Here is a 43929-nt window from a genome sequence, read left to right as displayed (position 1 = left end):
GAAATCCCCGAAGATCAGGTCATCGCCCGTGCCGGCGTCGATCAGGTCAAAGCCCGAGCCCGCGCCAATGCTGTCATTCCCGCCGCCCGCTTCGATGACGTCATTGCCACTTTCACCAAAGAAGCGGTTCGCTGCATCGCCGGACTGGATCGTGTCATTGCCCGAGCCGCCGAAATAGCCGCCAAACCCGTCGAAATCCTGCAATAGATCGTCGTCGGCCCCGCCAAACAGACGGTCAAACCCAGCGCCACCGATCAGCGTATCATTGCCCGCTTCACCATAGAGGTTATCCGCCTGCGCCCCGCCATCGATGGAATCGTCGCCTTCGTTGCCGATCAGCAGGTCAAACCCGGCCTCACCAAAGATCGTGTCATTGCCCAAACCGCCCTCGACCCCGTCAACCGAAGTGCCGGCACTGCTGCCCGCGCGGATCACATCATGACCGTCACCACCAAACACACGGTCAGCGCCAGCACCCGAGAACAACCGATCATTCCCATCGCCACCTTCCAGCCGGTCCGCGCCACCATCGCCCACCAGCAGGTCAGCGCCAATACCACCCTGAAGCAGATCGGCATTGTCGCCACCTCCCAGTGTGTCGTTGCCCGCGCCGCCGCGAAGAACGTCGAACCCGGCGCCGCCCAGCATGCTGTCATTGCCGCCCCCGCCATCAATCGTGTCATTGCCTCCGCCGCCCTGCAGGTCGTCATTCCCGTCATCACCATCGATCTCGTCGTTACCTCCAAGACCAATGAGCGTATCGTCGTTATCGGCCCCCACAAGGTCGTCCTGACCCGGGGAGCCCGTTATGGATATCGGTTGCGTGATCAGATCACGAAAGTCATCCCAGGGGGTATCATTGCTGAACCCCACACCGCCGACCAGAGTGGCGCCAGTGGCGTCAATCACAATCGGTCCGCCCCCATTCAGCAGGCTCGCAAATGGTGTGTAATCATCACTGTCTTCTATCGCGTCCAAAGCCTGAACAAACGCCACAACACTCCACGAAATGCCCGTGATCGTCGCTTGCAAAACGCCACCTTGGGAAAAGGTTATCCCTGTAATGGTGCCAGCTATGGGGTCGCCCTGCGCATTGAAAGCAAAGCCGGAGCCGGTGAAGGTTGTGATAACGCCCGTCTCCGTGTTCTGCGCCACGACTTGAGTGCTTGATTGGCTAACCACGACAACGCTGTCCTGAGTACCCGCCGCGTCGAAAAATGCATCTCCGAGGAAATTGAGGTTCGTGCCGGTGTATGTGATATTCATAGTACGTACTTACCCTCCAAATTCAGTTGTTGCGGGCAAAGGAAACCATTTTTACCGCGCGCGGCGCAATAGTCTTGCGGCCATCGACGCGAGGCCGCCCTGGTCTTGGAGAATGGTACCATGAGCCTGAGAGCCGCGATCGGTAGGGAGAGTCGAGGCCGTTGAGGCCATCGGAATAACACGAGCCGGCAGGGTCGAATTGCCGCTGACCATACGCTGTATCTGTAAGAGGCATCACGGCGCCCCCATCACCGGTGCATTGGTGCCGATCAGCTCCCACCCTTCATTTTGTTGCTTAAACGGCGACACTTCTCCTCTCCAGGCCCGGATTGTTGCCAAACCGCTGACGCGCATTGACCCGCCCCCCCTATATCCGCTACATCAACCCCACCGGGGCTTCCATGCGGAATACCGCGAGGCCGTACGGGCCTGCTCCGGATCAGATGGCGGGCCAGAAGTGTCCGTAACTCACGGATACGAATGACCAAATTTTCTGACCTTAATCTGAACCCCAAGGTTCTCAAAGCCATTGACGATGCCGGGTATGAAACCCCGACCCCTATTCAGGCAGGTGCCATTCCACCCGCACTAGAGGGGCGCGACGTGTTGGGCATTGCCCAAACCGGCACCGGCAAAACCGCAGGGTTCACCCTGCCCATGCTGTCCTTGCTGGCCCGTGGCCGCGCCCGCGCGCGCATGCCGCGCAGTCTGGTGCTGTGCCCGACCCGCGAACTGGCCGCGCAGGTGGCTGAAAACTTTGACACTTATTCCAAATATCTCAAGCTGACCAAGGCGCTGCTGATTGGCGGCGTGTCCTTCAAGGAACAGGATCAGCTGATCGACAAGGGTGTCGACGTTCTGATCGCCACACCGGGCCGATTGCTGGACCATTTTGAGCGCGGCAAACTGATCCTGTCGGATGTCAAGATCATGGTCGTGGACGAAGCGGATCGGATGCTCGACATGGGGTTCATTCCCGATATCGAACGCATCTTTGGCCTGACGCCCTTTACGCGCCAAACCCTGTTTTTCTCGGCCACCATGGCTTCGGAAATCGAGCGGATCACCAACACATTCTTGTCCAATCCTGCCCGTGTCGAAGTGGCGCGACAGGCCACCGCGTCCGAAACGATCGAACAGGGCGTGGCCATGTTCAAACCCTCCCGACGTGACCGCGCCGATAGCGAAAAGCGCAAATTGCTGCGTGCGTTGATCGACGCGGAGGGCGAAAAATGCACCAACGCGATCATCTTCTGCAATCGCAAAACCGATGTGGATATCGTCGCCAAGTCTTTGAAAAAATACAAGTATGATGCGGCACCAATTCATGGCGATCTGGATCAATCGCAACGCACCCGCACCCTGGAAGGCTTCCGAGGCGGCGAGCTGCGCTTTCTGGTTGCCTCGGACGTTGCCGCGCGCGGGCTTGATGTGCCCTCGGTCAGCCATGTGTTCAATTTCGATGTTCCCGGTCACCCCGAGGATTACGTGCACCGCATTGGCCGCACCGGTCGCGCCGGGCGCGAGGGCAAGGCGATCACCCTGTGCAATCCACGCGATGAAAAAGCACTGGCCGCGGTTGAGGCGCTGATCCAGAAAGACATCCCGCGTCTTGAGAACCCGCTGGGCGGTGGCAAGCCGGACGAGGTCTCTGTCCCTCAGGAAACCAAGCAAGACGACGCACCGAAAAAACCGCGTCGCTCTCGGTCGCGCAAATCGGACGATGCGCCCAAACCCGAGGAGACGCCGGTTAGAGAGACTACGCCCGACGCTCAGGCTGACGCCGAAAAAACCACGAAACCCGAACCTGCCAAGGATGATCAACCCCGCGAACGCTCACGCGGCAAACGGGGTGGTCGCGGTCGTTCGGGCGGCGGTGGCGACAACAAGACCGTCGGCATGGGCGATCACATGCCCAGTTTCATCGCACTCAGCTTTGACGAACGGCGCACCAACTGACGTCTCTTACCGGATCGGCACCGAATAGATCGTGTAGGTCCGGTAGGTGCCGACCTCAATCGCGCCGGTTTCGGTGACAAATACACCACGCCCCTCATAGTCGGTGGGGCAGACCACCAGGTCCGCGGCATCATCCAGATAATCCACCGTGACCGAGCTTTCGCCGGTGAACATGCACTGATCCCCCTCATCGCGATACGGGCGGATAAAGGGCAATTCGGGATCATCGCCCGGGGTTGGTTCCGTTGCGGGCATACATCCGGCCAGAACGGCGCAGGCAAACAAAATGCGTTTCATGAAAAATCTCCTTAGACCATAAGGATTGCATATCAGGGCCGTCGTCATGCTCCAAATCCGGCGCATCTGATGCGCCAAAACCTGCTCAGTCGATATAGGCATCCGAACGCTGACCTGCGCGTTCATGGTGAATGGGTAAGGTGCGCCCATAAAGCTGACGTGTCCGTTCCGGGGCGCCCACCATTCCCGGCTCTTCCACATAAGACAGGATGGCAACATAGCGGCGGCGGCTTCCGCGCAAGGGTGCCACCCGATGCAGCGAATATCGCCCCCGGAACAGCTGCAGATCACCGGGCTTTAACTCCAGAACCGTCACTTTGTCCGACGTGCCATTCAACACGCGTGCGACTTCGTCAAAGTTTTCGCCCCCGGCCCGGATGCCCGGCGCATATTCAAACGCGCCGCCGCTTTCGGCGTTTTGAATGGCCAGAGTCACGGTGAAGTTGTTGGTGTCGAAATGCCAGGGAAAGCCGTTGCCCTCTTCGGCCATGTTCACGATCACATCCGCCAGCGGATCGGCATAGCGGTAAAACTTTGGCTCTTGCAGACAGTCCTGAATGAAGCGGTCAAATCCCGGGGCGTCGTGAATTGTCCTCAGCGGGCCATCCTTGGTGAAATTATCGGCCGGGATAAAGGTGTTGGAGCGATCAAAAAACTGCCGCCGTGGGTCATCCTCGGGCAGGTTGGGATCGTCCTGCGTAAAGTAAGCATTGGTACGGTTGAACGAGCGGTGCCCCTGATCGGCGACGCGATCGGCCTCCTCCGTCAGATCGGCAATCGCCTTGGGGGTCAGGAAACCGCCCACAACGGCACAGCCGTCGCGGGCCAGATCGTCCCGAACCTGCGCAATCACCGCTTCCCGCGCAGGTCCGTCGATGTTAATCGGATAGGTCTGCAGATCAATCAGCTCAGCAGCAGTATGGTTCATGACATCCCTCCCTTGTTCCCCTCCATCAAAGCGGAGCAAGTCCGGTTTGTCTTTTCTGTTCCCGACGCCGCAAATGACGTGTCTAAACGCTCAAACGGCTAATGATCACAGTAACTTCCGGCTTCTTGCCAATCTCGGTCTGGGTGCTTTGGCGCGCAACACGGCGCAGCCCCTCTTCCAGTTTATCGTCGTCAATCAGCGTCTTACTCCCCGCCCGGCCCATGTATTGGCTAAGGTCCTCTTCAAGCACATCCACCAGCGGCGCACGGCTGTGACCGGTTTCGGCAAGGCCACTGACCTCGCACCAGGGATCACCCAGCGGGTCGTCATTCTCGTCCAGAATAACATTGATCATCACATGGCCGTTCAACGCCATTCTGATCCGGTCCCGCACGATCCCGTCCAGCGCCCCGATCTGCATCGACCCGTCCAGATAGGTACGCCCGGTTTCCACATAATCGGCCACCGTGGGGGTTTCGGCACTTAGGTCTATCATCGTGCCGTTCGGTGCAAGAACGCCTTTGAACCCATTGGAATTGCTTAACTGCACATGTTCCCGCAGATGCCGGTGTTCACCATGCATCGGCACCACCATCTTGGGATTGACCAGCTTGTGCATGGTGGTGATATCAGGCCGGTTGGCATGGCCCGACACATGGTACATCCCGCCATTGTCATCCACCACGTCCACGCCCAACTCGCTGAAGTTGTTCATGATCCGGATCACACCGCGTTCGTTGCCCGGAATGGTTTTGGAGGAGAACAGGAACATATCGCCGGGCTTTAACGTAATGCCCTGATACTTGCCCTGGCTCAACTGTGCCGAGGCCGCGCGGCGTTCACCCTGCGAACCGGTGACAATCAACATCAGGCTTTCGCGCGGGATATCCTTGGCATCCTCGGGGCTGACCGTTCTGGGAAACCCGGTCAGCACGCCGGTTTCCACCGATGCCTCGATCATCCGGCGCATCGCCCGGCCCAACAAACAAACCGAGCGTCCGGCGCGTTGTCCCGCCTCGGCGAGTGTCTTTACGCGCGCGACATTGCTGGCGAATGTCGTGGCCACAACCATTCCCTTGGCTCCAGCCACCAGCGCCTCGATATCCCCCCCGAGCGTGCTTTCAGAACGTCCCTCTTGCGGATTGAAAACATTGGTAGAATCACACATCAGGGCCAGCACGCCGGGCTTGCCCAGATCGCGCCAAAGCGCATCGTCAAACGCCTCGCCCACGCCGGGATCATAGTCGATTTTGAAATCGCCGGTATGCACCAAACGGCCTTTCGGCGTGTCAATCACCAGCCCCGAGCTTTCCGGTATCGAATGCGAGACCGGCACGAAACCAACAGCGAAAGGACCCACCGTGACCGTTTCGGGCCAAGGCTGTGCCGTGATCACCGCCTTTTCAGGATGCCCGCGTTCCTCCATCTTGCGGCGCGCGATGTTGGCGGTGAAGGCACGCGCATAGATCGGTGCGCCCAGTTGATCGTAGTAATGCGAGACTGCCCCGACATGGTCTTCGTGGGCATGGGTGACAAACACCGCCTCCAGCTGATCACAGCGCTCGGCCAGCCAGGTGATATCGGGGAAGATCAGATCGACACCAGGGCTGCCGTCCATATCCGGAAAGGTCACCCCCAAATCAACAAGGATCAACCGCTCTTTCCCCGGTAGCCCATAGCCATAGACATAGGCGTTCATCCCGATCTCGCCCGCCCCACCTAGGGGCAGGTAAATCACACGTTCACTGCTCATCGATTATCCGTTCGCTTTGTTATAGTCGTGGATCACGGTCAGCCCGTGCATCGTCAGATCGTCTTCGATCACGTCAAATAGCTCCTCCGTCTGCTGAAACAACGGGGCCAGCCCACCGGTGCCGACGATCTTCATTGCTTCACTATCCCGCTCGCCCCGGATGCGGGCGCAGATTTCACGTACAAGGCCGACATAGCCCCAGAACACACCCGAGTGCATGCAATCCACCGTATTGGTGCCGATCACCTTCTGCGGCTTGGTAATGTCGATATGCGGCAGGGCAGCAGCCGCCATATGCAACGCCTCAAGGCTGAGGTTCACGCCGGGCGCAATGGCACCTCCGATATAGGCACCGTCGCGCGCCACCACGTCAAAGGTGGTCGCGGTGCCAAAATCCACCACGATCAGGTTGCCGCCATGGCGCGCATAGGCCCCTGCCGCATTGACCAGCCGGTCGGGACCCACAATCGTGCCCTCATCCACTCGCGCCTCAGTCGGAAGCAGGCAATCGGGCTTGCCCACCACCAACGGACGACAGCCAAAGAACCTGTCGGCAAAAACGCGCAGGTTGAACACCACGCGCGGCACGGTCGAGGAAATGATCACATCGGTGATCTCAACATCGATGCCGTAATGTTTGACCAGCGTAGAGTACCACGTGAAATAGGCATCCGCCGTGCGCGCGTGATGGGTAGAAGTGCGCAGGGTGCATAGAAACTCCTGCCCGTCCCAGATGGCAAACACGGTATTGGTGTTGCCGCAATCAATCGCCAGAAGCATTGCTGGCCTCCTCTAGCTCATCAATAGTGCGTTCAAATGCGACATGTAGCGCGGGATCGAGTTCATAATACCGCTTGTCGAAGGCGTCAAACTCCTCCTGCAATGCCTCGTCTATGTACTCATCGACAGTTTCTGGTGCCTCTCTGACCCTGCTTCGCCAGCGTTGAATTGCCGTTTCCAGATTATTTGCAACACTGGCTTGATCAATCGAGCGGGCCACGTCCGCAGCACCCTTCCATTCGGATGGATCATCTCGATTAAGGAAGTACTGCAGATGACCACCATTGTTGACCTCAGCTTGGTACCAGAACAGCGCATACAACGGCTCCTCGGCCGCATTCGGTTGAGACTGATCAGTCGCGCGCGCAACAAATCGATTCCAAGGACAGTCGTAAAGTTCCACTAAAAAAACACCTCTGCCGCCGGGATGGCGTGCCGCGTGTGGGCGCTCAATAGTACAAGATTGCCCGTCTCGTCCACCGTCTCAAACGTTCCGGTGATCTCGTCGCGCGTGGTGCGGGCGGTGATCACCTCGCCCAGGCGCGCGGCGCGGTCCAGCCAGGCGGTGCGAATGGGCGCAAAGCCATAGGTGGTGAATTGCGTCTCATGGCGGGCATAGGCAGCGGCGAGGTGATCGAGGAAAATCTCCGGCGTGACCTCAGCGCCAGTTTCCGACAACAGGGACACCGGGCGCACCGCATTCGGTTCTACCTCATTTTGCTCCGGCGCGGCCACAAGATTGACCCCCACACCAATCGCCAGATGGGTCAGGCGCGGCCCCGACCCTGCGCTTTCCAGCAGAATCCCGGCCAGCTTACCGCCGTTCAGCAGCACGTCATTGGGCCATTTCAACGCAAAACCCTGTGCGCGGCCCGTGACCGCGACGCAAGCGTCAAACACGGCCAGCGAGATGACAAAGCTGCGCAGGGCCGCAACATCGGGTCCCTCTTCAGGGCGCATCACCAGCGTCGCAGCGAAATTCCCCTTGGGAAAGGACCACGGTCGCCCGCGCCGCCCGCGCGAAGCCGTCTGGTCAAGGGCCAGAATCCACGTGGGGCCAGACAACGTTGGCGCGATCCGTGCCGCCTCGGCATTGGTGCTGTCCACTTCGGCCAGCACATGCCGCCCGTAGCCATTGGGCCAGATCGTCTTCATCTTGCTAAAAATACTCCCGCCGGAGGCGTCCTAGAAAAAAAGCGACGCGCCAATGGCGCGTCACAATTTAAAACCTCGTGAGGTAGGGGATCAGTTGACAAGTGTCGCCGCCGCCGCCTGTGCAATGCTTTCGACCCCGAACATGTTGATGATCCCCACCAGCATCAGCGTGGCCGACGCCATCAGGAAGCCCCAAAGCACCGGTGACTTGCCGGTTTCAAGCCCATCGCCTTCCTCGCCGAAATACATGAAATAAACGATACGCAGGTAATAGAACGCGCCGATCACCGACGCGATCACGCCCGCGACCGCCAGCCAGACCAACCCGCCCTCATAGGCCGCGCGCAGAACGTAGAACTTACCGAAGAAGCCCAGCAAAGGGGGCACACCCGCAAGGCTGAACAAAAGGATCAGCATCGCCATCGCGCGGCCCGGATGGGCGCGTGAATACATGTTGAGGCTGGCAATATCCGACACCGGCTGACCATCGCGCTCCATCGAAAGGATGAAGGCAAATGTGCCGATATTCATCGTCACATAGATTGCCATGTAGATCAGCATTGCCTGCACGCCGAACGCCGTGCCCGCGGCCAGGCCCATCAGGGCAAAGCCCATATGCGCGATCGAGGAATAGGCCATCAGGCGTTTGATGTCGGTCTGTCCAATCGCGGCTACGGCGCCAAGGAACATCGACAGCAGCGCCAGCAGGGCAACGATCTGCTGCCAATCGCCCACAACGCCACCAAAAGCGTCATGCATCACCCGCGCAAACAGCGCCATCGCCGCAACTTTCGGCGCGGTGGCAAAGAAGGCTGTGATCGGTGTGGGCGAGCCCTCGTAGACATCCGGCGTCCACATGTGGAAGGGCACGGCCGACACCTTGAAGGCCAGGCCACAAAGCACAAACACCAGCCCCAGCAGCAGCCCGATGGGTGCCTGATCCTGGGCCGACGCGATAATGCCCGAGAACAGCGTGGTGCCAGCATAGCCATAGGTCAGCGAGGCACCGTAAAGCAGCAAACCCGAGCTGAGCGCGCCCAGCACGAAGTACTTCAGGCCCGCCTCGGTTGAACGGGCGCTGTCACGGCGCAGAGCGGCGACAACGTAAAGCGCCAGCGATTGCAGTTCCAACCCCATATAAAGCGCCATCAGGTCTCCGGCGCTGACCATCATCATCATACCCACCGTCGCAAGCGCAATCAGGATGGGATATTCGAACCGCAGGATGTTGCGGCGCGCCATGTATTCCTGGCCCATAACCAGAACGGCCGCCCCGCTGAGCAGGATCACCACCTTGGCAAAGCGCGCGAAGGCGTCGTCGTGGAACATACCGCCAAAGGCCACGCGGGTGCCATTGCCCGTTGCGCCAATCCAGAAGGCCAGCGCCAGGAACAGCGCCGCGGTCAGCCAGACCAGCATGCCCGCCATCCGGTCCTTTCCGGTGTAGACAGCCCCCAGCAGTGCCGCGATCGCATAGATCGACAGGACAATCTCGGGCAGGATAATGTTCAGATCAGCCGATGTCATATCCGGCCCCCCTTAATGCGATGCTTCGGCGGTCTGGGTGGCGGTCTCTGCCGCGCCCAAAGCCACTTCGTAATTGTCAATCAACGCCGCCACAGAGGGCCCGATGATATCGGTCACCAGACTGGGATAGACCCCCAGCAGAATGGTCATGACCACCAGCGGTGCAAAAATCGCCCGCTCGCGGCCCGACATGTCGGTGATGGATTTCAGGCTTTCCTTGATCAGATCGCCCAGCACCACCCGGCGGTAAAGCCAGAGCGCATAGGCCGCCGACAGGATCACGCCCGACGTGGCGACCAAGGCGACCCAGGTGTTGACCTGGAAGATGCCCACCAGCGTCAGGAATTCACCGATGAACCCGGACGTGCCCGGCAGGCCGACATTGGCCATGGTGAACAGCATGAAGATCAGCGCATAGGCCGGCATCCGCGTGACCAGACCGCCATAGGCGTCGATATCGCGTGTATGCATCCGGTCATAAATCACGCCCACGCACAGGAACAGCGCGCCCGAGATGAACCCGTGGCTGAGCATCTGGAAGATGGCACCGTCAATGCCCTGCTGATTGGCCGCGAAGATACCCATGGTCACATAGCCCATATGGGCCACCGAGGAATACGCGATCAGCTTCTTCATGTCCTCTTGTGCCAGGGCCACCAGTGAGGTGTAGACGATGGCAATCGCCGACATCCACAGAACCAGCGGTGTCATCACCTCTGATCCCACCGGGAACATCGGCAGGCTGAAGCGCAGGAAGCCATAGCCACCCATCTTCAACAGGATCGCCGCCAGCACGACCGACCCGGCCGTTGGGGCCTGCACGTGCGCATCCGGCAGCCAGGTATGTACCGGCCACATCGGCATCTTCACCGCAAAGCTGGCAAAGAAAGCGAGGAACATCAGCGTCTGCATTCCGCCTATGACGTGAATACCCAAGATCTCGAAGTTCTCAGACGCAAAGGTGTGGTTCATCAGCGTCGGAATATCGGTGGTGCCCGCCTCTGCGAACATCGCCACCATCGCCACCAGCATCAGGACCGAGCCGAGGAACGTATAGAGGAAGAACTTGAACGACGCATAGATGCGTTCCTTGCCGCCCCAGATACCGATGATCAGGAACATCGGGATCAGCCCGGCCTCGAAGAACAGGTAGAACAGCACCAGATCCAGTGCCATGAACACGCCCAGCATGAGCGTTTCAAGGATCAGGAAGGCAATCATGTATTCCTTGACACGCACCTTGACGTTCCACGAGGCAGCAATGGTCAGCGGCATCATGAAGGTGGTCAGCATCACGAAGAGAACGCTGATCCCGTCGACACCCATCTTGTATTTTAGGCCCAGCAACCAGTTGCGCTCTTCCACGAACTGGAAGCCGGTGTCATTAGGGTCAAACTCGGCAAGGATAAACAGCGAGACCAGGAAGGTCAGCGAGGTGGCGATCAGCGCGACCCACTTGGCGTTGCGCTGCGCCGCTTCATCCTCACCCCTCAGGAACACGGCCAGGATCAGGGCCGCGATAGCGGGGATGAATGTGACGATGGACAATACGTTATCCATTATTCAGCCCCCCCGGTGAACGTCATCCATGTGACAAGGACCGCGATCCCGATCACCATGGCGAAGGCATAGGTAAAGATATAGCCGGACTGGGCGCGGCCTGCGAGGCGGGTGAAGAAGGGAATGATCCCCATCGCAACCCCGTTGATCGATCCGTCGATGACATCGCCATCCCCTCGCTTCCACAGGATGCGGGCCAGCGACTGCAGCGGGCGCACGATAATGGCGTCAAAAATCTCGTCAAAGTACCACTTGTTCAGCAGGAACAAGTAAAGTGGACGTTGATTTTCGGCCAGACGGCGCGGCAGGGACGGGTTCGCAATGTAGAACCAGTAGGCGGTGAAGAACCCGATCAACATCGCAATGAACGGGCTGACCTTGACCCATTTCGGGGCATGGTGAGCCTCGTCCATCACATGGTTGTCGGGATGCATAAAGATGGCACCTTTGGGCGCCTGTCCGTGATGCACCGCTGCAACCACCGCGTGGTCCGGATCATCCTGCATGGCTGCGTGGTCTTCGCCATGCGCAGCCTCGTCCTCTTGGCTTGCCGCGTCGCCGTGGTCGGTATCAGCGGCGGCCTCATCGTGGCCCTCATCCGCATGACCATCACCATCTGCCTTTTCCTCATCATGGCCATCACTGGCCTCGGCGTGATGGGCAGGGATGCCGAAGAACTTGTTCACGCTGTCATGGTCTCCAAAGAAGCTTTTGTACCAGATCATGCCTGAGAACACCGCCCCCAGCGCCAGAACACCCAGCGGGATCAGCATGACCATGGGCGATTCATGCGCGTGCTCGTGTGTGTGCTTGTCTCCGCGCGGCTCGCCCCAGAAAGTCATGAACATCAGGCGCCAGCTGTAGAAGCTCGTGAACAGCGCGGCGATAACCAGCATCCAGAAGGCGTACCCTCCCCCGGTGCCCGCCCAGGCGCTTTCGATCACGGCATCTTTGCTGAGGAACCCGGCAAAGCCAAAATAGGTCAGCGGAATGCCCACGCCGGTGATGGCCAGCGTGCCAATCAGCATCGCCCAGAACGTGTAGGGCAGTTTCTTACGCAGGCCGCCATAGTTGCGCATGTCCTGCTCGTGATGCATCCCGTGGATGACCGAGCCGGCACCAAGGAACAGCATTGCTTTGAAGAACGCGTGGGTGAACAGGTGGAACATCGCCACCGAATAGACGCCCACACCTGCAGCCACGAACATGTAACCCAGCTGCGAGCAGGTCGAATAAGCGATTACGCGTTTGATGTCGTTTTGCACCAAGCCCACGGTCGCCGCGAAAAACGCGGTCGTGGCGCCGATGAATGTTACGAACATCATCGCCTCTGGCGCGTATTCCATCAGCGGCGACATCCGGCAGACCAGGAAGACACCCGCGGTCACCATGGTCGCGGCGTGGATCAGGGCCGACACCGGTGTCGGGCCTTCCATCGCGTCCGGCAGCCAGGTGTGCAGGAACAATTGCGCCGATTTGCCCATCGCGCCGACAAACAGCAGGAAGGCAATCAAGTTGGCTGCGTTCCAATCGGTCCACAGGAAGGTCAGCTGCGTTTCGGCCAGTGCCGGGGCAGCCGCAAAGATATCGTCAAATTTCACGCTTTCGGTAAGGAAAAACAGTGCGAAAATCCCCAACGCAAAGCCAAAATCCCCCACACGGTTGACCACGAAGGCCTTGATGGCCGCCGCATTGGCCGAGGGTTTCTTGTAATAAAAGCCGATGAGAAGGTACGAGGCGAGGCCCACGCCCTCCCAGCCAAAGAACATCTGCACGAGGTTGTCAGCTGTCACCAGCATCAACATCGCGAAGGTAAAGAAGCTGAGATAGGCAAAGAAGCGCGGGCGATAGCTTTCGTCTTCTTTGAAGTTCTCATCATGCGCCATGTAGCCCATGGAATAAAGGTGCACCAAAGCCGATACGGTCGTAACCACGATCAGCATGATCGCCGTCAGACGATCCAGCCGAATGGCCCAGGCCGTGTCCAGATTGCCGGACTGCACCCAGTCAAGAATGTGAATGTACTGTGTGTCCGGGCCAAGGCCAATGAAGGTGATCCAGCTGAGAAGACAGGCCAGGAACAACAGGCCCGTGGTCACCCATTGCGCGCCGACGTCCCCGATAATGCGCCAGCCGAACCCCGCAATGATCGCACCCACCAAAGGGGCAAAGAGGATAATCTGCTCCATGCGCTCAGCCTTTCATCACGTTGACATCTTCCACCGCGATCGTGCCACGGTTGCGGAAGAAGCAGACAAGGATCGCAAGGCCAATCGCGGCCTCAGCGGCAGCGACGGTCAACACGAAGAGCGTGAAGATCTGACCCACCATGTCGCCTGCGAAACTGGAGAAGGCGACCAGGTTGATGTTCACCGCAAGCAGCATCAATTCGATCGACATCAACAGGATGATCACGTTCTTCCTGTTCAGGAAAAGCCCGAAAATCCCGATGACGAACAGCGCGGCGGCCACCGTCAGGTAATGTTCCAATCCAATCATGTCGTCCCTCGGTTCATTTTCTTTTTTGCCTGGGTCAGATAGAGCTGCCGATTACAGCCCCTGCCCCGGTTTCACGTCTTTCAGTTCCATCGCCTTGGCCGGATCGCGGTACATCTGGGCCAGTACGTTCTGGCGTTTGATGTCCGAGCGGTGGCGCAGGGTCAGCACAATCGCACCGATCATCGCAACCAGCAGGATCAGGCCCGACAGCTGGAATAGCAGGAAATACTGGTCATAGATCAGCAGACCAAGCGCGGCGGTGTTCTGCACCCCTTCGGGTGCCACGGCGGCACGGGCAGCCTCGGCGCCTGCCGAGCTATCCCAGGTGCCAAAGGCCATGCCCAGCTGCATCAGGATGATCACCCCGATCAACAGCGCAAGGGGCAGGTATTTTGCCATTTCCGCCTTCAGCTCGGCAAAATCCACGTCCAGCATCATGACTACGAACAGGAACAGCACCATAACCGCACCGACATAGACGATGATCAGCAACATGGCGACGAATTCCGCGCCCAGCAGCACGAACAGCCCGGCCGAACTGATAAAAGCCAGGATCAGCCACAAGACCGAATGCACCGGGTTTCGACTGATCACGGTGAACAATCCCCCGGTCAGCGCTGAGAGGGCAAACAAATAAAAAGCCATTGCCGCTATGGTCATGTTTCGTCGTCCTTTTCCTCAGCCTCGTCCAGCACCTCGCGCGCAAATTCCATGGCGCGGGTCATCGAGGGAATACCGGCAAACATCGACATCATTCCGATGGTCTCGGCAATCTCATCCTTGGTGGCCCCGGCCTCAAGCGCGTGGCGCACCGTCATGCGAATTTGGGTGTCACTTTGTGCGCCAAGCATGGTCAGCCCCGACAGCGTGATCAACAGCCGCGTCTTGGCATCCAACCCTTCCGTGTTCAACCCCTTGCCAAAGGCCATTTCCATGAATTCCTTGGGCATGGTCGGCCACAGGCTTTCGAACCCCTTGGGCGAGAAGGATTCCAACGCCGGGTTCATGGCTTTGGCCATCTCCTGCGCCTGGGCCATCATCGTCTCGAAGGGGTTCTTGAGGTCGGTCACGCGGCAATCCCTTCCAGCCTTGATTTCAGATCACTTACGCCAGACAGCCACTCGTCTAGCAACTCACCTTCGCTCCACAAGTCGAAAAGTTCCGACTTGCCTTCTGAAGAAGCGATTAGACCAACTGCTGTTAAGGCGGCCTTGGGTCCACCAGCAATTGCACGCACATCCATTTCGTGAACTCTCATGGAATTCAACGTCTCTTCATCAATCGCAGAAGACGCGCGACCATGGCTGAACGCAACGATTTCCGACGCGGCCAAACCCCAGCTACCGGCATCAAAATCAATGTACCCAGATGCCTGACCTTCCAAAACCATCTCGAACGCCTGCACTACGACGCCCACGCCAGCATCTTCGTACTCCAGAAGGAAGTCCGCTGCAGCGTCGTTGTCAAAGGTTCCGGCACCCCAGGCACCCATTTTAGTTCCTCCTGCGCCTAGCGATACGGCGCATCCAGTTCAAGGTTACGGGCAATCTCGGCTTCCCAGCGTTCGCCGTTATCCAGCAGTTTTTCCTTGTCGTAAAACAGCTCTTCGCGGGTTTCGGTGGCAAACTCGAAATTCGGCCCCTCGACAATGGCATCCACCGGGCAGGCCTCTTGGCAGAAGCCGCAATAGATGCATTTGGTCATGTCGATGTCATAGCGGGTTGTGCGGCGCGAGCCGTCATCGCGCGGCTCGGCATCAATGGTGATCGCCTGCGCCGGGCAAATCGCTTCGCACAGCTTACAGGCAATGCAGCGTTCCTCGCCATTGGGATAGCGGCGCAGCGCATGCTCTCCGCGGAAACGCGGCGACAGCGGCCCCTTTTCATGCGGGTAGTTCAGCGTGGCCTTGGGCGCAAAAAAGTATTTCAGCCCCAGTTTGAACCCGACAATAAAGTCTTTCAGCAGGAAGTAGCCTGCGGCGCGTCCATAATCGATCTGCGTCATGTTAGTCAGCCTCCCATTGCGTAGCGGGCCCAGAAGGCCCCAAACACTTCGAATTTCGCCAGGAACGCGACGATTACCACCCAAGCCAGCGAAAGCGGCAGGAACACTTTCCAGCCAATCCGCATGAGTTGATCATAGCGGTAACGCGGTGTGATCGCCTTGACCATTGCGAAGATGAAGAAGAAGAACGCCATTTTCGCGATCATCCACAGCACCCCATCGGGCAGCCCCGGAATGGGCGACAGCCAGCCGCCGAAGAACAACAGCGAGGTCAGCGCACACATCAGGAAAATAGCGATGTATTCACCGGCCATGAACAGCAGGAACGGCGTCGCCGAGTATTCCACCTGATAGCCCGCCACCAGTTCCGATTCAGCCTCGGGCAGGTCGAAGGGCGGGCGATTGGTTTCCGCAAGGCACGAGATGAAGAACAGGAACACCATCGGCAAATGCGGCAACCAGTACCAGCCGAAGAAGCCATAGGCGGTGTCTTGGGCCGCCACGATCGCTCCAAAGTTCAGGCTGCCGGTCGAGATGATCACCCCAATGATGATCAGACCAATGCTGACCTCATAAGAAATCATCTGTGCTGCAGAACGCAGCGAGCCGAGGAAGGGGTATTTCGAGTTCGACGCCCAGCCGCCCATGATCACGCCATAAACCTCAAGCGAGGACATGGCGAAGACATAAAGGATGGCAACGTTGATATCGCTGAGAACCCAGCCCTCGTTGAACGGAATAACCGCCCAAGCGATCACGGCCAGCACGAAACTGGTCATCGGAGCTAGCATGAACACCGGCTTGTCGGCACCGGCGGGCACCACGACTTCTTTGACCACGTATTTCAGCGCGTCGGCAACGGATTGCAACAACCCGAAAGTGCCCACCACGTTGGGCCCGCGCCGCATCTGCACAGCGGCCCAGATCTTGCGGTCACCGTAAACAAGGAACAGCAAGCTGATCATCACAAAGCCCAGCACCGCCAGACATTGCGCCAGGATGATCACGAAGGTCCCAAACGGGGTTGTAAAAAATTCGGCCATCAGTCCCTCATACCATCGGTATTCCGTTTTCCGCGCAATCGGCGGCGACGACTTCTGCGTCGATTGTTTTTAGCCCGTCCGGCAAGGCAGGCGAGATCGTATAAATCGCATCCCCGCGCCAGACACCACCCTCATCCACCACATTCGTGCGTAAATGACGGGCAAATCCATAGCCCCGGATCAGCGTGTACTGCGCGGCAGCGCATTCCGCATAACGGCCCACATCCTCACGGTTGCGGGCACCGGTCATCTCTACGCGGAAATTCACCAGATCCCCATCCAGCAACCGGGTCTCGATCCCTCGATAGTCGGGCGCAAACCGGCTGACCGTTTCAGGGTCTTCCAGGGTGCAGCCCGCCACCGCCCCGGCCCAGGCCAAGGACATGGGCGCTATGAGACCCAGGCGATGCATCACTCGGCCGCCACGGGCGTTTCGCGCCGTGCCTTGGCGTTGGCGCTCAACTCGGCCATCAATTCGCTGGCCCTGGCGATCGGGTTGGTCAGGTAGAAGTCGCTGATGGCGGCCTCGACATGTCCTGCACCCAGCTCGACCATCTCGACCGAAGACCAGGCATTTTCGGGAACCTCGTCAATCTGCGTAAGATGCGGCGCCTCGGCCACCAGCGCCGTGCGCAGTGCTGCCAGATTGTCAAACGGCAGCGCCTCGCCCATTTCGCCGGACAGTGCGCGCAGGATCGCCCAGTTTTCCTTGGCCTCGCCCGGCGGGTGCCCAGCCCGTAGCGCCAGTTGCGGACGCCCTTCGGTGTTCACGAACAGCCCTTGTTCTTCGGTATAGGCCGCCCCCGGCAGGATCACATCCGCACGGTGCGCACCGCGATCCCCGTGGCTGCCCTGATAGATCACGAACGGCCCGGCGGGCACGTCCATTTCGTCCGCCCCGAGGTTATAAACCACCTCGGCACCGTCCAATGCGGCCTCGATCCCACCATCGGTGGTACAGCCCGCATCCATCGCACCCACGCGCCCGGCCGCCGTGTGCAGAACCAGCATCCGTCCGCCCAGCTTTTCGGTCAGGGCCATCGCGTGGCTTAGAACCGGCACGCCGTTCGCACCGTGGAGGCCGCCCTGCCCGAGGATGACAATCGCATCCTCCTGAGGTTTGGCGTCTTTCAAAAGCCGCTGAAGGAAGCGGTTGCGCGGTCCGTAATCCGTCACATCATAGGTCAGATCTGCGGGCGTGCCGACACGATGCACATCAGCCCCGTTAATCCAGGCCTTGCGAATACGCGCGTTCAGAACCGGCGCTTCGACCGAAGGATCGGTCCCGATCAGGTAGATATGCTTGGCAGTGTCGATATCCTCAATCGCCGCCGTTCCCACATAGGCCGAGCGGTTGCCGGGCACCAGATGCGCCCCATCCGTGCGGCATTCGACCGAACCACCCAGCCCTTTGACCAGTTGCTTGAGCGCGAAAGCCGCCTCGACCGGGGCCAGATCGCCGACCAGACCGGTGACCTTCTTGCCTTTCATCGCCTCGGCGGCCTTGGCCAGCGCCTCGCCCCAGGTGGCAGCGCGCAGCTTGCCGTTTTCGCGCACGTAAGGTTTGTCCAGACGCTGGCGGCGCAGCCCGTCCCAGACAAAGCGCGTCTTGTCGGAAATCCACTCTTCATTCACGCCGTCATGGTTGCGCGGCAGCATCCGCATCACTTCCCGGCCCTTGCAATCCACCCGGATATTGCTGCCAAGCGCATCCATCACATCAATGGTTTCGGTCTTGGTCAGTTCCCACGGGCGGGCAGTGAACGCGTAGGGTTTACTGACCAACGCACCCACGGGGCACAGATCAATGATGTTGCCCTGCAGGTTGCTGTCGAGTGTTTCGCCCAGGTAGCTGGTGATTTCGGCGTCTTCGCCGCGCCCGGTCTGACCCATTTGGGTGATGCCTGCGACCTCGGTGGTGAAACGCACACAGCGCGTGCAGGAAATGCAGCGGGTCATGTGGGTTTCCACCAGCGGCCCCAGATCCAGATCGTCCACAGCACGTTTTGGTTCGCGGAAACGGCTAAAGTCCACGCCGTATGCCATCGCCTGATCTTGCAAATCGCACTCACCGCCCTGATCGCAAATCGGGCAATCCAGCGGGTGGTTGATCAGCAAGAATTCCATCACGCCCTCACGGGCCTTCTTGACCATCGGGCTGTTGGTTTTCACAACCGGCGGCTGCCCTTCGGGGCCAGGCCGCAAGTCTTTGACCTGCATCGCGCAGGAGGCCGCTGGTTTGGGCGGCCCCCCTACAACTTCGACAAGGCACATGCGGCAATTGCCGGCAATGGACAGCCTTTCGTGATAACAGAAGCGTGGAATTTCCACTCCGATCTGTTCGCATGCCTGGATCAGGGTCATGGCCCCGTCCACTTCCACCTCTTGGTCGTCGATGATAACTTTGCGAAGGTCAGACATCCGTTCTCACTTTGCTCTCAGTAATGCTCCGACCTGGCTGTTCTTGGCGATTTCCGAGCGACCGAGCACACACAAGCTGTCTGGGTCCAGATTGCTGGCCCCGTTCGCCTTGAAATACTCGTTGCGCCGCTCGCGCATTTTCGCCTTTTCCTGGTCGTTGTTGATGTAGGCTTCGATCTCGGCATCGGAATATCCGCGATCACTCGCCAAGTCTTTTAGGCCGTTCAGATAGGCCCGTCCCTTGAAGATGCGTGCGCCGATGCTGCGGCACTCGCGTTGTATTTTCTCAGCAATGGCGGCGGTCAGCAGGCCATTGTTGATATCTGCCTCTCCGGCCAAACCATTGGCGGCCTGCGATGGCATGGCCAATCCCATCGACAGGGCGGCACTCAGAACACATGTGGTAATCATACGCATAGCTGTCTCCTTTGCTGCGGATGCCGGGCGGGCGCGCGATGGCACCTCCCGGTCGGCCCGAAATGGGTCCGCAGCGCGGTGATATGCAATAACATCCCCGCTAACAGCCTGATATGCGCAGTTTTTTACCATGTGACACAACGCCCGGTCAGAACCAGATTCCCGTTCGAACTCTGCAGGGACTGCAGCGGGGCATCCGGGCCGTTGATCCACTCGATCTCGGAGGTGCCGAAATTCTTGATACAGTACTTTGCACCACCATGACGCCCGGCCTCGCGCGCGCCGTCAACGCCCTGATCGGCTCGACGTACCGTCGTCGCAAACAGGGCGCGATCGTCTTTGCCGCCGCCTTTTTCCTTGGTCGGATAGTAGTTACCGCCAAAGTACACACGTTTGGATTTCTCCGAACAGGCCCCCAGCGCCAGAACCGTCACAAGAAAGATGGTCAGAATGCGCATAATCCGTTCTACCCCGCAAACCCGTTGATGATCGCCGTAAGCCCCAAAAGCACGCACATCAACATACCAACGGCGTAAGCCATCGAGCGCAAGCTGCGGTCCGGTCCGCCAAGGCCGCGAATATGGATGACAGCCATGACAAGGCGGCTGACGAAAAACACAGACGCATAAAGGTTGACCCAGAACGGGCTGCCCCCGGCAAGGATGGCCGCCACGGTCACAGCCGCAAAAAAGCCCATCGACTCGGCCAGATTCAGGTAGGCACGATGCCAGCGATAAACGGATGAGCCGTAATCGGCTGCCGGTTCTTGCCCGGGCGCCAGACCGAACGCGGTCTTGCGCATGGCAGATAGCGGACTCATCAGCAATCCAAAGATCGCCGTGGCCGCCAATGCCACAAGGGCGTGGCCATATGCTGCGAAGGCCTCCATTCCCCTACTCCGCCGCAACCGCGCTGACGCGGCCTTTTTGCTGCGCCTTGATACGGTCCTCGATCTCATCACGGAAGTTCTTGATCAGCCCTTGAATCGGCCATGCCGCCGCATCGCCAAGCGCACAGATCGTGTGGCCCTCGACCTGTTTGGTCACATCCAACAGCATGTCGATTTCCTCAACCTCTGCCTCGCCGCGCACCAGACGGTCCATGACCCGCATCATCCAGCCGGTGCCTTCGCGGCAGGGCGTGCATTGGCCACAGCTTTCGTGCTTGTAGAACTTACTGAGACGCCAGATCGCCTTGATGATGTCCGTATCCTTGTCCATGACGATCACCGCTGCCGTGCCAAGGGATGATCCCACCTCACGCAAGCCATCGAAATCCATGGTTGCGCCTTTGATCGTCTCACCGCGCACGCAAGGCACGGACGATCCGCCGGGGATGACCGCCTTCAGGTTATCCCAGCCACCACGAATGCCGCCGCAATGCTTTTCGATCAGTTCTTCAAAGCTGATCGACATGGCGTCTTCCACCACGCAAGGGTTATTCACATGGCCCGAGATCGCATAAATCTTGGTGCCCGAGTTGTTTGGATTACCAAAGCTCGCAAACCAGTCTGCGCCACGGCGCAGAATCGTCGGCACGACTGCAATCGATTCAACGTTGTTCACCGTGGTCGGACAGCCATAAAGCCCGGCGCCCGCGGGAAACGGCGGCTTCATGCGCGGCATGCCCTTCTTGCCCTCAAGGCTTTCCAGAAGGGCCGTTTCTTCACCGCAAATGTAGGCCCCAGCCCCATGATGCAGGTAGAGGTCGAAATCCCAGCCCGAATTACAGGCATTCCGTCCGATAAGACCGGCCTCGTATGCCTCGTCGATGGCGTTCTGCAGGGCTTCTTTTTCGCGGATATATTCGCCGCGAATGTAGATATAGCAGGCATGGGCATTCATCGCGAAGCTGGCGATCAAACAGCCCTCGATCAGCGTATGCGGATCATGGCGCATGATCTCGCGGTCTTTGCAGGTGCCGGGCTCGGATTCATCGGCATTGACCACAAGATACGCTGGCCGGCCATCGCTTTCCTTGGGCATGAACGACCATTTGAGCCCGGTGGGGAAGCCCGCACCACCGCGCCCACGCAAGCCACTGGCCTTCATCTGATCAATGATCCAGTCGCGGCCCTTTTGCAGGATTTTTGCCGTGCCATCCCAATGGCCGCGCGACTGCGCACCTTTCAGGGTGCGGTCATGCATCCCATAGAGATTGGTAAAGATACGGTCCTGGTCTTTCAGCATCCCGTCACCCCTGATTGTTCTGACGCGCGCGCCAGATTTGATAGATCAAGACAAAGGCCCAGACGAACCCCGCCAAAGCCAGCAGATCGAACAGCGCGCGTGTGCGATTGTTCCATCCCATCTGAGCGCCGACAAACGAGGCCAGAACCCAAAACACGGCTGTGCCCGCAATCACCAATGCGGTGATGCGACCCTTGCGCGCGATCTGATCCTGTTGCTCGGTTTTCATTACTCACCTTCAATACACATCACCATCTTCGACGCGTTTGGAAAACTCTGTCTCTCCGCCTGCGGCCAGGATCTTGGCTTGCTCCACCCAGTTGTCACGGCTCACACGGCCCTTGAAACCTTCCAGATTGGCGTTGACCCAAGCCACTTCGTCATCCGTCCACGCGGCGATCTGATCGAAATGATAAAAGCCCATCGCATTGCAAAGCTTCTCAAGTTTCGGACCGATCCCTTTGATTTCTTTCAGGTTATCCGCCTTACCATCGCGAGCTGCGCTCAGGGCCTCGGGGCGTGTGCCTTCGTTTTCACCTTCAACCACACCGTCACCATCGTAGTCAGGTGTGCTTGTCTCCGCGTTGGCGACTGGCGTCGGTGCCACGAAAGCTTCAGGCGTTTCACTCTCGACCATCTTAGGGGCAGTTTTAGCCGCCTCTGACGCGATGGAAGCGGTATCTGCCGATGGGGCCGCGCGATCTTCAGCATCCAAGTTGCGGGCGATGCCCGTGCAGAACAACCGTGTCATCGCCAATCCGATAAAGACGGCAAGCGCGGCACCCAACATCAGGGCCGCAAGCGCAGTGGTGGCCTGATGGGCCATCACATAGGCAACGATGCCGGCAACACCGCCAACGGTCCACCAGAAGATCGAACAGGTATTCCAGCCACCTGTCGGTGTCATTGCCGCTCACTCCCATGTCTCAGTTGGTTCATACCCACGGTTCAGTCTCTCACGTCTTCTTACGGGCGGAAAACTCGGTTTCACCGCCTTCAGCAAGTATTTTCGCCTGCGCGACCCAATCGTCGCGACTGACCCGGCCTTTAAACTTCACAAGATGCTGATCGGCCCAGGCCACTTCCGCCTCGCTCCAGCCGGCAATCTGATCGTAGTGATAGACGCCCTTCTCGTTCAGTTCGGTTTCCAGCTTGGCTCCGACTCCTTTGATCAGCTTCAGGTCATCCGCCCCTTCCGCGCGCGCCGCGCTCAGCAACTCAGGCTTTGTGCCGACGGTATCAACCGGCGCTTCTGCCGCTTTCCCTTTCGCCTTCGACTTCGGCTTGCCCTTGGACTTTGACTTGTCTTGCGGCTGCGCCGTGGGTGTTTTCTCGGCAGTCTTCGCCGCAACCTCGGCCGGGGCGTCCGTCACGTTGGCTGCTGGATCGGCGGGCCGATGATTGGCCCCTTTGTCCAGCCACGGGGTCAGCAAAGGCACTTCACTGCCATCAATCCGCTTGATCGTTTCACCCAAATCCGACGCCAGCTGTGCACTTGCGTTGTACTTGGTTCTGCCCGAGTCATACTCTTTCAGGCTGGTCAGCCCCGATTTGGGCTCAGACGCGAACCGCCCGTTTTGCGGACCCGGCGTCGGCACACGCCCTGCGGCCATCTCGTCCAGCAACTCGGCAAAACGCTCGGCTGTCAGGTCTTCGTAATAATCCTTGCCAATCTGGGCCATCGGTGCGTTGGCGCAGGCCCCGAGGCACTCCACCTCTTCCCAGCTGAACTTGCCATCGGCACTGATCTGATGCGGCTGCGGAGCGATCTTGTCCTTACAGACCGCCACAAGGTCCTCGGCCCCGCAGATCATGCAGGAGGTCGTTCCACAGATTTGAATATGCGCAACAGAACCAACAGGTTGTAGCTGAAACATAAAGTAGAAACTGGCCACTTCCAGCGCCCGGATATAGGCCATGTCCAACATGCTGGCCACATGTTCGATCGCGGGGCGCGACAGCCAGCCCTCTTGTTCCTGCGCGCGCCACAGAAGTGGGATAATCGCGCTGGCCTGACGCCCTTCAGGGTATTTGGTGATCTGCCCTTCGGCCCAAGCTTGATTGGCCGGGGTATAAGCAAAGCCGTCAGGCTGGTCTGGATGGAGTCTGCGAAGCATGGATCAAACAGTCTTTTCAGGTTTCAGAGACGGGTACACACACCCATCATTTATCTTTTCGGGCATGCGGGCCTGTCTTGTAAGGGCTCCGCTGCCCATCGGTATGGACGCTTTAGGCTGCATCCGTGGCACAGTCCCCCACTGTCAGCCTGACGCCGCCTTCTTCCGTCTTCACGGCTTTGCCGGTGCCAAGGTGGAAAGAGGTCAGCGCCTGAGATTGTTCGCGGGTCAGACCGGCCTGCAGTTCGACTGGCAAATAATCGGATTCGCTGAACATCACGCAGCCGATACTGGCCACGGCAGCCTGATAATTCGCCACATCTTCTGCATTGGTCCCCTGAGGCGGAATATCACACCCCGCCAGGGCTGCCACGATCAGGCCCACACCAACATATTTGTACCGCATCAGAGTCCCCCTTCTTCCGCGTTCAGCGCCAACAGCGCCACAACAACTACAATCAGGGCCAAAACCCCCGCCGCCATATGCTTGGCGATCGGAAATCCGCCGCGCCGGTATATCCAAGCGTCAGCAAAGCCCATGAAAGCGAATGTGCCAAACAGCACGGCAATCACCTTCATATCTCCGTACAAAGTGGCCCCAATCGTCAGGACCGCCATGGCGATGTATCTGTCCGCCATCACCTGCGGCAGTTTCTCGGCGCGATGGGTGGTCAGGCGCAAGGCTGACACCGGATCGCGCATGAACAGGAAGGCCAGCGCACCGGTCACCAGAATGCCCAGGGCAGACAGGGATATGGCCAGCTGTGCCAGGGTCATTACCGGTCAATCTCCCCAAAGACGACATCCATCGTCCCGATGATCGCCGCTACGTCGGCCAGCTGGTGGCCGCCTGCGACGTAATCCATTGCCTGCAGGTGCAGATAGCCGGGCGCACGGATCTTGGCCCGGTAAGGCCGGTTGGTGCCATCAGCCACAAGGTAGACGCCGAACTCGCCCTTGGGCGCCTCAACGGCGGCGTAAACCTCACCCGCCGGAACATGGAAGCCTTCGGTGTAAAGCTTGAAATGGTGGATCAGGGCCTCCATCGAAGTTTTCATCTCGCCGCGTTTGGGTGGCGTGATCTTGCCCCGGGCCAGAACGTCGCCCTTCCCGTCCGGTGCGCGCAGTTTCTCGACGCATTGATGGATGATCCGCAGGCTCTGGCGCATTTCTTCCATCCGGCACAGATAGCGATCATAGCAATCGCCGTTCTTGCCGACGGGAATATCAAACTCGAACTCGCTGTAGCACTCATAGGGCTGCGCACGGCGCAGGTCCCATGCCAAACCACTGCCCCGCACCATCACGCCCGAGAAGCCCCAATCGAGGATGTCCTGTTCGTTGACCACGCCGATATCGGCGTTGCGCTGTTTGAAGATGCGGTTTTCCGTCAGCAGCCCGTCCAGATCGGCAATCACGCGCGGGAATTCATGCGCCCAAGTTTCGATATCATCGATCAGCTCGTCCGGGATATCCTGATGCACACCACCGGGACGGAAATAGGCCGCGTGCAGGCGGGCACCACAGGCGCGTTCATAGAACACCATCAGCTTTTCACGCTCTTCAAAGCCCCACAGGGGCGGGGTCAGAGCGCCCACATCCATCGCCTGCGTGGTGACGTTGAGGATATGGTTCAGAATTCGGCCAATCTCGGAGTAAAGCACCCGGATCAGGCTGCCCCGGCGGGGCACTTCCACGCCGGTCAGCTTTTCAATGGCCAGACACCAAGCATGTTCCTGATTCATCGGGGCCACGTAATCCAGCCGGTCGAAATAGGGCAGGTTTTGCAGGTAGGTGCGGCTTTCCATCAGCTTTTCGGTGCCACGGTGCAGCAGGCCGATATGCGGGTCAGCCCGTTCGACAATCTCGCCGTCCAGCTCCAACACAAGGCGCAACACGCCATGGGCCGCAGGGTGTTGAGGCCCGAAGTTGATGTTGAAGTTACGGATCTTCTGTTCGCCGGTCTGGGCGTCGTTGAACTCGTTGGAGCCGTCCATCATGTGCTCTCACCCCGCTGCCGAAGGATTGTCGAAGAAATAAGTATGAGTGCACAAGCGGCGAAAAGTGGAATGAAAGTCAAAGGAGCAACCCACCAAGGCAACTTAAGCTCTTGCGCAATGGTGAAAAAACTAAGCACCGTCGCTATGCTGAAGAGGATATTCAGCGCGGTTCCGTACCGCGAGTATATACTCACTTCCAAGAAAGCGGTTGCGAAATCCATCATTTCGCCTCCTCCTGCTTTTCATCGCCGGGCAGGATGTATTCGGCCCCTTCCCACGGGCTCATGAAGTCAAACTGGCGGTATTCCTGAACCAGCGAGACGGGTTCATAGACCACCCGTTTCTGCACCTCGTCATAGCGCACTTCGGTATAGCCCGTGGTCGGGAAATCCTTGCGCAGCGGGAAGCCGCGGAAACCGTAATCGGTCAGGATGCGGCGCAGGTCGGGGTGACCGGAAAACAGGATACCGTACATGTCGAAGACTTCCCGTTCGAACCAGTTGGCCGAGGGGTGTACATCGGTGATCGAGGGCACCATGTCTTCCTCGCGGATCGCCACGCGCAGGCGAATGCGGTGGTTCTGGTACATGCTGAGGAAATGATAAACCACGTCGAACCGCTTGGGACGCTCGGGGTAATCCACCGCCGTAACGTCGACGAGTGTCGAGAACTTACAGGTCTGATCGGATTTCAGAAACTCGACAAATCCAACGATGTTTGGCAGAGCCACGTCAACCGTCAACTCTCCGTGGCTGATCTCCCAGCCAAGCACGCAATCCGGGCGCTTCATCTCGATATGAGTGCCCAGTTCTGTCAGAGCGTCGCTCATCGTTCCCAGTCCTTTCCCGCGCGGCGCGTTGCACGGTCATATGTCGTCATCCGTCCGCCTCAGCGCACGATAGTCCCGGTGCGGCGGATTTTCCGCTGCAATTGCAAAATTCCGTATACCAGCGCCTCGGCCGTCGGCGGGCAGCCGGGCACGTAGACATCGACCGGCACGATGCGGTCACAGCCACGCACCACGGAATAGCTGTAATGGTAATAGCCACCCCCATTGGCGCAAGACCCCATCGAGATCACATAGCGCGGCTCGGGCATCTGGTCATAGACCTTGCGCAGGGCCGGTGCCATCTTGTTGGTCAGCGTGCCAGCCACGATCATCAGGTCGGATTGGCGCGGCGAGGCGCGCGGCGCTGTGCCGAACCGCTCAAGGTCATAGCGGGGCATGGCGGTGTGCATCATCTCGACCGCGCAGCAGGCCAGGCCGAAGGTCATCCAGTGAAGCGAACCGGTGCGGGCCCAGTTGATGATGTCTTCGGTCGAGGTCAGCAGGAAGCCTTTATCCTGCAATTCACGGTTCAGTTCCTGGGTGGCGAATTCGCGATCTGCGCCCGCCACATTGGTTCCGGTCGCTACTCCCATTCCATCGCCCCCTTCTTCCACTCATAGGCAAACCCGGCGGTCAGGATTGCAAGGAACACCATCATCGACCAGAAGGCGGTCATGGAAATGTCCTGGAACGCGACAGCCCACGGGAACAGAAGCGCGATTTCGAGGTCGAAAATGATGAACAGAATCGACACCAGATAGAAGCGCACATCGAATTTCATCCGCGCATCGTCAAAGGCATTAAAGCCGCATTCGTAGGCACTTACCTTTTCAGGGTCGGGATTGCGCACGGCCAGAACGACAGCGGCGAGGATGAGGATAATGCCGAGCGCGATCGCGACGGCCAGAAACACGAGAATGGGAAGGTATTCCCTGAGCATCTCTTCCAAAAGGTGGCTCCTTTCATGCGCACGGCGCTGCGCAGAGCGGGTTGGCTACTTTCAACTCACAACCGGGTTTACCCCTGCCCCAAGATGGGGTCAACCAGCGCATGACAGATTCACACACCCATCGCAAAAGAAGTTCACCGCAGTGCACGGGGTAAGCGTGCTCATCTGATGTCGGGGTCAAAACCGGCCTTGTGCGACCTCAGACCAGTTGCGCCGCCGCACACATGTTGCGCAGTTTTTTCATCGCCAGATCGCGTCCGAGAAACCCGAGACCACAATCGGGGGCGGCCAGCACACGCTCGGGTGGCAAAAGGCCCAGCACATGCTCCATGCGCGCCTTGATTTCCTCCACCGGTTCGACCCGGCTTGAGGCCACGGTGATGAAGCCCACGATCAATTGCGAGGTCTTGAAATGCGAAAACAGCACATCCGGGTTATGGCGATGGGCGTCTTCGATGGAAATCTGGTCGGTAATCCCATCCACGGCTTCCGCGATCTGCACATAAGAGGCCTGATCGGCCTTGGGATAATCGTGATCGTCCAGATGGTTTGGATAGCCACAGCACATATGCATGACACGGGTCACGCTATCCGGCACATTATGAAAACACCGCTCCAGCGTTTCGGTGCCATAGGCCAGCGCCTCGGTCGGTTTGCGCGCAAAGATCGGCTCATCCACTTGGATGAACCGACACCCGGCCTCGGCTAGGGCGCGGATCTGCACGTTCAGTGCATCGGCCAAGTCACGGGCCAAGGCGGGGGGATCGTTGTAATGCACATCTGCCGTGGTGTCTGCGATGGTCATCGGCCCCGGTACTGTCATCTTGACGGGGCGTCCCGCCGCAGTCTCGGCCATTTGCCAATCACGCACCAGCGTGTCCTTGTCCCCCGCAGTGATGCGCGCCCGGATCGTCGGCAGGCCGGTCACGTAAGCCCCGTTGCGCATCTCGCGTTCTGTGAGCGTGTCAAAGTCGAACCCGGTGAAGTGACGGCATTGATAATGCACGTAGTTTTCGCGCCGCTGCTCGCCATCGGTGGGTATATCAATGCCGCAAGCGATCTGATCTGCGATCGCCTCGGCGGTCGCGCGATCAAACAGGGCGGCCTGCTCGGCCAAAGTCTCGGCCGACCAGGCTTGTGTAACCTTCTGGTCATAATCTGCCTCGTTGTGAGGCACCTGAAACCAGTCTGAAATCGGCAGATAATCCGGTTTGGGGAATGCTCCGAGGCAGGTGGTTTTCAAAGGCATGATGTACGCTCCCTGTGGAAGAGGTCGGATTACCGCGACGCTAGAACGCGCCAATCCAGCGTGCAAGCCCTGTTCAGAACGTGATCTTGACCCCCGTAAGCAGGGTGTGGGATTCGACCGAGCGATCGCCCGTGATGCGCGGCATGATTAGCGGAACGAACCCGGCATTGTAAAGATACTCGGCCCCCAGAGTTACGTTGTCGGTGGCTTTCACTTCAAGGCCCAGAATGATCTGCTCCATCCGTTCCCACTCGCTGCCATCCTCGCCCTGCTCGCCACGGCTGGCGCTGACGGACCAGGTGGCGGGCCTGCCAAGCAATTCGCTGCGATAGCGTCCCTGCAGGGTGAGTGCCGAGACATGATGCCCCGTGGCCGCCCAGTCGTGCATGGTGCGACTGAACTCAGCCTGCAGATCAAACGGTCCCCTGCTGTAGGTCGCGTTGACGTCCCAGATTTCATTCCAATACCGGTTGATACCGATCCCCGGAGGGTGATGCGCCACCGTGCTGTCATAAATTGACCCGCGCAGGAAACCCGCCCCCAGTCGGAACGAAGCCTCACCCGGCAAATCAAAGCGATGCGACCCGTTCAGGGCGAAATTGGACAGATCGCCATTGTTGCGCGGACTGCTGAGCACCCGATTCCCCCGATGTTCCGGGATCAGGCTAAAGGTCAGTTCGGTGCGGTCGGTCACATACCCGATCTCAAGAACAGGGTCATCCGATTGGGCCCAGAAGTAATGCGAGCTGTGGCTGTGCGTGAAAGGCGCATAGGTCTCAAACAGACCGAAATTCACCGTCTTTCGTCCCAGCGCCACATAGACCGGAAAGCGATCCAGATCGCCAACGGCCAGCCAGTATTTGCGCAGTTGAACGTCATCCTGTCCGGGGTATTCCACCTCGGTAAACTCGCCCTGCACAAAGGCGGTGACCATTGGCATGGTTAGCGTGGCATTGGCCGAAATCTCGTTGATGACGCCGAACGTATCAGATTTGCCGCTTGTATGGGTCGGCGGCAAACGTGACAGGATCGGGAATTTGCCCGGCGTGTTGCTTTTCTCGGAAATGATCGTACCGATGGCACGACCGCCAAACCGCAGGCCCATTTCCGGTAGTTCACCACGTTGACGGGCCTTCAGGGCCTGCGCGATCTTGTCGGTTACATGCTCCTGTCGATCAAACATCACATTGGAATAGGACAGCGGGCCAATTCCAAGCTGGTCGCTTTCATCGGCCTGCGCCACACCCGTTGCCATCAGCAACGCCAGAACTGCCCCACGCATCGAAACTCTGAATTCTGTCATCTCGCCCTCATCTGTCCAAAAACAGTAGAGCGGCGAAATCCTTTAAGTGTGGTTAACCACAATGAAATTAGTTGACCGACCAGCCAGGTTTTCGTTTCCCAAAGAACGCATCGATACCTTCGCTCGCCTCGCCCCCTTCCCAGCACCTGGCCAGTTCGGCGGCAGTGTGAGCGATCATCGCCTCGTCAATTGTCGGCCCCATATGGCGCAAAAGCGCCTTGGACCGCGCGACGGCCCCGGGCGCACACTCAAGATATGGCGTCACCTCGGCCTCGACCGCCTTGTCCAGCTCTGCCTCAGGCACCGCGCGTGCCAACAGGTTCAAAGTCACTGCCTCGTCCGCGCCAAATCTGCGGGAGGACATGAAGACGCGCCGCGCCCTGGCCTCGCCCATGCGGGCACACACGTAAGGGCCAATCGTGGCCGGGATCAGGCCCAGCCGGGTTTCCGTCAGCCCCATCACGATGTGATCGGCCCCGATGGCCACGTCACAGACCGACGCAAGACCCACCCCGCCGCCAAAGGCATTGCCATGAAGTCGGCCAATCAGGGGCTTTGGCAGGGTATTCAGGGCCTGCAGCATGTAAGCCAGCTTCGCCGCCTCGGACGAACGGGTGGCCGGATCGGCCTCGAACTGTTGCCGCATCCAGCCCAAATCACCGCCAGCACAAAAGCTTTTGCCGCGCGCTGCCAGAACAACGACACGCACGTCCTCATCTGCGCCAAGTTGCCTGGCGGCCTTGTGCAACTCACCAATCATCTGGGCGGACATGGCGTTGTGTTTCTCAGGCCGGTTCAGCCAAAGTGTGGCCACTCCGCGCGCGTCACGTTCAATTTCAATCGTCTCAAACATCGCCCAATTCCTTTTCTTGCTCGCGCAGCCAATCGGCATAAAGCCAGACCATGCGATCCACAAACCACACTTTCAGCAGCATCGTCAGCACTGTGCCAAACACCACCCAACCTGCGTCCAGCCACCATAATCCCAAGCCCATCGCGACGGCACCGGGCAAGGATCCGATACTCAGTATCTTGGCCCAGCGATGATGGTGCCGTGCCACCTGATCCGGGTGGGTCAGAAAAACACGTTCTCCCAAGACGCCACGTGACGCCCAGCTGTCAAGGTTGCGCGGTGGTGGGAACAGCCGGGGGTTCAGCCAAATCCAAAACATGGCGAAAGCCACCGCCAGCAAGGCCCAGCCACCGATCCAAGCCCGACTCCAAATGGCCAGCGCCAGCAACGGCAAGGCGGTGAATCGACTATAGACGGATAACGGGTTGGCATGGCGCTCCCAGACCGTGTCGGACATGCCCATCAACCGCTCGGCATATGCGTATAGGCTGCTCATTGACTTAGGTGACGCATGGCCCGCGCCATGTCGGCGGCCTGCTCCAAAGCCTCGCGATTCAGCCCGGTCTCATAGCCCAGCGCGACCAAACGGTCATGAACTGCCTCGGTCGCGACATTACCCGCCGCCCCCGGCGCATAGGGGCAGCCACCAAGCCCGCCTACGGCTGCATCAAACACCCGCAGCCCGACCTCCAGCGAGGCCTCGATATTCTCCAGCGCCCGGCCAGAGGTGTCGTGGTAGTGCCCGGCCAGTTGGCTAGCTGGGACCACCTCACAAACAGCTGCCAGCATCGCACTGATCCGCTCGGGCGTGCCCTGCCCTATAGTGTCGCCAAGGCTGATCTCGTAACAGCCCATCGCGTGTAATTGCCCGGCGACCCAGGCCACCTGCGCCGGATCAACCGGCCCGTCATAGGGGCAGTCGGTGACGCAAGAGACATAGCCGCGAACCGGAATGCCTGCCGCCTTGGCCGCCGCCATCACCGGGGTGAACCGTTCAAGGCTTTCCGCAATCGTGGCGTTGATGTTCGCCTTGGAAAACCCTTCCGACGCCGATCCGAAAATGGCCACTTCGTCGGCCTTTGCCGCCAACGCATCCTCAAATCCCCGCAGGTTCGGCGTCAGCGCGGCGTACCGCACCCCCGGCACGCGCGTGATCCCGGCCAGCACCGCACCCGAACTGGCCATCTGCGGCACCCATTTGGGGCTGACGAAACTGGCCACTTCGATGCGGGTAAACCCGGCCCGGCCGAGACAATCGACAAGCGCGATCTTTTCCTCCACCGGGATATCGCGCGCCTCGTTTTGCAAGCCGTCACGCGGGCCGACCTCGAAGATGTCGACATGCTCGGTCATGATCGTCTCCGATTCTTCCGGGGTTTTGCCAAAACGCTCATCTGGACCCCGCCGGTCGCACAACGCTCAGATCAGGCTTGGTCACTTCGGCGGCAAGGTTCACGGCCATGACATTGGCCCAAGCGGCCAATGCGGGACGATCGGAAATCATCCCCGCTCCCTCAGGGATCATCGCGAAGTAATCCAGCATCGGCCAAAGGTGACAATCCGCCAGCGTCAACGTGGTCGGGTTCAGTACCAGACCTTCATTGGCAATCTGCTCCAAAGCATCAAGGATATCCGGCGCGGCGGCCATTCCATGATCCAGTTCGGCCTGATCGCCCGCCTCACCTTCCAGCGGTAGAAAAACGGCGTTGGAAAAGGCCTGCCGAACCAGCGACCAGTAAAGATAGCTATCCACAACTCCCATCACCTGCCGCATCCGCGCGCGCGCCTTCGGCGTATCAGGCATCAGGGCCGGACCCTCAAAGGCCGTATCGACATAGTCCAGAATGGCCTGCGTTTCCCACAGGTGGAACCCGTGATGATCCAGCACTGGTACGCGCCCGAAAGGATGCAACCTGTGCAGCGGCCCGATCTGATAGGGGTCAAACGGATCAATCTCGACATAGGCATGGGCCACGCCTTTGGCCGCCATCGCTATGCGCGCCGCGCGGGTATAGACGCTGAACACGTAGCCTGTGAGGGTCAGCCCGTCGCTCATGCAGCCACGTCCTCTTCGTCTTCCAGCCGCACCAGTGCCGATCCCGCTGCGACCTGATCACCTGCCGAGACCAATACTTCGGCCACGATGCCGTCGCGCGCCGCCGTCAGCGTGTGTTCCATCTTCATCGCCTCAAGGATCGCCAGCCGCTCACCTCGGGCCACCGGCTGCCCGGCCTCTGCGAAGACAGCCTTGACCAAGCCGGGCATCGGCGCTTCCACCAAGCCCGCCGCAGCCCCGACGGCCCCTGCGCGTTGCAACGGGTCAACCACGTCAAACGTCATACCATATCCGGCGAAGACGGTGACCCGATCCCCGCGACACACCACGTCAGGTGCAGCTTGGCCATTCAATTGCCAGCTCCCGGCGATCCGACGCGCTGCAACCTGTTGCTCACCGATATGCAGATCAACAGCATCGGGCCCGCGGGATTGAATGGTCACCTCAACCTCCTCTTCTCCGGAGATCAGCGTCACCCGCCGATCCAGGGGCCCCCAAAGGGTGAAACCAGCCTGCGCATCATCCGGCGCCAGCAGGCCCAAGGCCGCCATGGCCGCCAGTGCGCTCTCGGTCGTACCCGGTTGAGGCATCACCACGAGGCTGTCCAGATCACGGGCGATCAACCCGGTATCCACGTCACCCGACGCGAACCCGTCATGACGCGCCAAGGCCCCGAGAAACGCCAGGTTGGTAACTGTTCCGGCCACCTGCGTACGGTCCAAAGCCGCAGACAGGCGTTGCAAAGCGACAGCGCGGGTTGGGCCATGGGTGACCAGCTTGGCGATCATCGGATCATAATGCGGGCTGATCTCGTCTCCCGAACGCACACCGGTATCGGCGCGGGCATTTTCAGGGAATGCCAAATGATCCAGATGCCCCGTCGCGGGAAGAAAACCCTTGGGCACATCTTCTGCATAGAGGCGGGCCTCGAAAGCGTGGCCCTTGATAGATAGCTGATCCTGGGTAGCGGGCAGTGCCTCGCCCGATGCCACGCGCAATTGCCACTCTGCCAGATCAACACCGGTGATCGCCTCCGTGACCGGGTGTTCCACCTGCAGCCGCGTGTTCATCTCCATGAACCAGAACCCATCCGTGCGCAGCCCGTCCGAACCATCGACGATGAACTCCACCGTGCCCGCCCCCTTATAGCCAATCGCCTCGGCGGCGCGCACTGCGGCCTGTCCCATGGCGGCGCGCATCTCCTCGGTCATGCCCGGCGCTGGGGCCTCTTCGATCACCTTCTGATGGCGACGCTGGAGCGAACAATCACGTTCAAACAGATGCACGGCCTTGATACCATCGCCAAACACCTGCACCTCGATATGGCGGGGTTTCTGGATGTATTTCTCGATCAGCACCGCATCATTGCCAAAGGCAGTCCTGGCCTCGCCCATGGCACTGGCCAGCGCATCCGAGAAGTCAGCAGGGTTTTCGACCAGACGCATCCCCTTGCCACCACCGCCCGCGACCGCCTTGATCAGCACCGGATAGCCGATCATGTCGGCAGCCCCTGACAAGTGCTCGGGGTCCTGGTTTTCGCCGTGATAGCCCGGCACCACAGGAACACCCGCCTCTTCCATCAGGGCCTTGGCCGCATCCTTAAGGCCCATGGCCCGGATTGCCTTGGCCGAGGGGCCGATGAATGTCAGGCCAGCGGCTTCAACGGCCTCAACGAAATCGGGATTCTCCGAGAGGAAGCCATAGCCGGGATGAATGGCCTGCGCCCCGGCCTCAAGAGCCGCCCGAATGATCACATCGCCGCGCAGATAACTGTCAGCGGGCGCATTGCCGCCGATATGCACTGCCTTGTCAGCCATCGCGACATGACGGGCCGCGCGATCGGCATCTGAATAGACGGCCACCGTGGCCACTCCCATACTGCGCGCTGTGTCGATGACCCGGCACGCGATTTCGCCGCGATTGGCAATCAGGATTTTGCTAAACATCCTCGTTTCCCCTTCTCCTGACAGCATTTTTCAGGTGTCGTTCGGTTCTTGCATCCAAGGAGACAAGAAGAACCTCCAATTCGGTCCTACTCACGCTGGCGACAGCTATCTCAGCTGCCTTATCATGTGGAAATCCGTAGGCCCCCGTCGATATCGCCGGAAAGGCAATCGTTTCACAATGGTGCTGCTGCGCCAGGACGAGCGCTTTCTCATAGCAAGCGCCAAGTAACCGCGCTTCGTCTTCCGCGCCGCCCCGCCAAATCGGACCGACGGTATGAATGACGATACGCGCGGGCAACCCATAGGCTTTGGTCACCTTTGCCTCACCGGTTTCACAACCACCCAGCGTTGCACATTCTTCCTTCAACTCCGGACCGGCGGCTCGGTGAATAGCACCGTCCACGCCGCCGCCTCCAAGCAAAGACCTGTTCGCAGCATTGACGATGGCATCAACCTGCAACGATGTGATGTCTCCCCTGACAATTGAAAACGGCATCATCGCCCTCCATGAGGCTCAGAACGTGTCTTTTCTCTCATCCGTCCAACCTTTCGCACCAGTCCACGCGCGCACCACCCCGGTAGCGCACGGCAAGCCCTTCATCGACCAGAATGTCGGCCACGTCCCGGCCCTTCACCGCCATGGTTGCCAGGACCCGGCCGTATTTGTCATAGCCATGGCTATCCAAAGACAATGGTCCGGATTTGACCAACTCGCGTAGTCGATTGGTCGCCCGCGCACCAAGGGCCGCTTCGGCGGCGCATCCGGGCTCTTTGGTTTCGGGCGTATCAAAGCCCTGCAAGCGGGCGGTCACGCTTTCAGTTCCGCATTTCAACTCGATCGTATCGCCGTCATAGACATAGCCCAGAACACACCCCTTCTCACTTAGGTCATGATAGGGTGCATACCATTCAGCGACGCGGTGCAAAGCCACCAGCAGAAGAAAAGAGTACACGAAAGCTGTCGGGTCCATCTTCACATCCGGAACACGCCGAAGCGTGTCTCTTCAATCGGGGCGTTCAGTGCTGCACGGAGGGATAGCGCCAGCACATCGCGGCTTTTGCGCGGGTCGATGATGCCATCGTCCCAAAGTCGGGCCGAGGCATAAAGAGGGTGCGACTGGCGTTCGAACATCTCGACAGTCGGGCGTTTGAATTCAGCCTCCTCTTCAGCAGACCATGCCCCGCCCTTGCGCTCGATTGCGTCGCGTTTGACGGTGGCCAGAACGCCCGCAGCCTGCTCACCACCCATGACGGAAATCCGGGAATTGGGCCAGCTCCACAAGAAACGCGGCTGATAAGCGCGGCCCGACATGCCGTAATTGCCTGCGCCAAAAGACCCGCCCATCAGCATGGTGATTTTGGGCACCGAAGTGGTGGCCACGGCGGTCACCATCTTGGCACCGTGCCGAGCGATGCCTTCATTCTCGTATTTTCGCCCCACCATGAAACCGGTGATGTTTTGCAAAAAGACCAGAGGGGTTTTGCGTTGCGAACACAGCTCGACAAAATGCGCGCCCTTCTGCGCGGCTTCGGAAAACAGCACGCCGTTATTGGCGATGATGCCGACCGGGCAGCCCTGCACATGGGCAAAGCCGGTCACCAAAGTCTCGCCAAAACGCGGTTTGAATTCGTCAAAGCGCGACCCGTCCACGAGCCGCGCGATCACCTCGCGGATATCATAAGGCGTGCGCAGATCGGCAGGCACGACGCCCAGCAATTCGTCGGGGTCATAGGCAGGCTCTTCCGGGGCCTCCATCCGTAGGGCGGGGTTCACCCCGCCGGCCCGGTTCAGATGCCCCACGGCGCGCCGCGCCAACGCCAAAGCGTGGGCATCATCCTCGGCCAGGTAATCAGCCACACCGGACAGGCGCGTGTGCACATCGCCCCCGCCAAGATCCTCGGCCGTGACCTCTTCACCTGTCGCGGCCTTGACCAGTGGAGGACCGGCCAGAAAAATCGTGCCTTGTTCCTTGACGATAATGGTCACGTCCGACATCGCAGGAACATAGGCGCCCCCGGCGGTGCAGGAGCCCATCACCACGGCGATCTGAGGGATGCCTTTGGCGCTCATCTGGGCCTGATTGTAAAAAATCCGGCCGAAGTGATCGCGGTCAGGAAACACCTCGTCCTGATTAGGCAGGTTGGCCCCTCCACTGTCCACCAGATAGATGCAGGGCAGATTGCATTCCTCGGCAATTTCCTGGGCGCGCAGGTGTTTTTTAACGGTCATCGGATAATAGGTGCCACCTTTCACGGTGGCATCATTGCACACCACCATGCAGTCAACACCCTCAACCCGGCCAATCCCGGCAATCACCCCGGCGCAGGGCGCGGCCCCATCATAAAGCCCATGCGCAGCAGTGGCCCCGACCTCCAGAAACGGCGATCCGGGATCAAGCAGACCGGCCACACGATCCCTCGGTAGCATCTTGCCCCGGCTCAGATGCCTCTCACGGGACGCGGTGCCTCCTCCGGCGGCGGCGTGGGCGGCAGCCTCTTCTATCTCGGCCAAAGCCGCCAGATGTGCGGCGCGGTTATCCTGATATTCCTGCGATCCAGTGATCGCGGCACTGCTGAGTTTCATGGCCTGTCTAAACTCCTCCGGCATGCGGGTGGCATCTGTGCCACACCCCGTCATGTTTCGTAACAAATTCCATTTTCTGCATCTGTTTTTGACTCAGGTCAAAGCAGTACGCCGCAGCGCAGCATATTCTGCGCTCGTGAATATCAGGAATAGGCAAATGACAAAGACACTTACTGCTCTGACACTGACAACTGCTCTGGCCGCTTTGGCTGCTCCGGCACTGGCCCAATCCAAGGGTGATTTCACGCTTGGTTTCGGTCTTGGCCTGGTCGCCCCCGATGACAGTTTCTCGACAACCGCCGCCGGACAGCTGCGCCCCAATGACGATATTCGTCCGACGCTGACATTTGAATACTTCATCGCCGACAATCTGGGCATTGAGGTTTTGGCCGCTGCGCCGTTCGAACATAATGTGGAACTTCAAGGCGCTGGCGATGTCGTTTCGCTCAAGCACCTGCCGCCCACGATCTCGCTGCAATACCACATCCCGACTGGCGGCAACGTGAAACCGTTCGTCGGCGCAGGTATCAATTACACCACGTTCTGGGATGAAAAAGGCATTGGCGCTCTGGCCGGTACGCCCGTCTCGTTGGATGATTCCTGGGGCATCGCGCTTCATGCCGGTGTTGACTTCAAAATCAGCGACCGTGGCGCAATGCGTGCCGACGTCCGCTGGATCAACATCGAAACCGACGCGACCGTTGGTGGCAACCCCATCGGCAAGGTCAAAATTGACCCCGTCGTGCTGGGCGTGTCCTACATTCTCAGCTTCTAAAAGGGGCCTTTCGAGGGACGGAAGGGGGCCGGGCATCGCACTGGCCCTTTTTTCATGTGAATGCTGCGGCCTCATGATGATGGCTCCGCCGCAGCGCGCGCCTTAAGGTTCTTGCGGATCACCTTGCCGGTCACAGTCATGGGGAGCGCATCGAGAAAAGAAATCTCTCTTGGATATGAGTATTTCGCCAGCCGTTCTTTGACGAATTCCTGCAACTCTGACGCCAGAGCGGCGTCGCCGGTCACTCCGGGTTTCAGCACCACATATGCTTTTACGATTTCTGTGCGCAGGGCATCCGGTTTCCCCACAACCCCTACTGTCGCAACGCTTGGATGACGCAGCAGGCAATCCTCGATTTCTGCAGGTCCAATACGATAGCCCGCCGATGTGATCACATCATCCTCGCGCCCGACAAAGCGCAGATAGGCGCCGTCCCAGACGCCGCGGTCCCCGGTGAGCATCCAGTCACCACGAAATTTCTCGGCTGTTTGCTCGGGCCGGTTCCAGTATTCCAGCATCATGCTGGCCGAACCGCGCCTGATCGCCACATCCCCTTCGCCATCCGTTGGGCATCCAGCGTCATCGATAACCGCCACATCATGGCCGGGTACAACACGGCCAATGCAGCCCGGCTTGGGATCAAACAGGTCAGCGCAGGAACAGGCCACCAGGTTGCATTCGGTCTGCCCATAAAACTCATTGATGGTCAGACCAAATGCCTCGCGGCCCCACTCCAGCATTTCGGCCCCCAAAGGCTCACCGCCGCTGCCGATGCTGCGCAGGCCCTGAATATGCGCGCCCTCAGCTTTCAGCATCCGCAACGCCGTTGGAGGGAAAAAAACATTTTTAACAGCGCCTTCCCTGATAATCTTCAGGCATTCCTCGGCGTTGAACTTGTCCAGCCGAGCCGCAACGATCGGCACGCCCAGCGCCAGACCCGGCATCATGATGTTGAACAGCCCGCCGATCCAGGCCCAGTCTGCCGGGGTCCAAAGGCAATCACCCTCCTGCCCCAGAAAGCCGCAAAACAGCTCGGTGCCCGGCAAATGCCCGGTCAGCACCCGGTGACCATGCAACGCGCCCTTGGGGCTGCCGGTGGTGCCGCTGGTGTAGATCAGAATAGCGGGGTCGTCGGGGAGGGTTTGAGCAGTCTCAAATGCCCCATCGGGCAAAGCGGTGGTTTCAGGAACCAGCGCCTCGACCTCGGGTAAAGCAGACAGCATTTCAACGCCGTCCACATCGGTGATCACGATCTCAGCACCGGCATCCCGAACCCGGCTGACAAGCGCATCTTGCATGAAGAGTTTGAACAAAGGGATTGAAATTGCGCCGATTTTCCAGATCGCGATATGCGCTGCCGCACACCAGGTGCCCTGACTGCGCAGCACACCAACGCGATCCCCGCGTGTAACACCCCGCGCAACCAAGGCCAGCGCCAGAGCATCGGCCATCTGCTGCAATCTGCGATAGGTAATGTCCTGCCGTGTACCTGTCAGATCAATGATCGCAACCCGGTCAGGATCGCGCGCGGCCCAGTCATCACAGGCCTGCTGCGCCATGTTCAGGTGATCCGGTAGGTTCCATGCGAATTCATCACACAGCGCCTTATATGTTGGGGCCCGGTGCAGCATCATTTCATTCCTGAAAAGACTGTTCCAGGTACAGCGTCTGGCGCGCTGTTTCCTCCATCAGGCACCACAGGGTTGCAGGCCCCGCGCCCGATCCCCCACCCCATCCGGCAGCCACGAATTCGCACTTGGCGTCACGAAACGGAATCCAGGCGCGCTGCATATCTTTCAAGGCCTCAACCTGCGATGGCGCATAGTCGGGTTTTTCATCGTCAAAGCGCTGCAAACGGGCCTTGGTATCCTTGTAAATCAGGTTCAGGCGGTCATCCCACCACTCCAACTCACGATCGGTGCAAATCGCCATCCCGTTGGTCGAAAACCCACCTTCATTGCGCTCCATGCACAGGTTTGCCGCGATGCCGATACACTCAGCCCCACGATCCGAAGCCACGCAAGACGCGGTCGGGGTGATATCAAAATCGATCTCTTGCGCGCTCAGCGCAGTCGGGATCATCAGCAGGCACAGCACTATCCGCATGTTAATCCTCCCCTTTGACAGCTTTGGCCCAGGTTTGGGCATCCAGTGCGGCTCCGGCGGCGATCAGACTCTGACCTTGGGCCAACACGCCGCACACCGGATCCAGATCACCATCGCAGGATGCCGCCTCGACTCGCTGTTTTGCCTCAAACAACGCCTCCCGCAGGGCCTCCAGACACGCCTCATAGACCCCCGCTTTGGCGCGGCATTCATTGATGGCTGTCTCAAGGCATGTCATTTGCATGTCCTCGGCACCGTGGTTTTCAGCCAGACAGGCCAGGGCAGGCTTAGTGAACTTATCATATGTCCCACCCGAGGAAGGTGTCAGCGTCTGCGCGCTTGCGGCTCCGGCAATACTCATAGAGACGCCCAAGGTGATGGCCCAATGGGTCATATCAATAAGGGCTCCTCTGCAGCTCGACACCCCAACGGCTGGCGCGGTAGCGATAGGTTTGCGATGCGTCCAGATGGCTTGGCAGACACGTCACCATGATCCATCCTTTCGTGTCAGCATCCGGGCGGGCGGCGCAATCGGTCACCTTTGCCACCTGCCCTCGCGCCGCTTCTGCCACCACGTATTGCGCTGCGGCGGCATTGATGATCTCGGTCTCGGTCATCGCCCAGAACCGCTTGCCCACCAACAGGCCAAGAACAATAGCAACGGCGCAAAACAGCAAGACGATGTTGAGCGGCGACATGGCCCTACATTGCCCCCATCAGCTCACGACCGACAAGCATCCGTCGGATTTCGCTGGTGCCCGCACCAATTTCCATCAGTTTGGCATCCCGGAACAACCGGGCCACGGGCGCGTCCTGCAAGAACCCCGCCCCGCCCATCGCCTGCACCGCCTGATGCGCCTGCACCATGGCCTGTTCGGAGGCATAAAGACAACAGGCCGCCGCGTCCTGACGGGTGACATCGCCGCGGTCACAGGCCTTGGCCACCTCGTACACATAGGCGCGCGCCGAATTCATCGCGGTGTACATATCGGCGATCTTGCCCTGCATCAGCTGGAAATTCCCAATCGGCTCGCCAAACTGTTTGCGCTCGGCCATGTAGGGCATCACCTCGTCCAGACAGGCGGCCATGATGCCGGGGCCGATCCCTGCCAGAACCACGCGTTCATAGTCGAGGCCGGACATCAACACGCGCACGCCCTTGCCCTCTTCCCCCAGCACGTTTTCAAAGGGCACTTCGACATCCTCAAAGATCAGCTCGGCGGTGTTGGAGCCGCGCATCCCCAGCTTGTCGAAATGCGGTGAGGTTGAGAAACCAGTCATGGATTTTTCGATCAGAAAGGCGGTGATGCCCTTGCTGCCTGCCTCAGGGTCGGTCTTGGCATAAACCACCAGAGTATCGGCATCGGGGCCGTTGGTGATCCAGTATTTATTGCCATTCAGCTTGTAATGGTCATTGCGCTTTTCGGCGCGCAGGCTCATCGACACCACGTCACTGCCCGCGCCCGCCTCGGACATGGCCAATGCACCCACATGTTGCCCGCTAATCAGACCCGGCAGGTATTTCTGTTTTTGCGCCTCGGTACCGTTCAACTTGATCTGGTTCACGCAGAGGTTGGAATGCGCGCCATAGGACAGCGAGACCGAGGCACTGGCCCGGGCGATTTCTTCCACCGCGATCACATGTGCCAGATAGCCCATGCCCGCCCCGCCATATTCCTCGGGCACCGTGATGCCCAGCAGGCCCAGATCGCCCATCTCGGCCCACAGATCATGGGGAAACATGTTGCTGGCATCGATCTCGCCCGCCATGGGGCGGACACGCTCTTGCGCCCAGCGGTGCACCATGTCGCGCAGGGCATTCACATCCTCACCCAGATCAAACTGCATAGCTGCGTTGAACATCACGGCTCTCCGGCATTTATTGAACACTTGTTCATTTCTTAGCGCGCAAGGTGAGTCGGGTCAATCCACTTCCAAAACGGCAAGGGCCCCCGCACCAAGGATGCGGAGGCCCCTATTGTCAGGAACAGTGCAGGATCAGTGCTTGAACTTCTTGATCTCACCACTGTCCAGCTTGGCCTGATACTTTCTCATCTCGGCCTTCACAATCGGCGCAAGGAAGTAGAGGCCCAGGATGTTCGGAACACAGATCAGGAAGACCAGCGCATCCGAGATATCCAAGATCGGACCCAGTTGCACAACACAGCCCAGAGCGACGAAGGCACAGAAGATCAGCTTGTAGATCGTTTGCAGGCTTTGATCCTCACCAAACAGATAGGTCCACCCCTTCAGGCCATAGTAGGACCATGAAATCATGGTCGAGAAGGCAAAGAGCAACGCCCCGAAGGCCAGCGGCAGTGGGAACCAGCTGATCTGACGCTCAAAGGCCGCCGAGGTCATGGCCACACCGGTGGCATCACCCGCAAAGTTCGGATCAGCCACTTGGCTGGTGCCAATCACAAGGGCGGTGATGGTGCAGATCACGATGGTGTCAATGAACGGCTCCAGAAGCGAGACATAGCCTTCTGTCACAGGTTCGTCCGTGCGGACCGCCGCGTGTGCGATCGAGGCCGAACCGATCCCGGCCTCGTTCGAGAACACCGCCCGCTGGAAGCCGATGATCAGCGCCCCCAAAGCTCCACCGGCAACGCCCTCACCGGTAAAGGCCCCGGTAAAGATGTTGGCAATCGCCTGTGGCAAGGACGAGACATTCATCAGGATCACGATGATGGCAAAGACACAGTAGAAAACCGCCATGAAAGGCACGACCTTTTCAGTCACCCGGGCAATGGATTTGATCCCGCCCACGATCACAGCAAAGACAACCGCCGCCAGAATCAGCCCGATCAGCCAGCCCAACCCGTCAAGGGCACCACCAGCAACCGTGTTCAGCTGCACATAGGCCTGATTTGACTGGAACATGTTGCCGATACCCAGCGCGCCGACAAAGATACCAATGGCATAAAACGTGCCCATGAACTTGCCGAACCCGGTCATGCCCCGCTCTTCAAAACCTTTGCGCAGGTAGTACATCGGACCGCCCGAAACCGAGCCATCGGGGTTTTCATTGCGGTATTTCACGCCCAGCGTACATTCGACAAACTTGGTCGACATCCCCAGGAACCCTGCAACAATCAGCCAGAACGTGGCCCCGGCCCCACCAACGGTGACCGCCACAGCGACCCCACCGATGTTACCAATGCCAACCGTCCCGGACACGGCAGTTGCCAGGGCCTGAAAGTGGCTCACCTCGCCGGCACTTTTGGGATCGGCATAGTCACCGCGCACCAAACGGATGGCGTGCCCGAACCCGCGCAGGTTCACAAACCCCATATAGAACGTGAAAAACACCGCCCCAACCACAAGCCACAGCACCACAAGCGGCAGGTTCGCACCAGCAATC

49 protein-coding genes (1 of these 49 only partly in view) are annotated in these 43929 nt (G+C 59.3%); 2 read left to right on the top strand and 47 right to left on the bottom strand.

What is annotated here, in order from left to right; genetic code table 11:
- A partial coding sequence (locus V6N02_RS01520; protein WP_371223606.1) for a calcium-binding protein occupies window positions 1–1266 on the bottom strand: 1266 nt, incomplete at its 3' end.
- Window positions 1267–1746: 480 nt separating this feature from the next.
- On the opposite strand from V6N02_RS01520, the gene V6N02_RS01515 reads away from it, so the two are divergent.
- The gene (locus V6N02_RS01515; RefSeq protein ID WP_371223604.1) at window positions 1747–3225 is read left to right on the top strand and encodes a DEAD/DEAH box helicase; all 1479 of its coding nucleotides are present in this window, start codon (window positions 1747–1749) and stop codon (window positions 3223–3225) included.
- A 6-nt stretch (window positions 3226–3231) separates the two neighbouring features.
- On the opposite strand, the gene V6N02_RS01510 is transcribed toward V6N02_RS01515, so the two are convergent.
- From V6N02_RS01510 to V6N02_RS01315, 40 genes are all read right to left on the bottom strand, one after another.
- Window positions 3232–3522, bottom strand: a complete 291-nt coding sequence (locus tag V6N02_RS01510) for a hypothetical protein (protein ID WP_371223602.1) — start codon at window positions 3520–3522, stop codon at window positions 3232–3234.
- A gap of 85 nt (window positions 3523–3607) precedes the next feature.
- The gene (locus tag V6N02_RS01505) at window positions 3608–4450 is read right to left on the bottom strand and encodes a HalD/BesD family halogenase (RefSeq protein ID WP_371223600.1); all 843 of its coding nucleotides are present in this window, start codon (window positions 4448–4450) and stop codon (window positions 3608–3610) included.
- An 82-nt stretch (window positions 4451–4532) separates the two neighbouring features.
- A complete protein-coding gene (locus V6N02_RS01500; RefSeq protein ID WP_371223598.1) occupies window positions 4533–6203 on the bottom strand; it encodes a ribonuclease J in 1671 nt (556 codons plus the stop codon).
- 3 nt (window positions 6204–6206) lie between these two features.
- Complete coding sequence (locus tag V6N02_RS01495) at window positions 6207–6983, bottom strand: type III pantothenate kinase (protein ID WP_371223596.1); 777 nt, start codon at window positions 6981–6983, stop codon at window positions 6207–6209.
- Window positions 6967–7386, bottom strand: a complete 420-nt coding sequence (locus tag V6N02_RS01490) for a DMP19 family protein (protein ID WP_371223594.1) — start codon at window positions 7384–7386, stop codon at window positions 6967–6969. Before V6N02_RS01490 ends, V6N02_RS01495 begins: the two co-directional genes overlap by 17 nt.
- Window positions 7386–8138, bottom strand: coding sequence for a biotin--[acetyl-CoA-carboxylase] ligase (locus tag V6N02_RS01485; RefSeq protein ID WP_371223592.1), 753 nt, complete (start codon window positions 8136–8138; stop codon window positions 7386–7388). Before V6N02_RS01485 ends, V6N02_RS01490 begins: the two co-directional genes overlap by 1 nt.
- A gap of 90 nt (window positions 8139–8228) precedes the next feature.
- Window positions 8229–9665, bottom strand: coding sequence for an NADH-quinone oxidoreductase subunit NuoN (nuoN, locus tag V6N02_RS01480; RefSeq protein WP_371223590.1), 1437 nt, complete (start codon window positions 9663–9665; stop codon window positions 8229–8231).
- Window positions 9666–9677: 12 nt separating this feature from the next.
- Window positions 9678–11225 carry an NADH-quinone oxidoreductase subunit M gene (locus V6N02_RS01475; protein WP_371223588.1) on the bottom strand — a complete coding sequence of 516 codons (1548 nt, stop codon included), beginning with the start codon at window positions 11223–11225 and terminating at the stop codon, window positions 9678–9680.
- A complete protein-coding gene (gene nuoL, locus V6N02_RS01470) occupies window positions 11225–13414 on the bottom strand; it encodes an NADH-quinone oxidoreductase subunit L (protein ID WP_371223586.1) in 2190 nt (729 codons plus the stop codon). The genes V6N02_RS01475 and nuoL overlap by 1 nt, the downstream gene beginning before the upstream one ends.
- A gap of 4 nt (window positions 13415–13418) precedes the next feature.
- Window positions 13419–13724, bottom strand: coding sequence for an NADH-quinone oxidoreductase subunit NuoK (gene nuoK / locus V6N02_RS01465; RefSeq protein WP_371223585.1), 306 nt, complete (start codon window positions 13722–13724; stop codon window positions 13419–13421).
- Window positions 13725–13775: 51 nt separating this feature from the next.
- Window positions 13776–14384: an NADH-quinone oxidoreductase subunit J gene (locus V6N02_RS01460; protein ID WP_371223583.1), complete on the bottom strand. Its 609-nt coding sequence runs from the start codon at window positions 14382–14384 to the stop codon at window positions 13776–13778.
- Window positions 14381–14794: a carboxymuconolactone decarboxylase family protein gene (locus V6N02_RS01455; protein WP_371223581.1), complete on the bottom strand. Its 414-nt coding sequence runs from the start codon at window positions 14792–14794 to the stop codon at window positions 14381–14383. The genes V6N02_RS01460 and V6N02_RS01455 overlap by 4 nt, the downstream gene beginning before the upstream one ends.
- Window positions 14791–15216 carry a DUF4259 domain-containing protein gene (locus tag V6N02_RS01450; protein WP_371223579.1) on the bottom strand — a complete coding sequence of 142 codons (426 nt, stop codon included), beginning with the start codon at window positions 15214–15216 and terminating at the stop codon, window positions 14791–14793. Before V6N02_RS01450 ends, V6N02_RS01455 begins: the two co-directional genes overlap by 4 nt.
- Window positions 15217–15233: 17 nt before the next feature.
- Window positions 15234–15728, bottom strand: a complete 495-nt coding sequence (nuoI, locus tag V6N02_RS01445) for an NADH-quinone oxidoreductase subunit NuoI (RefSeq protein WP_371223577.1) — start codon at window positions 15726–15728, stop codon at window positions 15234–15236.
- Between the two features lie 5 nt (window positions 15729–15733).
- The gene (gene nuoH / locus V6N02_RS01440) at window positions 15734–16771 is read right to left on the bottom strand and encodes an NADH-quinone oxidoreductase subunit NuoH (protein WP_371223575.1); all 1038 of its coding nucleotides are present in this window, start codon (window positions 16769–16771) and stop codon (window positions 15734–15736) included.
- 7 nt (window positions 16772–16778) lie between these two features.
- Window positions 16779–17156 (bottom strand): hypothetical protein, encoded by a 378-nt coding sequence (locus V6N02_RS01435; protein WP_371223573.1) that lies wholly within the window; start codon window positions 17154–17156, stop codon window positions 16779–16781.
- Window positions 17157–17182: 26 nt separating this feature from the next.
- A complete protein-coding gene (nuoG, locus tag V6N02_RS01430) occupies window positions 17183–19192 on the bottom strand; it encodes an NADH-quinone oxidoreductase subunit NuoG (protein ID WP_371223571.1) in 2010 nt (669 codons plus the stop codon).
- Window positions 19193–19198: 6 nt separating this feature from the next.
- A complete protein-coding gene (locus tag V6N02_RS01425) occupies window positions 19199–19609 on the bottom strand; it encodes a DUF5333 domain-containing protein (protein WP_371223569.1) in 411 nt (136 codons plus the stop codon).
- 125 nt (window positions 19610–19734) lie between these two features.
- Window positions 19735–20067: a hypothetical protein gene (locus V6N02_RS01420; protein WP_371223567.1), complete on the bottom strand. Its 333-nt coding sequence runs from the start codon at window positions 20065–20067 to the stop codon at window positions 19735–19737.
- A gap of 8 nt (window positions 20068–20075) precedes the next feature.
- A complete protein-coding gene (locus tag V6N02_RS01415; protein ID WP_371223565.1) occupies window positions 20076–20498 on the bottom strand; it encodes an MAPEG family protein in 423 nt (140 codons plus the stop codon).
- Window positions 20499–20502: 4 nt separating this feature from the next.
- Entirely contained in the window at window positions 20503–21798 is a 1296-nt protein-coding gene (gene nuoF / locus V6N02_RS01410) for an NADH-quinone oxidoreductase subunit NuoF (protein ID WP_371223563.1), read from the bottom strand.
- Window positions 21799–21802: 4 nt separating this feature from the next.
- On the bottom strand, window positions 21803–22027 hold the full coding sequence (locus V6N02_RS01405; protein ID WP_371223561.1) for a DUF5337 domain-containing protein: 225 nt from the start codon (window positions 22025–22027) through the stop codon (window positions 21803–21805).
- A gap of 9 nt (window positions 22028–22036) precedes the next feature.
- A complete protein-coding gene (locus V6N02_RS01400) occupies window positions 22037–22705 on the bottom strand; it encodes an NADH:ubiquinone oxidoreductase (protein ID WP_371223559.1) in 669 nt (222 codons plus the stop codon).
- Between the two features lie 49 nt (window positions 22706–22754).
- The gene (locus tag V6N02_RS01395) at window positions 22755–23915 is read right to left on the bottom strand and encodes an NADH-quinone oxidoreductase subunit E (protein WP_371223557.1); all 1161 of its coding nucleotides are present in this window, start codon (window positions 23913–23915) and stop codon (window positions 22755–22757) included.
- A 112-nt stretch (window positions 23916–24027) separates the two neighbouring features.
- Window positions 24028–24321, bottom strand: a complete 294-nt coding sequence (locus tag V6N02_RS01390) for a DcrB/PsbP domain-containing protein (RefSeq protein WP_371223555.1) — start codon at window positions 24319–24321, stop codon at window positions 24028–24030.
- A complete protein-coding gene (locus tag V6N02_RS01385; RefSeq protein ID WP_371223553.1) occupies window positions 24321–24692 on the bottom strand; it encodes a hypothetical protein in 372 nt (123 codons plus the stop codon). The genes V6N02_RS01390 and V6N02_RS01385 overlap by 1 nt, the downstream gene beginning before the upstream one ends.
- Window positions 24692–25912 carry an NADH-quinone oxidoreductase subunit D gene (locus tag V6N02_RS01380; protein ID WP_371224555.1) on the bottom strand — a complete coding sequence of 407 codons (1221 nt, stop codon included), beginning with the start codon at window positions 25910–25912 and terminating at the stop codon, window positions 24692–24694. Before V6N02_RS01380 ends, V6N02_RS01385 begins: the two co-directional genes overlap by 1 nt.
- Window positions 25913–26135: 223 nt before the next feature.
- The gene (locus V6N02_RS01375) at window positions 26136–26744 is read right to left on the bottom strand and encodes an NADH-quinone oxidoreductase subunit C (protein ID WP_371223551.1); all 609 of its coding nucleotides are present in this window, start codon (window positions 26742–26744) and stop codon (window positions 26136–26138) included.
- A 59-nt stretch (window positions 26745–26803) separates the two neighbouring features.
- The gene (locus V6N02_RS01370; RefSeq protein WP_371223549.1) at window positions 26804–27337 is read right to left on the bottom strand and encodes a NuoB/complex I 20 kDa subunit family protein; all 534 of its coding nucleotides are present in this window, start codon (window positions 27335–27337) and stop codon (window positions 26804–26806) included.
- Entirely contained in the window at window positions 27328–27693 is a 366-nt protein-coding gene (locus tag V6N02_RS01365) for an NADH-quinone oxidoreductase subunit A (RefSeq protein WP_371223547.1), read from the bottom strand. Before V6N02_RS01365 ends, V6N02_RS01370 begins: the two co-directional genes overlap by 10 nt.
- Window positions 27694–27892: 199 nt before the next feature.
- Window positions 27893–28942, bottom strand: a complete 1050-nt coding sequence (locus tag V6N02_RS01360) for a cobalamin-independent methionine synthase II family protein (RefSeq protein ID WP_371223545.1) — start codon at window positions 28940–28942, stop codon at window positions 27893–27895.
- 73 nt (window positions 28943–29015) lie between these two features.
- Complete coding sequence (locus tag V6N02_RS01355) at window positions 29016–30245, bottom strand: hypothetical protein (RefSeq protein WP_371223543.1); 1230 nt, start codon at window positions 30243–30245, stop codon at window positions 29016–29018.
- Between the two features lie 67 nt (window positions 30246–30312).
- Window positions 30313–31098 (bottom strand): crotonase/enoyl-CoA hydratase family protein, encoded by a 786-nt coding sequence (locus V6N02_RS01350; protein WP_371223541.1) that lies wholly within the window; start codon window positions 31096–31098, stop codon window positions 30313–30315.
- Window positions 31091–31594, bottom strand: a complete 504-nt coding sequence (locus tag V6N02_RS01345; protein ID WP_371223539.1) for a DUF6653 family protein — start codon at window positions 31592–31594, stop codon at window positions 31091–31093. Before V6N02_RS01345 ends, V6N02_RS01350 begins: the two co-directional genes overlap by 8 nt.
- Complete coding sequence (locus V6N02_RS01340; RefSeq protein ID WP_371223537.1) at window positions 31591–32451, bottom strand: hydroxymethylglutaryl-CoA lyase; 861 nt, start codon at window positions 32449–32451, stop codon at window positions 31591–31593. Before V6N02_RS01340 ends, V6N02_RS01345 begins: the two co-directional genes overlap by 4 nt.
- A 37-nt stretch (window positions 32452–32488) precedes the next feature.
- Entirely contained in the window at window positions 32489–33154 is a 666-nt protein-coding gene (locus V6N02_RS01335) for a glutathione S-transferase family protein (RefSeq protein WP_371223536.1), read from the bottom strand.
- Window positions 33151–35100: an acetyl/propionyl/methylcrotonyl-CoA carboxylase subunit alpha gene (locus tag V6N02_RS01330; protein ID WP_371223534.1), complete on the bottom strand. Its 1950-nt coding sequence runs from the start codon at window positions 35098–35100 to the stop codon at window positions 33151–33153. The genes V6N02_RS01335 and V6N02_RS01330 overlap by 4 nt, the downstream gene beginning before the upstream one ends.
- On the bottom strand, window positions 35093–35596 hold the full coding sequence (locus V6N02_RS01325; RefSeq protein ID WP_371223532.1) for an O-acetyl-ADP-ribose deacetylase: 504 nt from the start codon (window positions 35594–35596) through the stop codon (window positions 35093–35095). Before V6N02_RS01325 ends, V6N02_RS01330 begins: the two co-directional genes overlap by 8 nt.
- 37 nt (window positions 35597–35633) lie before the next feature.
- Window positions 35634–36071 (bottom strand): thermonuclease family protein, encoded by a 438-nt coding sequence (locus V6N02_RS01320; RefSeq protein WP_371223530.1) that lies wholly within the window; start codon window positions 36069–36071, stop codon window positions 35634–35636.
- Window positions 36072–36073: 2 nt separating this feature from the next.
- Window positions 36074–37684 (bottom strand): carboxyl transferase domain-containing protein, encoded by a 1611-nt coding sequence (locus tag V6N02_RS01315; RefSeq protein ID WP_371223529.1) that lies wholly within the window; start codon window positions 37682–37684, stop codon window positions 36074–36076.
- A 157-nt stretch (window positions 37685–37841) separates the two neighbouring features.
- Between V6N02_RS01315 and V6N02_RS01310 the strand changes: the two genes are divergently transcribed.
- Window positions 37842–38459, top strand: coding sequence for an OmpW/AlkL family protein (locus tag V6N02_RS01310; RefSeq protein ID WP_371223527.1), 618 nt, complete (start codon window positions 37842–37844; stop codon window positions 38457–38459).
- A 71-nt stretch (window positions 38460–38530) separates the two neighbouring features.
- On the opposite strand, the gene V6N02_RS01305 is transcribed toward V6N02_RS01310, so the two are convergent.
- From V6N02_RS01305 to V6N02_RS01280, 6 genes are all read right to left on the bottom strand, one after another.
- The gene (locus V6N02_RS01305; protein WP_371223525.1) at window positions 38531–40090 is read right to left on the bottom strand and encodes an AMP-binding protein; all 1560 of its coding nucleotides are present in this window, start codon (window positions 40088–40090) and stop codon (window positions 38531–38533) included.
- Window positions 40091–40094: 4 nt separating this feature from the next.
- The gene (locus tag V6N02_RS01300) at window positions 40095–40565 is read right to left on the bottom strand and encodes a lysozyme inhibitor LprI family protein (protein ID WP_371223523.1); all 471 of its coding nucleotides are present in this window, start codon (window positions 40563–40565) and stop codon (window positions 40095–40097) included.
- Between the two features lies 1 nt (window position 40566).
- On the bottom strand, window positions 40567–40959 hold the full coding sequence (locus tag V6N02_RS01295; RefSeq protein WP_371223521.1) for a hypothetical protein: 393 nt from the start codon (window positions 40957–40959) through the stop codon (window positions 40567–40569).
- A gap of 1 nt (window position 40960) precedes the next feature.
- Window positions 40961–41263, bottom strand: a complete 303-nt coding sequence (locus V6N02_RS01290) for a hypothetical protein (RefSeq protein WP_371223520.1) — start codon at window positions 41261–41263, stop codon at window positions 40961–40963.
- Between the two features lie 4 nt (window positions 41264–41267).
- Complete coding sequence (locus V6N02_RS01285; protein WP_371223518.1) at window positions 41268–42428, bottom strand: isovaleryl-CoA dehydrogenase; 1161 nt, start codon at window positions 42426–42428, stop codon at window positions 41268–41270.
- A 135-nt stretch (window positions 42429–42563) separates the two neighbouring features.
- A protein-coding gene (locus tag V6N02_RS01280; RefSeq protein ID WP_371223516.1) for an alanine/glycine:cation symporter family protein crosses the window boundary here: on the bottom strand, window positions 42564–43929 show its 3' portion. 137 nt of this gene lie beyond the right edge of the window; 1366 of the gene's 1503 nt are visible here — the last part of the coding sequence; its start codon lies beyond the right edge, outside the window; its stop codon occupies window positions 42564–42566.

The organism is Roseovarius conchicola (assembly GCF_041403425.1).
GTDB classification, from domain to species: Bacteria; Pseudomonadota; Alphaproteobacteria; order Rhodobacterales; family Rhodobacteraceae; genus Roseovarius; species Roseovarius conchicola.
The sequence above is the reverse complement of the archived record's forward strand: the minus strand, read 5'-3'. Positions and strand labels throughout refer to the sequence as shown.

Coding starts and splice junctions, on each gene's coding strand:
- V6N02_RS01515 (WP_371223604.1), top strand. CDS start 1,747: ATGACCAAATTTTCTGACCTTAATCTGAACCCCAAGGTTCTCAAAGCC.
- V6N02_RS01510 (WP_371223602.1), bottom strand. CDS start 3,522: ATGAAACGCATTTTGTTTGCCTGCGCCGTTCTGGCCGGATGTATGCCC.
- V6N02_RS01505 (WP_371223600.1), bottom strand. CDS start 4,450: ATGAACCATACTGCTGCTGAGCTGATTGATCTGCAGACCTATCCGATT.
- V6N02_RS01500 (WP_371223598.1), bottom strand. CDS start 6,203: ATGAGCAGTGAACGTGTGATTTACCTGCCCCTAGGTGGGGCGGGCGAG.
- V6N02_RS01495 (WP_371223596.1), bottom strand. CDS start 6,983: ATGCTTCTGGCGATTGATTGCGGCAACACCAATACCGTGTTTGCCATC.
- V6N02_RS01485 (WP_371223592.1), bottom strand. CDS start 8,138: ATGAAGACGATCTGGCCCAATGGCTACGGGCGGCATGTGCTGGCCGAA.
- nuoN (WP_371223590.1), bottom strand. CDS start 9,665: ATGACATCGGCTGATCTGAACATTATCCTGCCCGAGATTGTCCTGTCG.
- V6N02_RS01475 (WP_371223588.1), bottom strand. CDS start 11,225: ATGGATAACGTATTGTCCATCGTCACATTCATCCCCGCTATCGCGGCC.
- nuoL (WP_371223586.1), bottom strand. CDS start 13,414: ATGGAGCAGATTATCCTCTTTGCCCCTTTGGTGGGTGCGATCATTGCG.
- nuoK (WP_371223585.1), bottom strand. CDS start 13,724: ATGATTGGATTGGAACATTACCTGACGGTGGCCGCCGCGCTGTTCGTC.
- V6N02_RS01460 (WP_371223583.1), bottom strand. CDS start 14,384: ATGACCATAGCGGCAATGGCTTTTTATTTGTTTGCCCTCTCAGCGCTG.
- V6N02_RS01450 (WP_371223579.1), bottom strand. CDS start 15,216: ATGGGTGCCTGGGGTGCCGGAACCTTTGACAACGACGCTGCAGCGGAC.
- nuoI (WP_371223577.1), bottom strand. CDS start 15,728: ATGACGCAGATCGATTATGGACGCGCCGCAGGCTACTTCCTGCTGAAA.
- nuoH (WP_371223575.1), bottom strand. CDS start 16,771: ATGGCCGAATTTTTTACAACCCCGTTTGGGACCTTCGTGATCATCCTG.
- V6N02_RS01435 (WP_371223573.1), bottom strand. CDS start 17,156: ATGTCCTTGGCCTGGGCCGGGGCGGTGGCGGGCTGCACCCTGGAAGAC.
- nuoG (WP_371223571.1), bottom strand. CDS start 19,192: ATGTCTGACCTTCGCAAAGTTATCATCGACGACCAAGAGGTGGAAGTG.
- V6N02_RS01425 (WP_371223569.1), bottom strand. CDS start 19,609: ATGCGTATGATTACCACATGTGTTCTGAGTGCCGCCCTGTCGATGGGA.
- V6N02_RS01420 (WP_371223567.1), bottom strand. CDS start 20,067: ATGCGCATTCTGACCATCTTTCTTGTGACGGTTCTGGCGCTGGGGGCC.
- V6N02_RS01415 (WP_371223565.1), bottom strand. CDS start 20,498: ATGGAGGCCTTCGCAGCATATGGCCACGCCCTTGTGGCATTGGCGGCC.
- nuoF (WP_371223563.1), bottom strand. CDS start 21,798: ATGCTGAAAGACCAGGACCGTATCTTTACCAATCTCTATGGGATGCAT.
- V6N02_RS01405 (WP_371223561.1), bottom strand. CDS start 22,027: ATGAAAACCGAGCAACAGGATCAGATCGCGCGCAAGGGTCGCATCACC.
- V6N02_RS01400 (WP_371223559.1), bottom strand. CDS start 22,705: ATGACACCGACAGGTGGCTGGAATACCTGTTCGATCTTCTGGTGGACC.
- V6N02_RS01395 (WP_371223557.1), bottom strand. CDS start 23,915: ATGCTTCGCAGACTCCATCCAGACCAGCCTGACGGCTTTGCTTATACC.
- V6N02_RS01390 (WP_371223555.1), bottom strand. CDS start 24,321: ATGCGGTACAAATATGTTGGTGTGGGCCTGATCGTGGCAGCCCTGGCG.
- V6N02_RS01385 (WP_371223553.1), bottom strand. CDS start 24,692: ATGACCCTGGCACAGCTGGCCATATCCCTGTCTGCCCTGGGCATTCTG.
- V6N02_RS01380 (WP_371224555.1), bottom strand. CDS start 25,912: ATGGACGGCTCCAACGAGTTCAACGACGCCCAGACCGGCGAACAGAAG.
- V6N02_RS01375 (WP_371223551.1), bottom strand. CDS start 26,744: ATGAGCGACGCTCTGACAGAACTGGGCACTCATATCGAGATGAAGCGC.
- V6N02_RS01370 (WP_371223549.1), bottom strand. CDS start 27,337: ATGGGAGTAGCGACCGGAACCAATGTGGCGGGCGCAGATCGCGAATTC.
- V6N02_RS01360 (WP_371223545.1), bottom strand. CDS start 28,942: ATGCCTTTGAAAACCACCTGCCTCGGAGCATTCCCCAAACCGGATTAT.
- V6N02_RS01355 (WP_371223543.1), bottom strand. CDS start 30,245: ATGACAGAATTCAGAGTTTCGATGCGTGGGGCAGTTCTGGCGTTGCTG.
- V6N02_RS01350 (WP_371223541.1), bottom strand. CDS start 31,098: ATGTTTGAGACGATTGAAATTGAACGTGACGCGCGCGGAGTGGCCACA.
- V6N02_RS01345 (WP_371223539.1), bottom strand. CDS start 31,594: ATGAGCAGCCTATACGCATATGCCGAGCGGTTGATGGGCATGTCCGAC.
- V6N02_RS01340 (WP_371223537.1), bottom strand. CDS start 32,451: ATGACCGAGCATGTCGACATCTTCGAGGTCGGCCCGCGTGACGGCTTG.
- V6N02_RS01335 (WP_371223536.1), bottom strand. CDS start 33,154: ATGAGCGACGGGCTGACCCTCACAGGCTACGTGTTCAGCGTCTATACC.
- V6N02_RS01330 (WP_371223534.1), bottom strand. CDS start 35,100: ATGTTTAGCAAAATCCTGATTGCCAATCGCGGCGAAATCGCGTGCCGG.
- V6N02_RS01325 (WP_371223532.1), bottom strand. CDS start 35,596: ATGCCGTTTTCAATTGTCAGGGGAGACATCACATCGTTGCAGGTTGAT.
- V6N02_RS01320 (WP_371223530.1), bottom strand. CDS start 36,071: ATGGACCCGACAGCTTTCGTGTACTCTTTTCTTCTGCTGGTGGCTTTG.
- V6N02_RS01315 (WP_371223529.1), bottom strand. CDS start 37,684: ATGAAACTCAGCAGTGCCGCGATCACTGGATCGCAGGAATATCAGGAT.
- V6N02_RS01310 (WP_371223527.1), top strand. CDS start 37,842: ATGACAAAGACACTTACTGCTCTGACACTGACAACTGCTCTGGCCGCT.
- V6N02_RS01305 (WP_371223525.1), bottom strand. CDS start 40,090: ATGCTGCACCGGGCCCCAACATATAAGGCGCTGTGTGATGAATTCGCA.
- V6N02_RS01300 (WP_371223523.1), bottom strand. CDS start 40,565: ATGCGGATAGTGCTGTGCCTGCTGATGATCCCGACTGCGCTGAGCGCG.
- V6N02_RS01295 (WP_371223521.1), bottom strand. CDS start 40,959: ATGACCCATTGGGCCATCACCTTGGGCGTCTCTATGAGTATTGCCGGA.
- V6N02_RS01290 (WP_371223520.1), bottom strand. CDS start 41,263: ATGTCGCCGCTCAACATCGTCTTGCTGTTTTGCGCCGTTGCTATTGTT.
- V6N02_RS01285 (WP_371223518.1), bottom strand. CDS start 42,428: ATGTTCAACGCAGCTATGCAGTTTGATCTGGGTGAGGATGTGAATGCC.